43 protein-coding genes and 8 pseudogenes are annotated in these 57,671 nt (G+C 68.0%); 23 read left to right on the forward strand and 28 right to left on the reverse strand.

Annotation, left to right across the window (positions count from 1 at the left end):
- Positions 1 to 275: 275 nt before the first annotated feature.
- Positions 276 to 650, forward strand: coding sequence for a helix-turn-helix domain-containing protein (locus tag ACFYXB_RS33310; RefSeq protein WP_389588697.1), 375 nt, complete (start codon positions 276 to 278; stop codon positions 648 to 650).
- 59 nt (positions 651 to 709) lie between these two features.
- Here ACFYXB_RS33310 and ACFYXB_RS33315 read toward each other — a convergent pair whose 3' ends face one another.
- From ACFYXB_RS33315 to ACFYXB_RS33335, 5 genes are all read right to left on the reverse strand, one after another.
- Positions 710 to 1,786 (reverse strand): transposase, encoded by a 1,077-nt coding sequence (locus tag ACFYXB_RS33315; protein WP_389588699.1) that lies wholly within the window; start codon positions 1,784 to 1,786, stop codon positions 710 to 712.
- 422 nt (positions 1,787 to 2,208) lie between these two features.
- Positions 2,209 to 2,505, reverse strand: a complete 297-nt coding sequence (locus ACFYXB_RS33320) for a hypothetical protein (RefSeq protein ID WP_389588701.1) — start codon at positions 2,503 to 2,505, stop codon at positions 2,209 to 2,211.
- A gap of 17 nt (positions 2,506 to 2,522) precedes the next feature.
- The gene (locus ACFYXB_RS33325) at positions 2,523 to 2,678 is read right to left on the reverse strand and encodes a hypothetical protein (RefSeq protein ID WP_389588703.1); all 156 of its coding nucleotides are present in this window, start codon (positions 2,676 to 2,678) and stop codon (positions 2,523 to 2,525) included.
- Positions 2,679 to 2,706: 28 nt separating this feature from the next.
- On the reverse strand, positions 2,707 to 3,093 hold the full coding sequence (locus ACFYXB_RS33330) for a hypothetical protein (RefSeq protein WP_389588705.1): 387 nt from the start codon (positions 3,091 to 3,093) through the stop codon (positions 2,707 to 2,709).
- A 77-nt stretch (positions 3,094 to 3,170) separates the two neighbouring features.
- On the reverse strand, positions 3,171 to 4,628 hold the full coding sequence (locus tag ACFYXB_RS33335) for a hypothetical protein (RefSeq protein ID WP_389588707.1): 1,458 nt from the start codon (positions 4,626 to 4,628) through the stop codon (positions 3,171 to 3,173).
- Between the two features lie 695 nt (positions 4,629 to 5,323).
- On the opposite strand from ACFYXB_RS33335, the gene ACFYXB_RS33340 reads away from it, so the two are divergent.
- A complete protein-coding gene (locus ACFYXB_RS33340) occupies positions 5,324 to 7,831 on the forward strand; it encodes a transglycosylase domain-containing protein (RefSeq protein ID WP_389588709.1) in 2,508 nt (835 codons plus the stop codon).
- A gap of 506 nt (positions 7,832 to 8,337) precedes the next feature.
- On the opposite strand, the gene ACFYXB_RS33345 is transcribed toward ACFYXB_RS33340, so the two are convergent.
- The 3 genes from ACFYXB_RS33345 to ACFYXB_RS33355 form a co-directional block, all read right to left on the reverse strand.
- Positions 8,338 to 9,426: an integrase core domain-containing protein gene (locus ACFYXB_RS33345; RefSeq protein WP_389588711.1), complete on the reverse strand. Its 1,089-nt coding sequence runs from the start codon at positions 9,424 to 9,426 to the stop codon at positions 8,338 to 8,340.
- Between the two features lie 214 nt (positions 9,427 to 9,640).
- Positions 9,641 to 10,408 carry a transposase gene (locus ACFYXB_RS33350; RefSeq protein WP_389588713.1) on the reverse strand — a complete coding sequence of 256 codons (768 nt, stop codon included), beginning with the start codon at positions 10,406 to 10,408 and terminating at the stop codon, positions 9,641 to 9,643.
- Positions 10,409 to 10,452: 44 nt separating this feature from the next.
- Positions 10,453 to 11,073, reverse strand: a complete 621-nt coding sequence (locus ACFYXB_RS33355; RefSeq protein ID WP_389588715.1) for a hypothetical protein — start codon at positions 11,071 to 11,073, stop codon at positions 10,453 to 10,455.
- Positions 11,074 to 11,260: 187 nt separating this feature from the next.
- On the opposite strand from ACFYXB_RS33355, the gene ACFYXB_RS33360 reads away from it, so the two are divergent.
- The gene (locus ACFYXB_RS33360) at positions 11,261 to 11,728 is read left to right on the forward strand and encodes a hypothetical protein (RefSeq protein ID WP_389588717.1); all 468 of its coding nucleotides are present in this window, start codon (positions 11,261 to 11,263) and stop codon (positions 11,726 to 11,728) included.
- A gap of 1,857 nt (positions 11,729 to 13,585) precedes the next feature.
- On the opposite strand, the gene ACFYXB_RS33365 is transcribed toward ACFYXB_RS33360, so the two are convergent.
- Entirely contained in the window at positions 13,586 to 14,677 is a 1,092-nt protein-coding gene (locus tag ACFYXB_RS33365) for an integrase core domain-containing protein (RefSeq protein WP_389588719.1), read from the reverse strand.
- Positions 14,678 to 14,814: 137 nt separating this feature from the next.
- Here ACFYXB_RS33365 and ACFYXB_RS33370 point away from each other — a divergent pair.
- Positions 14,815 to 14,937, forward strand: a pseudogene (locus ACFYXB_RS33370) (dTDP-4-dehydrorhamnose reductase); the annotation flags it as partial.
- Positions 14,938 to 15,035: 98 nt separating this feature from the next.
- Here the strand turns inward: ACFYXB_RS33370 and ACFYXB_RS33375 are convergent.
- Complete coding sequence (locus tag ACFYXB_RS33375) at positions 15,036 to 16,589, reverse strand: hypothetical protein (RefSeq protein WP_389588721.1); 1,554 nt, start codon at positions 16,587 to 16,589, stop codon at positions 15,036 to 15,038.
- 391 nt (positions 16,590 to 16,980) lie between these two features.
- Between ACFYXB_RS33375 and ACFYXB_RS33380 the strand changes: the two are divergent.
- From ACFYXB_RS33380 to ACFYXB_RS33395, 4 genes and pseudogenes are all read left to right on the forward strand, one after another.
- Positions 16,981 to 17,224: pseudogene (locus tag ACFYXB_RS33380) on the forward strand (integrase core domain-containing protein); the annotation flags it as partial.
- An 813-nt stretch (positions 17,225 to 18,037) separates the two neighbouring features.
- Positions 18,038 to 18,436: a hypothetical protein gene (locus ACFYXB_RS33385; protein ID WP_389588723.1), complete on the forward strand. Its 399-nt coding sequence runs from the start codon at positions 18,038 to 18,040 to the stop codon at positions 18,434 to 18,436.
- Positions 18,423 to 22,910 carry a caspase family protein gene (locus ACFYXB_RS33390; RefSeq protein WP_389588725.1) on the forward strand — a complete coding sequence of 1,496 codons (4,488 nt, stop codon included), beginning with the start codon at positions 18,423 to 18,425 and terminating at the stop codon, positions 22,908 to 22,910. Before ACFYXB_RS33385 ends, ACFYXB_RS33390 begins: the two co-directional genes overlap by 14 nt.
- Before the next feature lie 309 nt (positions 22,911 to 23,219).
- On the forward strand, positions 23,220 to 23,393 hold the full coding sequence (locus ACFYXB_RS33395; protein ID WP_389588727.1) for a hypothetical protein: 174 nt from the start codon (positions 23,220 to 23,222) through the stop codon (positions 23,391 to 23,393).
- 60 nt (positions 23,394 to 23,453) lie between these two features.
- Here ACFYXB_RS33395 and codA read toward each other — a convergent pair whose 3' ends face one another.
- From codA to ACFYXB_RS33410, 3 genes are all read right to left on the reverse strand, one after another.
- Positions 23,454 to 25,730 (reverse strand): cytosine deaminase, encoded by a 2,277-nt coding sequence (gene codA / locus ACFYXB_RS33400; RefSeq protein WP_389588729.1) that lies wholly within the window; start codon positions 25,728 to 25,730, stop codon positions 23,454 to 23,456.
- Entirely contained in the window at positions 25,730 to 27,163 is a 1,434-nt protein-coding gene (locus tag ACFYXB_RS33405; RefSeq protein ID WP_389588731.1) for a purine-cytosine permease family protein, read from the reverse strand. Before ACFYXB_RS33405 ends, codA begins: the two co-directional genes overlap by 1 nt.
- 511 nt (positions 27,164 to 27,674) lie before the next feature.
- Positions 27,675 to 29,153, reverse strand: a complete 1,479-nt coding sequence (locus ACFYXB_RS33410; protein ID WP_389588733.1) for a PucR family transcriptional regulator — start codon at positions 29,151 to 29,153, stop codon at positions 27,675 to 27,677.
- A 166-nt stretch (positions 29,154 to 29,319) separates the two neighbouring features.
- Between ACFYXB_RS33410 and ACFYXB_RS33415 the strand changes: the two genes are divergently transcribed.
- Positions 29,320 to 30,684: an MFS transporter gene (locus ACFYXB_RS33415; RefSeq protein WP_389588735.1), complete on the forward strand. Its 1,365-nt coding sequence runs from the start codon at positions 29,320 to 29,322 to the stop codon at positions 30,682 to 30,684.
- A gap of 12 nt (positions 30,685 to 30,696) precedes the next feature.
- Complete coding sequence (gene speB, locus ACFYXB_RS33420) at positions 30,697 to 31,668, forward strand: agmatinase (RefSeq protein WP_389588738.1); 972 nt, start codon at positions 30,697 to 30,699, stop codon at positions 31,666 to 31,668.
- A gap of 69 nt (positions 31,669 to 31,737) precedes the next feature.
- Here the strand turns inward: speB and ACFYXB_RS33425 are convergent, their stop codons facing one another.
- Entirely contained in the window at positions 31,738 to 32,226 is a 489-nt protein-coding gene (locus ACFYXB_RS33425) for a hypothetical protein (protein WP_389588741.1), read from the reverse strand.
- Positions 32,227 to 33,480: 1,254 nt separating this feature from the next.
- Here ACFYXB_RS33425 and ACFYXB_RS33430 point away from each other — a divergent pair.
- Together ACFYXB_RS33430 and ACFYXB_RS33435 are read left to right on the forward strand one after the other, a co-directional pair.
- Positions 33,481 to 34,320, forward strand: coding sequence for an aldo/keto reductase (locus ACFYXB_RS33430; protein ID WP_389588743.1), 840 nt, complete (start codon positions 33,481 to 33,483; stop codon positions 34,318 to 34,320).
- A gap of 88 nt (positions 34,321 to 34,408) precedes the next feature.
- A complete protein-coding gene (locus ACFYXB_RS33435) occupies positions 34,409 to 34,546 on the forward strand; it encodes a hypothetical protein (RefSeq protein ID WP_389588745.1) in 138 nt (45 codons plus the stop codon).
- Here ACFYXB_RS33435 and ACFYXB_RS33440 read toward each other — a convergent pair.
- Complete coding sequence (locus ACFYXB_RS33440) at positions 34,512 to 35,696, reverse strand: integrase core domain-containing protein (protein WP_389588827.1); 1,185 nt, start codon at positions 35,694 to 35,696, stop codon at positions 34,512 to 34,514. The two genes, ACFYXB_RS33435 and ACFYXB_RS33440, sit on opposite strands and share 35 nt — an antisense overlap.
- 540 nt (positions 35,697 to 36,236) lie before the next feature.
- On the opposite strand from ACFYXB_RS33440, the gene ACFYXB_RS33445 reads away from it, so the two are divergent.
- Together ACFYXB_RS33445 and ACFYXB_RS33450 are read left to right on the forward strand one after the other, a co-directional pair.
- On the forward strand, positions 36,237 to 37,193 hold the full coding sequence (locus ACFYXB_RS33445; RefSeq protein ID WP_389588747.1) for a superoxide dismutase: 957 nt from the start codon (positions 36,237 to 36,239) through the stop codon (positions 37,191 to 37,193).
- A 535-nt stretch (positions 37,194 to 37,728) separates the two neighbouring features.
- A complete protein-coding gene (locus ACFYXB_RS33450; RefSeq protein ID WP_389588749.1) occupies positions 37,729 to 38,199 on the forward strand; it encodes a GNAT family N-acetyltransferase in 471 nt (156 codons plus the stop codon).
- A gap of 71 nt (positions 38,200 to 38,270) precedes the next feature.
- Here ACFYXB_RS33450 and ACFYXB_RS33455 read toward each other — a convergent pair.
- The 3 genes and pseudogenes from ACFYXB_RS33455 to ACFYXB_RS33465 all read right to left on the reverse strand — a co-directional run.
- Positions 38,271 to 38,455 (reverse strand): annotated as a pseudogene (locus ACFYXB_RS33455) (integrase); the annotation flags it as partial.
- 382 nt (positions 38,456 to 38,837) lie between these two features.
- Positions 38,838 to 40,277, reverse strand: a complete 1,440-nt coding sequence (locus ACFYXB_RS33460) for a DUF2786 domain-containing protein (protein ID WP_389588751.1) — start codon at positions 40,275 to 40,277, stop codon at positions 38,838 to 38,840.
- A gap of 284 nt (positions 40,278 to 40,561) precedes the next feature.
- A pseudogene (locus ACFYXB_RS33465) lies at positions 40,562 to 41,204 on the reverse strand (integrase); the annotation flags it as partial.
- A 375-nt stretch (positions 41,205 to 41,579) separates the two neighbouring features.
- Between ACFYXB_RS33465 and ACFYXB_RS33470 the strand changes: the two are divergent.
- Both ACFYXB_RS33470 and ACFYXB_RS33475 read left to right on the forward strand, forming a co-directional pair.
- Entirely contained in the window at positions 41,580 to 42,413 is an 834-nt protein-coding gene (locus ACFYXB_RS33470; RefSeq protein ID WP_389588753.1) for a sulfurtransferase, read from the forward strand.
- 113 nt (positions 42,414 to 42,526) lie between these two features.
- The gene (locus ACFYXB_RS33475) at positions 42,527 to 44,320 is read left to right on the forward strand and encodes a nitrite/sulfite reductase (RefSeq protein ID WP_389588755.1); all 1,794 of its coding nucleotides are present in this window, start codon (positions 42,527 to 42,529) and stop codon (positions 44,318 to 44,320) included.
- Positions 44,321 to 44,367: 47 nt separating this feature from the next.
- Here the strand turns inward: ACFYXB_RS33475 and ACFYXB_RS33480 are convergent.
- Positions 44,368 to 45,135, reverse strand: a pseudogene (locus tag ACFYXB_RS33480) (integrase); the annotation flags it as partial.
- Positions 45,136 to 45,367: 232 nt separating this feature from the next.
- Here ACFYXB_RS33480 and ACFYXB_RS33485 point away from each other — a divergent pair.
- The 3 genes from ACFYXB_RS33485 (at position 45,368) to ACFYXB_RS33495 (ending at position 46,213) form a co-directional block, all read left to right on the forward strand.
- On the forward strand, positions 45,368 to 45,553 hold the full coding sequence (locus ACFYXB_RS33485) for a DUF6233 domain-containing protein (RefSeq protein WP_389588757.1): 186 nt from the start codon (positions 45,368 to 45,370) through the stop codon (positions 45,551 to 45,553).
- A 120-nt stretch (positions 45,554 to 45,673) separates the two neighbouring features.
- Positions 45,674 to 45,841, forward strand: coding sequence for a hypothetical protein (locus ACFYXB_RS33490; RefSeq protein ID WP_389588759.1), 168 nt, complete (start codon positions 45,674 to 45,676; stop codon positions 45,839 to 45,841).
- Positions 45,842 to 46,000: 159 nt separating this feature from the next.
- Positions 46,001 to 46,213, forward strand: coding sequence for a hypothetical protein (locus ACFYXB_RS33495; protein ID WP_389588761.1), 213 nt, complete (start codon positions 46,001 to 46,003; stop codon positions 46,211 to 46,213).
- Between the two features lie 348 nt (positions 46,214 to 46,561).
- On the opposite strand, the gene ACFYXB_RS33500 is transcribed toward ACFYXB_RS33495, so the two are convergent.
- The 6 genes and pseudogenes from ACFYXB_RS33500 to ACFYXB_RS33525 all read right to left on the reverse strand — a co-directional run bounded on the left by ACFYXB_RS33500 (position 46,562) and on the right by ACFYXB_RS33525 (position 51,877).
- Positions 46,562 to 47,791, reverse strand: coding sequence for an IS110 family transposase (locus ACFYXB_RS33500; RefSeq protein WP_389588829.1), 1,230 nt, complete (start codon positions 47,789 to 47,791; stop codon positions 46,562 to 46,564).
- A gap of 227 nt (positions 47,792 to 48,018) precedes the next feature.
- A complete protein-coding gene (locus ACFYXB_RS33505; protein WP_389588763.1) occupies positions 48,019 to 48,237 on the reverse strand; it encodes a transposase in 219 nt (72 codons plus the stop codon).
- A 40-nt stretch (positions 48,238 to 48,277) separates the two neighbouring features.
- A pseudogene (locus ACFYXB_RS33510) lies at positions 48,278 to 48,343 on the reverse strand (hypothetical protein); the annotation flags it as partial.
- A 497-nt stretch (positions 48,344 to 48,840) separates the two neighbouring features.
- Positions 48,841 to 49,749 (reverse strand): transposase, encoded by a 909-nt coding sequence (locus ACFYXB_RS33515; RefSeq protein WP_389588831.1) that lies wholly within the window; start codon positions 49,747 to 49,749, stop codon positions 48,841 to 48,843.
- Positions 49,727 to 50,191 carry a hypothetical protein gene (locus ACFYXB_RS33520; protein WP_389588765.1) on the reverse strand — a complete coding sequence of 155 codons (465 nt, stop codon included), beginning with the start codon at positions 50,189 to 50,191 and terminating at the stop codon, positions 49,727 to 49,729. Before ACFYXB_RS33520 ends, ACFYXB_RS33515 begins: the two co-directional genes overlap by 23 nt.
- A gap of 291 nt (positions 50,192 to 50,482) precedes the next feature.
- Entirely contained in the window at positions 50,483 to 51,877 is a 1,395-nt protein-coding gene (locus tag ACFYXB_RS33525) for an alpha/beta fold hydrolase (RefSeq protein ID WP_389588767.1), read from the reverse strand.
- Between the two features lie 185 nt (positions 51,878 to 52,062).
- Here ACFYXB_RS33525 and ACFYXB_RS33530 point away from each other — a divergent pair, with 185 nt between their 5' ends.
- Complete coding sequence (locus ACFYXB_RS33530; RefSeq protein ID WP_389588769.1) at positions 52,063 to 53,055, forward strand: ArsR/SmtB family transcription factor; 993 nt, start codon at positions 52,063 to 52,065, stop codon at positions 53,053 to 53,055.
- Between the two features lie 410 nt (positions 53,056 to 53,465).
- Positions 53,466 to 54,522, forward strand: a pseudogene (locus ACFYXB_RS33535) (integrase core domain-containing protein).
- A gap of 67 nt (positions 54,523 to 54,589) precedes the next feature.
- Here the strand turns inward: ACFYXB_RS33535 and ACFYXB_RS33540 are convergent.
- Positions 54,590 to 54,892 (reverse strand): annotated as a pseudogene (locus tag ACFYXB_RS33540) (transposase family protein); the annotation flags it as partial.
- A gap of 265 nt (positions 54,893 to 55,157) precedes the next feature.
- Entirely contained in the window at positions 55,158 to 55,982 is an 825-nt protein-coding gene (locus ACFYXB_RS33545; protein WP_389588771.1) for a ZIP family metal transporter, read from the reverse strand.
- A gap of 558 nt (positions 55,983 to 56,540) precedes the next feature.
- Here ACFYXB_RS33545 and ACFYXB_RS33550 point away from each other — a divergent pair.
- The gene (locus tag ACFYXB_RS33550; RefSeq protein ID WP_389588773.1) at positions 56,541 to 56,876 is read left to right on the forward strand and encodes a hypothetical protein; all 336 of its coding nucleotides are present in this window, start codon (positions 56,541 to 56,543) and stop codon (positions 56,874 to 56,876) included.
- Here the strand turns inward: ACFYXB_RS33550 and ACFYXB_RS33555 are convergent.
- The gene (locus ACFYXB_RS33555; protein ID WP_389588775.1) at positions 56,848 to 57,201 is read right to left on the reverse strand and encodes an integrase core domain-containing protein; all 354 of its coding nucleotides are present in this window, start codon (positions 57,199 to 57,201) and stop codon (positions 56,848 to 56,850) included. The two genes, ACFYXB_RS33550 and ACFYXB_RS33555, sit on opposite strands and share 29 nt — an antisense overlap.
- A gap of 133 nt (positions 57,202 to 57,334) precedes the next feature.
- On the opposite strand from ACFYXB_RS33555, the gene ACFYXB_RS33560 reads away from it, so the two are divergent.
- Positions 57,335 to 57,664 (forward strand): hypothetical protein, encoded by a 330-nt coding sequence (locus ACFYXB_RS33560; protein ID WP_389588777.1) that lies wholly within the window; start codon positions 57,335 to 57,337, stop codon positions 57,662 to 57,664.
- Positions 57,665 to 57,671: the final 7 nt, after the last annotated feature.

The raw sequence follows: 57,671 nt of genomic DNA on the forward strand, positions 1-57,671 counted from the left end.
AGGGCCGGCAGCCCGCCGCGTGACCGTCTCGCGGTGGCTTCGGCCGCCGCCCACCCCACACCCTCCGCAGGCATCCCTTGGAATTGATCATCTAGTGCTGGGTTCCTCTTTCGCTGGGTATATGTCCTGGTGGCGGGGTAGTTGAAGGTGCTCGGGGGCGGGTGCTGGACGATGGTCTTACGGGCACGGCCGGGGTGTGATGAGGACGAACGGGCCGTCGTTCGCCGGTTGTCGCGGGCGCGGAAGGCTCCGTGTGATGCAGTGATGCGGATCGGATGATCGAGCTGAGCTGGTCGGGGCTACGGGTGCCGGCAATCGCCGAGGAGCTGGACTGCAGCCAGAAAACAGTGCGGTGTTGGCTGCACCGCTTCAACCGCTCGGGCCTGCAAGGACTGGATGATCTGGGCGGGCAGGGCCGCAAGCGGCGGATCACCGAGGAGGAACGCTCAAGGATCATCTCCCTGGTGAAGACCGTGCCGCCGGGGCGTCTGAGGTGGGAGCCCGTCGGGGAACTGTGGGCCCTCGACGAGTCCGGTCCGGCCGAGTGGACGCTGGATTCCCTGGCCGCGGCCGCGCGGGCGACGGGGATCGAGGTGGGTCGCTCTCAGGTCAGGCGCATCCTGCTCGCCGAGGGTGTGCGCTGGCTGTAGGGTTCCAAAAGTTCCGGGCGTGCGCTGACCTGGGCGTTCGCTACGTGACGCGATGATCTTCAGGCGGTGTTTCGGTATTCGTGGATGAGGCCGCCGAGGACGTCGTGACGCTGGATCCGCTGGGCTGGGAACAGGATGACGTCCGGGTCGTCGGCGGGAGCGCGAAGCTGCAGGGCCCGGTGGGGCCGTGCGAAGTTGTAGTGCTCAACGTACTCGGCGAGGACGCGCCGCAGGTGCTGCTCGTTGCAGATGAGTAGCCGGTCGGTGCACTCGGCTCGGGCGGTGCGTATGAACCTCTCGGCGTGGGCGTTCATCGTTGGCGCCTGGGGCGCGCTCTTGAGGATCTCGATGCCGTCGGCAGTGAAGACCGCGTCGAAGGCCGGGGTGTACCGGCTGTCGCGGTCGCGCAGCAGGTAGCGGAAGCCCGAGGCGCTCTGGCCGAGGTCGGCCAGGAGGTTGCGGGCGAGTTGGGTCGCCCAGGCGGCGGTGGGGTGGGCGGTGACGCCGAGGATGTGCACGGTGCGGGTGCCCACCTCCATGGCGAAGAACACGTACAACCGCTTCAAGGTCACGGTGTCGACGTGGAAGAAGTCCGCGGCCAGCACACCGTCAGCCTGGGCACGAACAAACTGACGCCACGTTGGCCCCGAGCTGCGGCTTCGCCGGTGTGCGGGGTCGAGGCCGGCGCTGCGCAGGATACGGCGGATCGTGGACGCACCGACCCGATGTCCCAGACGCCGCAGCTCGCCCTGGATCCGCGTGTAGCCCCAGGTGCCGTTGTCTCGGGCCAGCCGCAGGCTGAGAGCGGTGAGCTCCTGCGAGATCGGCGGCCGTCCGGTCCGCGCAGGTTTCTGCTTCCACTTCCAGCGCAGCAGGCGGCGGTGCCAGGACAGCAGGGTGCCGGGGGTGACCAGACGATGCCGACGCAACCTGCCCGGCAAATGCCGAGCCAAGGCGGCAAGCATCACGCGGTCCGGCCACGTCGGACGCGGCCGGACACCGAGCTGCCGACGCAGCACCGCCACCTCGTGGCGCAGCGCGAGCAGCTCGACATCCTTGGCATCCTCTGAACAAGAGAGCAACAAGAGCAGACCGAGGAGCCGGAGGAGGATCAAGTAGAGCAGCCGCAACGCCATGTAGTCCGAGCTTGCCGTGATCGGATGGGGTCACAAAGCGCCTGATCAAATCCTGTGTGTGACTTCTGGCACCCTTCAGGAGTCGGGCGAAGGTGGTGAGCAGTGCCCGGTCGGGCCAGGTGGGCTTGGGGGCCGCGACCTGCCGGCGCAGTACCGCGACTTCGTGTTGCAAGATCAGTATCTCGGCCTCCTTCGCCGCGGAGGATCGGGAGAGCAGGACCAGCCACGCGAAGATCCGCGTGGCGATCAGGTAGAGCATTTGTACGAGCACAAGGTCCGATAGTGCCCGATCGGCCCGCGGAGCGTCGTCCCAGGTCACGGGCTGTGCAGCCATTCTGAAGCGGTACGGGGTGATCGGTATCCCCGGCAATCCCTGGCGCGAGTTTCCCCGCCCGACCACCGTCTTGTGCAAACTGCGCACATCAACTGTTCTCTGGAGTCAGCCAACCGATGTGACGCAGGACGGGTACGACCCGGAAGTGGGTGAAGGCGAGCACCGGGCTCTCGTCGTCCTCTGCGGGGAAGAACAGGGCGTGTTGAAGCCGCTGTTCGCCTTGCGGGTCGTCCAGGTCCACCGGCGGCAGGTCCAGATGCGGCCGGTCGAAAGCCTGTTCCAAGGCGACCCCCTCTCGTGCGGTCAACTCGCTTAAGAGGTCGAAGTAATGCACACCAAGCGCGATGACCTGCGCTTTCTGGCCTTCCCGGAGATCATCTTGCACAGGCGTTGCACACCAGGTCAGGCGGAGTGCTCGTAGATGTTCCGCAGGGCGGCGCGCAGCTTGGCGCCGGCGTTGGGTACCCGGTGCACGTACTTGCGCAGAGTGAAGGCCGGGTCGGAGTGGCCCAGGCGGTCGGCAAGCGTGTAGATGTCCACGCCGTGGTCGAGTGCCATCGAGGCGAAGATGTGGCGCCTTCCCCGCTCATCGGGACGGCGTGCCCCCGTGTGGACTGTTGACCACGACGGGCATTGACCCTTCAACGAGGTAGGGGTGCTCGGGGACGTAGTCGATGTGGAGATGACCGCCCTCCCCGGCCTCCGCCATGGCCTGCAGATTATCTGCGAGGATCGCCCTGGCGCTGGAATCGCCGCCGATCAGGAGGACTCGCCGTGAGGCATCCACATCGATCCGAACCCCGGAACCGGAAGCCTTCCTGACTTCGATCCCCGCCAAGGTGTCGGTGTCCACTGGCGCCGTGGACTTGATGAACCCGTCGCCCTCGGCAACCGCGCTGGCCAAGCCAGCAAGCTCTTCCGCTGAAGCGGTGAGATCAACTTCTCCGAACACGGGATCGAAAACCAGGCGCACGGGCGGCACTCCTTCAAGGTCGGACCTCCATGATGCCGCTGAAGATCGTCCGCCATGTTTTCATTTCGGCACCGCGATCAGAGGCGGCCAAGCACACCGTTATGCGGGCAGACCCGCGCCCCGTCCGTCCCGCAGTGTCGGCAGACGACTTGCTGCCTCGGTCCCCCGCAAGTACACCGGGACCCGCACCGCCCGCCCGGGCTCGGCCCGCTACGAGCACGACGCGCAGGGCAGGGTCCCCCCGCGTCAAAAGCGCCGTCTCTCACGCAAGCCGGACACCCGGCACTACCGCAGGGACGCCGGGACCGTCTCGTCTCGGTCACTACCCCGGCCGGCACACGCTGGTGCTTCCGCAGGCTCCGCGGCTTGGCTCTGGGCCGCGGACAGCCGCTGTGGGGCTCGCGCATCGGACACAGCAGAACGTACGCCGCCGAACCGACCGCGAAGGCGAGTCGGATGAGGCCGCGGGTGGAGTCCGACGGGACGATCAGCGCGCTGCCATAGAGCGAGATCAGCGCGATCCAGCTCCACAAGGGGACCCGTCTTTGCCGGCCGATGGCGTCCCAGATCACGGTGCCCAGCAGTATCGAGGCGTTGTAGTACGTGTACACGCTGGGGTCGAGCACGATGCGGGCGTCGGCGGCGAGCAGCACGATCGCCGGCCAACGGCCCCTGAGTACCGCGAGGGCGCCGAGGCCTAGGCCCAGGGCCATCTGGGCGGGGCGGTCCCACCAGGGCGTGACCGGATTGTTTGCGCCGAACCAGCGCAGGGAGGAGGCCGGATGGTTGGGGATGGTGAAGTGGGCAGCGTTGATGGTGTTCGCGTGTGCGATACAGAAAGGCAGCCACGCCACGGCGACCAGGCCGACCGTCCAGGCGGCCGAGCGCCACCGGGTGTGTTTCGGCAGTGCCAGCAGCAACGGAAGAAACGCCACCGCCCACGGCTTGGAGTCCACGGCGAGGGCTAGGAAGACTCCGACGGTAATGTGCCGGCCGTTGACCAGGGCTCGCACCGCGAGAGTGGTGAAGAACAGCGCCAAGACGTCGTCGAGGTGGGCGAAGCGCACCGAGACCTCGACCCACATGGGAATAAGGGCAAGGCCGGCGGTGAGGACGCGCTGCTGGAGGCGCTTGTGGTTCAGGCCGGTGCCCAGGTAGTAGTCGGCGGCGGCCCGACCGACGAGAACGAGCATGTACAGGCCGAGGCCGGACATCGTCGCCTCGGCAAGCAGCTCCTGCAGACCGGGAGGGAACGGTGAGAAGGCTGCGGCGCCCAGGAAGCTGACCGGGCCGATCTGCAGTTCGGGGTGGTTGGCGTACAGTGCGAGGCCGCCGCCCGGCACTTGGCCGACCAGAAGTTGTTCACCGGTCCTGAGGTAGTGCCAGGACACGCCGCCGTTGCGCTCGGCCACGGAGAACCAGCAGGCCGTCCAAGCCGAGAGCAGCGCGTGGTGCCACCGCAGCGGCCACCGGCCGATCCGGCCGATGTGTGCAGCTGTCCCGGACTCAGGCCCTGCGGTATCCGCGCTCCGCACGCCTCGCCCTCCATATCCGCTCGTTCCACCGCCCTGGTGAAGACCCGGCTCAAACGAATGCAGTACCGGCCCGACCTCATCGGCGGCTTGCTCGCCCGGACCGGAGTCAATCTCACACCCTGTAATCAGCCGTTAAAGACTTTCGGCGGGAGCCTGAGGGGGAGGAGCCGTCTATTTCGACATGTGACGGCCTGCCGTGGTGATGGTGGACACTCGGAGCCGGAAGCCACGGCCGTGACCTGGTCGCCGAAGGTCAACAGGCCCCGGTATCGCGTTCGGGATGAAGAGAGCGTGCGCCCGTCCGTTCAGATCTTGAGGCAGTGACGGCTCACGAGACCGGTGGCGGTGGGCCAGGCGTGTACCCGGTCCTTGGCGGAGACGGTAAGGCAGGGCTATCGGTACAGGTCAAGGCCAAGTTGCCGTCTCGGGTGCCCCTTCTTGAACCGTCGTGGCGGCGACGTCACGCTCGGCGGCTACACGGCGGCACCAGGGACTAGCTGGTGGAGCGGACGATGCGCGACGCCAAGATCACCCGGAGGCCACCAACCAGGTTCAGTGCATTGTGATGGACCGACCTTCCGTAACAACGGGACCGGAAGCGGTATCGCTCACACGGTCAGTCGGGAACCGGTGGGACCGCTGCGCACTCCTACAGACTGTGACCAAGGGGGGCAGCGTGCAGAGGGAAAGCAGCAATGAGCATGAGCGACTACCGCAGCGGTCCTGGCCGACCCTACGACGGGCGTGACGGTCGGGGCCGGGAAGGCACCGGCCCGGCGGGCGAGCAGGCGCGGATGACGCGCGCCGAGATGCGCAGAGCGGCGCAGGCGGCCGGCCGACGCGCAGGGCGCCGGAAGGCGGGTGCCGGACGGCGGCACGCCGGCGTGCGCGACGGCAGGTCGGCACCGCCCGGCGCGAAACGATTCATCAACTACCCCCGCGCCGATCGGCGCGGCCTGCGGCGCTGGATCCCGTCCTGGCGGCAACTGCTTGGCATCTTCGTGATGTCCTTCGGCACCCTGACGGCCGGGGTGGGCTACGCCTACGCGACCACCCAGATACCCGACATCAACCCGAGCACGCAGCTGCAGGACAACATCTTCTACTGGTCCGACGGATCGGTGATGGCCAGCGTCGGCCAGGTCAACCGGCAGAACGTGCAGTTGGCGGACGTGCCGGCCAAGGTGCAGTGGGACTTCCTCGCGGCGGAGAACGCCTCCTTCTACACCGACCCCGGTATCGACCCGCAGGGCATCCTGCGGGCCGTCTACCACATGGCGTCGGGCGGTGCGGTCCAGTCCGGCTCGACCATCACGCAGCAGTTCGTGAAGAACTCGTATCTCAACCAGAGCCAGACGGTCACCCGCAAGCTCAGGGAGATCATGATCTCACTGAAGATCGGTACAAAGATGAGCAAGCAGGAGATCCTGCAGGGCTATCTCAACAGCAGCTATTACGGCCGCGGCGCCTACGGCATCGAGGCCGCCGCCGAGGCCTACTACCACGTCCCCGCCAAGGACCTCAACGTCAGCCAGGGCGCGTTCCTGGCCGCGACGGTCAATGAGCCCAGCGTGTTGATGAACGCGGACAGCGATCCGCAGGCGAAGCAGGCGGCCACGGCCCGTTGGCGGTATGTGCTGGACCGCATGGTCGTCATCCACCAGATCAGCGCCGCGCAGGAGCAGCAGTACATCGCCGCCGGGTTCCCCACACCGGTCGCCATGAGCACGAACGGGGCGATGACCGGGCAGGTCGGGTATCTCGTCCAGACGGCCGGGGACTACGTCAAGACCCACCTGAACATTAACGACCAGCAGTTCAACAACGGCGGCTACCAGATCCACACCACGTTCGACAAGAACAAGGTGAACGAACTCGCGGCGTCAGTAGACAAGATGACCAAGCAGCACCTCGACCCGAAGCACCGTTCCGCCGACCGCAACGTCCAGGCCGGCGCCGCCTCCGTCGATCCGACAAGTGGCAGGATCGTGGCCCTCTACGGTGGCCCCGGATTCGACAAGCAGCACTTCACCAACAACGCCGACACGAAGGGTGTCCCCGTCGGCTCAACGTTCAAGCCGTTCGACCTGGCAGCCGCCCTCGACCACGGCGCCGTGCTCTCCCCCGGCCAGCCGCCCTCACCGATCACGCCGGCGAGCAAGTTCAACGGCGACAACGGCATCAAGATCAAGGACCAGCAGGGCAACTCCATACAGGACAGCAACGACCCGACCGGCTTCCTGCATCAGCAGAATGACACCTCGACCCAGTGGGGTTACATCAGTCTCCGCAAGGCCATGGAGCAATCGATCAACACCCCGTACGTGCAGCTCGGCGAGTACGTCGGCTACAGCGACGTCGAGAACGAGGCCCTCAAAGCGGGTCTGCTCAGGAGCAGCCTGCAGTACGACACCGCTGGCTTCTACATCGGCACCTCCTCCCCGTCCGCGATCCGGATGGCCGACGCCTACGGCACGTTCGCGAACAGCGGGATCCACCACGAGCCGTACTCGGTAACGAAGGTGCTCAAGGACGGGATCCAGCAGCCCGGGTTCGCCGCGCCCACGGGCAGCCAGGCCGTACCCTCCAAGACGGCCGCTGCTGTGACCGACGTGCTGCGGAGCGTCGTCAAGTCCGGTACGGGCACCAACGCGCAGGCGCTCGGCCGCCCGGTGGCGGGCAAGACCGGTACGACAGACAACTACAAGTCCGCCTGGTTCGTCGGCTACACGCCGCAGCTGTCCACCTCGGTCGTGATGTTCAAGGAGGACCCGAAGAAAGCCGGCCTGCAGTCGATGGTCGGTGTCGGCGGCATGGCCAAGGTCTTCGGTGCCGACATGCCGACCGAGGTGTGGACGGGATACATGACGGCCGCGCTGAAGGGAACGCCAGTCAAGAACTTCCCGCCGGCGCCGCAACTCGGTGAGGGCACCAGCGAGAACGGGGCTCCCTCGCCCTCGCCGTCCGCGCCCAGCAGCGCGCCGGCGTCGCCGACCGTCACCCCGTCGCAGAGCGCGAGCAGCAGTCCATCGGTCACGTCCTGTAGCCAGCTCGGCTGCACCAGCCCCACGCCCAGCCCCACCGACACCTCGTCCACCGGCGGTGGCACGGGAGGCTCGTTCGGCGGCCCCCCCGGCGGCGGCTCCACGCCCACCCCTACCCCCACCCCCAAGAAACCGGGAGGCGCACCCTCTACCGGGTGATGCGCCGCGTGCCGGCGCGGGTGCGCCCCGGACTTCCCGCGGTCCGGGGCGCACCCGCGCTTACGGGGTCCTACAGGAGGTGGTGGGTCGGCGCGCGGCATGCACGCCTTCCCACCCCGGTGTGTCCAGCGCGCCGGCGATGCTGTGGAGCGGCGACCAGACAGCGCGATCCGTCACGATCGCGCTGAGAGCAGCGGACACGAGCATTCATCTCGTGGTCCGCATCGAGCGGGTAGCGTCGCAGCCGGACGCGACCAGCACGTCGGGGTGCAGCAGTGCGTCGCCGGCCTTGAACGAGACCCATGCGGATACCTCATGCCCGAGTACCCCGTGCGTTGCGATGTTGCGGCGCGCCGAGAGCACCACCGATCTGGCGCCCTCACCGCGCACCATCTGACGATCGAGCCCGACTCACAGTACCCGTGGCTTCACCAACTTCGACGTGTCCGTCGCGGCGCGCAGCCGATGGCCTGGCCGCCTGCACCCCGTACCGCTTCAGAATGGCTTCACAGCCTGTGAGCTGCGGCTTTGCCGGACGATCGGCTGGCTCGGTGGTACTCATTGATCAGTCCGACGACGGCTTGCCGGCGTTGGATCCGGGCTGGTGGCAGGGGGATGACGTTGGCATCGTCCAGCGGCGCAAGTTGGCCCCGACCTTGATGCGGGCGATGCCGGTTGAAGTGGCGGGCGTAGTCGTGGAGGACCTTTTCGGCGTGGCCGCGGTCGAAGATCAGGAGCCGGTCTGTGCACTCCTCGCGTGCTGAGCGTACGAACCGCTCGGCGTGGGGATTGCAGTTGGGGGAGCGCGGAGGGATTTTGGTGACGTTGATGTCCTCGCTGGCGAACACGGCGTCGAAGCTGGCGGTGAACTTCGTGTCCCGGTCGCGGATCAGGTGAGTGAAGTCGGATGCGCGGTTGCTGAGTTGCCATATCAGCTGTCGGGCCTGCTGGGTGGCCCAGGCCGCGGTGGGGTGGGCGGTGACCCCCAGGATGTGGACGGTTCGGGTGCGGACCTCCATGACGAACAGCGCGTACAGCCGCTGCAGGCCGACGGTGTCGACGTGGAAGTAGTCGGTGGCGAGGAGGCTGTGGGCGTGGGCCTTGAGGAAGGCGGTCCACTCACCGCGTGCCGATTGTCGGCGAGGGGCCGGCCCGAGGCCGGCGGTGCGTAGGATGCGGCGGACGGTGGCCGGGCTGACCTTGTGCCCGAGGCGGCGGAGTTCGCCGTGGACGCGCCGGAAGCCCCATCGTGGGTTCTCGGTGCCGAGCCGGATGATCAGGTCGCGCAGCTCGTCGGGTATCGGCGGGCGTCCCGGAGGGGCGGGTTGTGTCCACTTGTCCTTGATCAGACGTTGGTGCCAGGCCAGGAGGGTGCGCGGGGAGACGATTCGATGCTGGCGTAGCGCCCGTGGGAGGAGTCGGGCGAAGGTGGTGAGCAGTGCCCGGTCGGGCCAGGTGGGCTTGGGGGCCGCGACCTGCCGGCGCAGTACCGCGACTTCGTGTCGCAAGATCAGTATCTCGGCCTCCTTCGCCGCGGAGGATCGGGAGAGCAGGACCAGCCACGCGAAGATCCGCGTGGCGATCAGGTAGAGCATTTGTACGAGCACAAGGTCCGATGGTGCCCGATCGGCCCGCGGAGCGTCGTCCCAGGTCACGGGCTGTGCAGCCATTCTGAAGCGGTACGGGGATCAAGGTCATCCTCAACCCGGATGGCAGCCTGAGAACTGCTCACCCGATTCCCTAAGGGCTGTCCCGTAAGTGCTCTCTGAGCGGGTGCGGACGTGGCTGTTCGCTGTGCGGCCCGCTCGCCTATCCGGCGAGGGCGAGATTGTGCAGGCGCGCGATGCCGAGCATGGCGTGGTGGACGCCGTCGCCTTTGAGTCGGCAGTCGCGGAGGATCTTCCAGGTCTTCATGCGGGCGAAGACGTGCTCGACGCGGGCGCGGACCTGCTTGTGGGATGTGTTGTGGGCTTCCTTCCAGTCGGGAAGTTCTTCGCCTTTGCGGCGGCGGTGGGGCATGACGAGTCCGGTGCCGGGATAGCCGCCGTCAGCGATCGTGGTGGTCTTGCCGACGGCAGCTTTGGCACCGGATTCCTCCCACGCCTTGCAGTCATTGCGGTTTCCCGGCAAGGGCCGGCCGACCAACACCACGAGCCGGGTGTCGGCGTCTATGACGACCTGGTGGTTCGTGGAGTACCTGTAGTTCTTCGACTGCGCGGCGATGGCGTGGTCGCGGGTGGGCACCAGGGTGCCGTCCACGATGAGCACGGCGTCCTTGGCAAACCGCTTACGGGGCTGGAGCGCGAGCATCGGCCCGAGGTCATCGATGATCCGGTGGGCTGCAGACTTCGAAACGCCGAACAGCGGAGCGATCTGCCGCATCGTCAAGTTCGTCCGCCAGTAGGCCGCGACGAGCAGCGCCCTGTCCTCCAGCGGAAGGCTCCACGGCCGGCCCTTGCAGACACTGTCCGCACCCTTGCGCCGCAGCACGATCACCAGCTTGCTGAACTGGCGCGGGCTCAGTCCGGTGAACGGGGCTATCCAGGAAGGCTCCGACACCGCAATCACACCAGCCATTCCAAGATCGTCCCATTGGGTGACCAGCGGCTTTGACCAGTTCTTCAGCTGCCGCTCAGTGGCGATCCCCAAGTGGGATCGTGGTGCGATCTTCTCGTCAGGCGTGTAAGCAGATGCTCCGCCGTACTGAAGACGGTGTCTTGCGGCGCTCCAGCCGAAGTCAGGGCGGCGCTGAGCCTTGCCGACGCTGACTCTGGCACTTCCGAGTCGGCAAGGAGGGGAAGGACCAGCAGGAGGCGGGCGGCCGTGTCCTCGACACCTTCGGCCGCGGGGGACGGGCTGTCGGCGAGGCGGACCAGTTCATGCCACGTCAGCCCGGTCCCCGAGAGGTCTCCTTCCCAGTTGGCGATCTGCTGGGCGTGGCTCCGGCCCGGATGAGTGAGGAGGTAGTCAATGCCGTAGTCGCCGACCAGATTGCGGTAGATCACCACAGCTCCGGGACCGTCTTCAGCCGGTACCCGGAACACCGGCCAGCGTTCGGGATCGAAGAGGACCTCGGACAAGGCATCGGTATCGGCGCCGTCATCGCCGAACCACTCCGGAACAGGACGCGTAGCACTCGACCCATCGCCGCACATCATGAGGTAGTTCGACCAGAAGCCCGGGCGGGCCAGCAGTGACTCGCCCGCAACCAGCGGGCCGTCGTCGTATCCCTTGATCAGCACCCCTGGATCCTGTCACCAGCCACTGACACGCCCCGATCCGGGATCGGTGTGAAGGCGCCTCCCTGTTACGGGACAGCCCTTAGGGATCCGGTCGCCTGACATGTCGGTCGCCCGCCCCGTGCCTATACGGGGCGGGCGACCGGCCGCGCAGGACCCCGGCATCCTCGAATTCATATCTTGGAGCGTAATGTTCGACATCACCTTTGTACCGGACTCCATTCGGGAGCCCAGCGAGAAGCAGCTCGCCGAGTTGGTGCGGGCCAGTGAGATGGACCTGCGTTACGAGTACTTCGGAACGAAGATTTTCATCACGACGGACGAATTCGGAAAGCAGTCGATCCCCGGGTCTCCGGCCCTGGACTTCGTTTTCTGCCTGGTTCTGGCGGCCCGTGACCTTCGGCAGGGGAACCCTGGACGCATCAGCTTCACGGAGAACGATCTGCTGATCCATTTCACCCCCGATGGGGAATCGGTAGCCGTGGCGAGGTCATGGGATCCGGTGACCGGTCACTGCACGGTCGCTGAATTCCTCGCCGCCGCCCACAGGTTCTCCAGCGAGGTGCTGGACTTGATTGCCGAACGGTATCCGAACTTCCAGGAGAACCCGGCTCATCAGAAGCTGGCCGGCATGGTGGAAGAGCTGAAGGCGTCGTAGACGTACGTGAGCGGAGAGACGACATGCTGAGGGTCGAGGAGCTGGGGGCCGCGCTTCCGGCGATGACGCAGTGGCGTGTGCCGGGAGGGCGCAGCGTGGACTGGGCTGCCCTTGAGGCGGCCCTCGGGACGGCGCTGCCCTCGGACTTCCGCACTCTGGCGGAGGCGTATCCGGTCCTGCTCATCGATGACTTCCTTATGGTGTCCGCTCCGACGCCCGGTACCGAGGCGTTGTGGGCGTCCGCGTCCAGGGAGGACGAGATCCTTCAGGATCTGTACGAGATGGGCGACACCGAGGACTACGTTCCCTTCCCGCAGCCGGGAGGCCTGATCAGCTGGGCGTCGTCCAATTCGGGGACTCCTTCTACTGGAAGATGTGCCGGGCATGCCCCGGGACTTCCCCAGCGACTTCCCGGAGGTGCTGGGCCTGGACGACCGTATCGACTGATCGGCCGCTGAGTCCCAGCCACATGTGAGGAACGATCGCCCTCGAGATTCCCGGGGGCGATCGTCATTTGTACCCGGGGCACAGGCGCAGCAGATAAAAGTGGGGGTACGAAGGGGTTGGGGCTCGTGATCCGGCTCGGGCGCGTTGTCGTGTCGGCGGTCGCACCGGCGGCGGCTCTCTCCTACCTGGTTCTCGGCGTGTTTGAGGCGTAGTCCGGGGCGGGAACGCAGAGCGGGGCGTTCTTCATGCCGCGCAAGAGGTACCTGCGTACATGATGGACGTGCGGGTGCTGGTGGACATGGTGGTGGTCGCGTCGGCCCGGCCGGCCCTCGTGCTCGCCCCGCGTGTCCTCGGTCGCCGCTCCGGGTCTTCCGTCAGGGCGGGGCGTTCCGTGTCCCCGTTTGCCGCGCTGGCGGTGGTGACCGGTCTGATCTACGTCAATCCGGTGTTGTTCACGGTGTACGTGCTGCGCGTCCACGGTGGTGACCCGGCGGACACGGAGAAGGACAACTTCGCCTACTCCTACGACCTCAACGGCAACATGACCTCGATCGACGACACCTCGTCGACCGTGAAGATCGACAACTACGGGATCACCTACACGGGCCTCAACCAGATCCAGAAGGTGACCGAGTCGCTGACCGGCACCGCCAAGAAGACGACGTCGTACTCCTATGACCCCGACGGTCAGCCGGAGACCATCGACCACTCGGACCAGTTCTCCACGTACACGTACGACACGCGTCAGCTGGTGAAGACGGTCTCGGTCGGCAAATCCGCCACGGACGCCTCGCCGAAGGCCACGTCGTACACGTACACGGACCGCGGCCAGCAGCTGAAGGAGACGAAGGCCAACGGCAACACGGTCGACTACACGTACTACCTCGACGCAGCCCTGAAGACGTCGACGGAGAAGAAGGCCAACGGGACCCTCGTCTCCTCCCACACCTACGCCTACGACCCCAACGGCAACAAGGCGCAGGACGTCGCGAGGAAGATGAACGCGGACAACAACACGGCGTATCTGGACTCGACCACGAACTACACCTACGACCCGGCGGACCGGCTGAAGCAGTCGGTGAAGACGGGTAACGGTGCGGGCACGGACACGTACGTCCACGACGACAACGCCAACGTCATCAGCCAGACCGTCGACAACAACACCACCACCTACGACTACGACAGCAACTGCCTGCTGAGCGCCACCATCGGCGGCTCCAAGGCCAACTACAACTACGACCCGTTCGGCCGCCAGGAATCGGTCACCTCGGGCGGGCAGATCATCTCCCGGAATGTGTACGACGGCTTCGACCACGTCATCGAGTCCCAGAAGATGGACGACACCGGCGCGATGAAGTCGACCACGTACACCTTCGACCCTGTAGGTGCCAAGAACTACGTCCGTGCTGGTCACGCCACGTGTTGGTACTCGCGGAGGATGCCGCCGAGGCGGTCGCGTCGGTGGACGTCGAGGTGGGTGAGCCGGTCGGGTTCGGCGATCGGTTCGGGCAGGGGACATAGCGGTGCGGCGCTTGCGAGAGTGCGGTGGGGCCTGTGCTGGTTGTAGAACTGCTCGTATTCGCGCAGGGCGTGGAGTAGATGGGCCTGGTTCCAGATAAGGGTGCGGTCGAGGAGTTCGGTTCGGCAGGAGCGGACCCATCGCTCCATGACCGCGTTCATGCGCGGCATACGGACGCCGGTCTGGACGACCTCGATACTCTCAGCTTGCAGGACGGCATCGAAGGCGGCCGGGTAGCGCGCGTCGCGGTCGCGGATCAGGAACCTCACCCCTGCGCCGGCGTCGTGGAGGTCCATGACCAGGTTTCGGGCCAGTTGAGTGACCCAGCCCGCGGTGGGGTGCGCGGTCGCGCCGAAGATCCGCACGCGCCGGGTGGCGTGCTCGATGACAGCGAGGACGTACAGGGTCGCCCCCGTCAGCGTCTTGGTCTCGAAGAAGTCGGCGGAGAGGATGGCGTGAGCTTGGGAGCGCAGGAACGCTGGCCAGGTGGTGTGGTTCCGCTCGGGGGCGGGGGCGACGCCGTGTTCCTTGAGGATGTTCCACACGGTGGAGGCGGCGACCTTGATGCCGAGAGCGGCGAGCTCGCCGTGGATCCGCCTGTACCCCCAGCTCGGGTTCTCTCGTGCGAGCCGGAGCACCAAGGCACGGACGGAGCGTACGGTGCGCGGTCGACCGGGACTCTTGGGGTGTGAGGCCGTGGCGTGACGGCGGCGGAGCAGATCGCGGTGCCAGCGCAGCAGCTTGTCGGGAGAAACGATCAATTGGAGTCGGCGAAGGTGTACCCGGGGGAGGGGTTGCAGGAGCGCCGCGAGCAAAGCGCGGTCGGACCAGGTGAGCTTCGGCCTGTCGATCTGCCGCTGCAGCACGGCCAGTTGGTGGCGCAACGCCAAGATCTCGGCATCCTTGTCGCGATCGCCCATCGGCAGCAGTCGTATCAAGGTGAACACGCTCGTCAGAGCCAGGTAGGGCAGTCGCAGCAGCACCGGACCATCTTGGAGCCGGCCCGATCCGGCCAGCAATCAACGAGCGGCGCCTTCAATGTCATCGCCGACTGGCAGGACCCGCAAGAGTACTCACACACGTGCTGACCAGCATGGATGAGGATTCTGGCACCTACACCGCCTACAGCGTCCTCGGCCACGACCGCTGGTCCGCCGTCGGCGTCAGCGTCGAGCCGCTCCGCGACTGGCGCGAGGCCCTGCACGAGGCGTTTCCGGCGCTGCTGGCGGCCGAGCGGCCGTAATCCGGGGCGACGGACGTTGAAGTCACCCTGAAACAACCGGAGTTGGCTGAACCTGTCGCGGGTTCAGCCTCCCTGCTCGTTGTCGAGTCGTCCATCGCTCAGTGCGAACCCCTGCGGCGACGGACGACGAGGACCACACCGGCCAGCAGAGCGGCGGAGCCCGCCGCGGTGGCGATGAGTGCAGTCCGGACTGCCCCCGTGGCGGCCGAGGTGCCGCCGGATGGTGCCGTCGCGGTCGATGTGGCAGACGTACCGAAGGCGAAGGTGACGCTGTCGTTGGAGGCGTCCGGGTCATGGAGCGGGATACCGGCCGGGCCGGGACGCACGGTCGCTGTGCCCTTGACCCCGTCGTACCCCTTGGTGGTCTTCCCCCACAGCACGAACAGTTGGGTCTTGCCGGCGCCGACACCGAACGGCACGGGGCACACGTAGTGCCGATGGCCCGCCTCGAAAGGTGCCGTCCTGGTGTTGCTGACCCAGAGCAGGCATCGGCCGTACGGGCTGTCCTCTCCCTCCTCGAAGGCGTTGCCGGTCGCGACCGAGCCCTTGGGCAGGACGACGTCGACCAGGGCGACGGCCTTGCCGACGATGCTGTACACGGAGGCCGGGCCCTGGTTGACGACGTTGAGATCGAGGGTCCATTCACCCGCTTTGCGGCCGGGCTTGGCCGTCGCGGCGGCGGCGAGATCCGTGAAGTTGTCGGCTGAGACGGTGAACTGGCCCTTGGCGCCGGTCTCGAAACCGCTTCCCGACCCGGAAGCCGGGACCAGGGTGAGCGCGGGTCCGGTGCCCCGCTCACTGCCGCCGCCGGGTTGTACGTTCGGCCTGAGGAGTGTGACCGAGTAGTCGGTCACAGCGTTCAGGACACGCTTGCCGACGGTGGCGGTCAGGGGGCTGCTCAGCTCCACGGTAGCCCCGGCGGGCACGGAGGCCTTGAAGATGCAGGTGACGGATGCGTGGCCGCCCGGCTCGACAGCATCGTCTCCCCCGCCGTAGGTGCAGTTGGAGAACTTCCGGTCGAAGGCCAGACCGCCCTCCGACTCCCACTGCACCATGATGCGCCGGTCGGTGGCCAGATCCCCGGTGTTTCGGAGCTGGAGTGGAAGAGCGATCCGGGACCCGACCTTGGCGTGCGACACATCGGGGACCTTGCCGACGACCAGGTTCGGAATGCCGACGACCACGTTCGCCTTCGCGGTGGCGCCGGTGGCCTTGTCGGCGGTGAGGGTGTACTTGATCGTGCCGCTGTCGCCGAGCTTGGCGCCCGCATCCGCACGCACGGTGAAATGGACCGAACGGCTCTGTGTGGAATCCGTGTTGACACAGGTGACGACCTGCCCATCGGCCTTGCATCTCGGGTCTTCGACCGCGACGCTCACGATGCCCGCCAGGTCACGCGCATCGATGACGAGCGTGTCGTTCGTGGGTACGGGCACTTGCGCCCCGCCGTCGTAGAACATCCAACCCACATCAACCGCCTGAGCCGTCGCCCCCACGTTGAGCTGCTTCTCCGTCTCGATCGTCGCGTATGCCTGCGTCGGCAGGGGTGACGGTGTCGCAGACGGATCGTCGGCCACGGCGGCTGCACTGGGGGCCAGGGCGAGCACCATGGCAACCAGCGCTGCTCCGAAGACCGTGCACTTGGGTTTCATGCACATTCGATGCGCGAGAGACCCCGAGGGTTGCTCGCCTACGTGTTAGCGACGTTGAACCGGCACATCACAGATGACCTCGATCACGGGCCAAGCCGTCGGCAAGGACCGTGAGGTGACTCCGGAGTCCAAGGGAGCAGCATCCGTCGGGTCCGTGGGCCAGGCCCTCGCGTGCCGCCTCCATTCGACGCGGATGACGGCGTTGAACGCGAGGCCGGGTTCGTCGCTGTCGAGGACCGGCCTCCAAGCTCCGCCCAGTTGATCGAGGACTAGCTCACGACCTCTGCCGCTGACTCACGTCTGCGGCGTAGGTAGTCCAGTCCCCGGCGGATGCCTGATGTCACTGGACAGCGACTTTGATGTGGACGCCGAGCATCTGGAGACTGCGCGCCGCATGAACTCAATCATGGAGCGCTGGGCGCAGACCTGCCGACACGAACTACTCAACCGCACCTTGATCCGGAACCAGGCCCACCTGCTCCAGACCCTCGGCGAGTTCGAGTCGACCTACCACCAGCATCGGCTTCACCGCACCCTGCACAGCGCGGCACCCATGCGGCCGCCCCCCCGAACCGGACCGACTCGACGTCCATCGAGGTGACCGACTCGGCGGCATCCTCCACGAATACGTACATTATTGCGTCCGCGCAGGTCAAGCCGCCGATGCGCGGGTGGAGGAGATCCGGGCTCGCCCCCGCAAGGGCTCGCTCGCGGCGATACGAGACGGTGCGCTCTTGAAGTGCGTCTATGCCATCGGGCTGCGCTGTGGTGAGGCGCGGGGGCCGGATGTTGCGGACTGGCGGCACAACCCCAAGGCCGCCCGGGTCGGCAGGTTCGGGGCGGTGCTGGTGCGGTTCGGGAAGGCATCTGGCGGAGGGCCGTCGCGGCGCCGCAAGGTGCTGACGGTGCCCGAGATGGACTGGGTGGTGGGCGTGCTGGAGCAGTATGTGGACGAGATCCGCCCGGCGTTCGCGCCCGCGGGCCACCGTCGCTGTGGATTACCGAGCGGGACATCGACGAGGCGTTTGCGACGGCGCGCCGGGCGGCGGGGCTGCCTGAGAGTTTGATCTGCACTGCCTGCGCCACTTTGTCTCTGCTTGGTTTTCGTGTGGCGATGAGCTCCAACTGGGTTGGTGGCACGGGGTTTGGGCTTTGCGCTGAGCCGTGTGGCGTTTCTACTCTCGGCGCTCGTGCCCTGGGTTTCTTCTCGTCCCGGGCTGGGAGTCTGGGATGCCGAGCATCAGCCGTTGGCCCCGAGGGGATGCCCTTGCTCCTCAACGACGAGCCGTGCTTCGAGGACGGTCCGGCCCGATCGGGTGGATCGTTGTCGCATTCATACGAGATTCGATGGAGCGAGGCCTGCGCCGAGTCTCGCCAATCGCCCCTCTGGCAGCCAGCCCCTCTGCCAGGATGACCAAGAACGTGGGCAGGAGTGATGGGAGACCTGAGTGGACGAGCGGTTAGTGGTCGAGGTCGTCGGCGATCGGTCTGCTGACGAGCTTCGGTCGCTGCGTGACTGGCTGGTTGCCGAGGAGGAGTTGCGCGGCCGGGTGCGGCTGGAGTTGCCTCCGCCGAAGCCGGGAGCGCTGGGCTCAGTCGTCGCGGCACTGACCGTCGCGCTCGGCCCCGGGGGCGTGGCGACGGCTGCCGCGAGCGTGCTGATCTCCTGGCTGCGTCGGCGTACCGGCAACGTCTCAGTCAGGATGATCCGGCCAGACGGGACATCGACGGAGTTCAGCGCCACCAATGTCAGCGGCCTGGACGCGACGGAGGTACAGCGGATCACTGCTGAACTGTCCCGTTCCCTCGACCCCGTCGGCGATCGGGAAACCGGTGACGCGGGCTGACCTGCCCGGCGCGTCCTTGGCGACCGGGCTCGGCTCGCCCGGATCCCGCGCCCTACTCATCGGCACCGGACGTCACCTGCCCGGTTCTCAACTGCCGGACGTGCCCGCGGTGTCGGCCACCATCCAGGAGCTTGGTCGAACCCTGGTCGACAACTGCGGGCTGCGGCCAGAGAACCTTCTCCCGCCGCTGCTCGATCCGAAAGACCCGATCGAGTTCGGCAACGCCGTCGTCGCGGCCGCCAAGCAGGCCGAGGACGTCTTGCTGCTCTACTACGTCGGCCACGGCTTGGTGAGCCCGGGCAACGAGCTCTATCTGGCCACGGCCTCGACCGACGAGCTGGCCGAGGGGCTGGCGTTCAAGGCGTTGCCGTATCAGGCAGTGCGCGACGCCTTCAGCAACTGCCGGGCGCGCTCCATCATCGTCGTGCTGGACTGTTGCTTCGCCGGGCGCGCACACGGCTCCTTCGGTACTGCCGCGACCGATGCGTTCGCGCTGGCCTCGCTCAGCGGCAGCTACGTGCTGGCTTCTGCCTCGCGGGACGAACAGGCGCTGGCGATGCCGGACGAACCGTACACGGCGTTCACTGGAGAGCTGCTGCGCTTCCTGCGCGAGGGTGACCCGGGCGGCCCACCGGGACTCACCATTGAGGGCGCCTACCGGCATCTGCGCCGTGTCCTGCCGCTTCGGCACCTGCCCGCACCGGAGCGGCACCTCAGTGGCCGGGCCGGCGACCTGGTGCTGGCGGCCAACCCGGTCGCCGCACCTCGGCACACGCCGCCGGCAACCCATCCACCGCCAGAGCAACTCGACGAACAGGTCTGCCCGTATCCGGGCCTCGATCCGTTCACCGCCGACGACGCCAGGTTCTTCTTCGGCCGAGCCCAGGTCACCGCCGAGTTGCTCACGAGGCTGGCCGATTGGTCCCAGGACGGTGGTCCGGTCGCGCTGGTGGGGCTGTCCGGCGCCGGGAAGTCCTCGCTGCTGCGCGCGGGCTTGCTGCCCGCCGTCAAGCGCGGCGACCTCCCTCTGCCCGGGGCCGGTACCTGGCCGCAGTTCATCCTTACTCCCGGCGAACATCCGCTCGACAGCCTGGCCGGCCAGCTGGCCGGACCGACCGGGTACTCGAAAGCCGAGCTGACCGCCGAGCTGCGCGCAGACCCGACCCGCTCGGCCGACCTGATTCGTCGCGCGTTGCACCGGCAGAGCGGCGGCCAGGATGTACGGGGCGGCCGGCTGCTGGTCGTGGTGGACCAGTTCGAGGAGGTGTTCACCGCTTGCCAGGATGAGGGCGAACGGCGGCGCTTCATCAGCGCGATCTGCTCAGCCGCGGCGAGCGACGAGGCTGCCGTCAGCGCACCGGCCCTGGTCGTGCTCGGAATCCGAGCGGATTTCTACGCATCCTGTCTGGCGTATCCGGAGTTGGTCGGTGTCCTCAAGCACCGCCAGTTCCCAGTCGAGCCCATGACGCCGGAGCAGCTCCGCGAGGCGATCGAGAAACCCGCTGAAGTGGCCGGGCTGGAGCTGGAAACGGGTCTGGCCGACACGCTGCTGCGTGACCTGCGTGCCGACCGCGAGTTCGCCGGCGGCACCCTCCCGCTGCTGGCCTACGCGCTCTGGCTGACCTGGGGCTGCCGCGAGGGCCTGACCCTGACCCTCGCTGGGTACGGCGCAACCGGCGGGATCTGGGATGCGATCACCCAGCAGGCCGATCTCACCTACGACAGCCTGACCCCGGAGGCCCAACGAGCCGCCAAGCTGATGCTGCTCCGCATGGTCCGGATCAGCGAGAGCACCGAGGACACCCGTCGACGGCTCAATCTCACCGACCTGCTGGCCCAACGCCCGCCGGACGAAGCCGTCGCCGTCGCTGCCGCCCGCGACGCGCTCGCCGGCGCGCGTTTGATCACCCTTGACGGCGACAGCGCCCAGATCGCCCACGAGGCGTTGCTGCGCGCCTGGGACCGACTGCGCGGCTGGATCGACACCAGCCGCGCCGGCCTGCTGGTCCAGCAGAGGCTCCTGGACGCAGCCGAGTCCTGGGAGAGAGACGGACGCGACCCGAGTGGTCTCTATCGCGGAAGCCAACTGGAACTGGTCCGAGACCAGTTCGGCGACATCGGCCGGCATGACGGCCAACTCGGCGGGCTAGCTGCCGAGTTCTTCGCCGCCAGCGTACGAGCCGACCGGCGACGCCGCCGCTTGCGGACGGGAACGGTCGTCACGCTGATCCTTTTGCTGGTGGCGTCGCTGCTGGCGACCGGCTTCGCCGTGAAGGGCCGCAGCGACGCGCAGAGACAACAACGTTCCGCGGTCGCCGAGGCGTTGGTGCGCGACGCGGACTCCGCCCGAGCCAACGATCCGCGACTGGCTCTGCAGCTAGGTATCGCGGCCGACCGGCTGGACCACAGTCCCGCGACAACCGCGAACCTCCTCAGCAGCCTGTTCACGCCCTATGCCAGCACCTTGTCGGGACACACCGCCGCGGTGGTCGGTGCCGCGTTCGCGCCCGGCGGGCGGACGCTGGCCACCGCAAGCCAGGACGGCACCGTCATCTTGTGGGACACCAGAGCCCCCCAGCACGCCCGGATACTCGGTCGGCCGCTGCCGGGCCCCAGCTACGGGGTGTTCACAGTGGCGTTCAGCCCCGATGGGCATATCCTCGCGGCTGGCGGCTCCGACAGGGCCGGGAAGACCGTACAGATGTGGGACGTGAGTTCCCCCGGACAACCGCGTCGTCTGAGTGAGCCGTTGACTGGCCCGGCCAACGTCCACACGGTGGGCTTCGCGCCGGACGGACGCACGCTGGCGGCGGGTGCTGCGGACGGCAAAGTCTGGTTCTGGGACACCAGCGACCCCGAACACGCCCACCCGCTCGGACCGCCCCTGACACATCAGAAAGCGGACGTGTCGTCCATGGCATTCAGGGCCGATGGGCACGTGCTCGTGACCGGCAGCGCCAACGGCACCGCGGTTCTGTGGGACGTAACCGATCGCGCTCACCCCCGCCGCTTGAAGAGCCCGATCAGTCACTCGGGAGGGGTGACCGCGCTCGGCTTCACCCCGGATGGTCGTACGCTCGTCACCGGCGGCGGAGATGGAAAGGCCGACCTCTGGAACGCCAGTGATCCGAGCCACCCCAGCTGGGTGAGCCAAATCTCTGCCGGAGATGCCCCGGTGAAGGCACTGGAAGTATTCCCGCACCAAGTCGACGTTGCACTGGCCGACCATTACTCGACCGTGTGGGACACCTCGGATCCAGTCAACCCCCGCAAGACCGGTAGCACCATCGTCGGGGCGTCGAACTGGACCGGCGCAGTGGCGTTCGCCCCGCATGCCGACCTGCTCGCCACCGGGAGCGCCGACAACACGGTGATCTTGTGGGAGGGCAAGACCGACAACGGGCGCGTTCCTCTCTCCGCCCGCCTCGGAGGCAACGCCGGTGGTGTGCAGGCCATGGCACTTCGCCCGGACGGCCGTGCGGCGGCCACCGGCGGAGGGGACGGCAAGGTGACCCTTTGGGACCTGACCGATCCGAAGCATCCCAGAGGGATCACACCCAAGACCGCGCGCCATGCAAACAGGGTGTTCGGGATGGCGTTCAGCCACGACGGACGCATTCTGGCCAGCAGCAGTCTGGACCACACCGTGATCCTCTGGGACACCAGCGACCTACACCATCTCCGGAAGATCAAACAGTTCACCGCCAACAACGGCGGAGTCGACGGGCTGGCCTTCAGCCCCGCGGGGCATACCCTCGCCACCGTGGGCGGGGATGCCGCGATCACGCTCTGGGACACATCAGACCCGTCCCGTCCCCGGCAGATCGGCCGGCCGCTCACGGGCCACCGCGCAGGTGTAGACGCGGTCGCATTCAGCCCCGACGGACACACCTTGGCCACCGGGAGCTGGGACGGCACGGCCAGACTGTGGAACATCGACGACTTGACCCGGCCGCACCAGCTGGGCAAGCCACTCGCCGGCCACACCAACTGGGTCTCCTCCGTGGCCTTCAGTCCCGACGGTCACACACTGGCAACCGGCAGCCTGGACTCCAGCATCATCCTCTGGGACACCACCGACCCGGCCAAGGCACACCATCTTGGCCCGCCGCTCGTCGAACACAGCAGCTGGGTCCTCGGACTGGCCTTCGGCCCTGACGGCCACACCCTGGTGTCCGGCAGCGCCGACCAGACAGCGATCCTCTGGGACGTCACGGACCCGGTCCACCCCTACGACCTCGGCGTGGTCGGCAGCCACCACACCGACGCGGTCACGTCCGTGGCGATCAGCGCCGACGACAGGACGCTGCTGACCGCCTCCGCGGACGGCACCGTCAACCTGAACAGCCTTGCGGAGCTCAACGATGCGCGCACCCACGCCCTCGACCTCGCCTGCACCCGGGCCGCTCAGGGGCTGAACGCCGAGCAATGGGCCCGCTACGTCCCCGGTCTGAAGTACCAGCGCACCTGCTGACGGTTGCCGGTCCCTCTCTGATGAGCCACCGACCAAAGGGACTGTGGGCTGTCAACCTGCTGATCACGGCCGCCGAACTTGTGGGTGTCGATAATTACGTCCGCGCAGGTCAGCGGCCTTATGACTTTCCGCTGAGCGGATGGGATCTGAACATGTTCAACACGTAACGGCTGCGTGCTTGAACGCGTTCAATTTAACCTCGGTGTAGCGCCCGGTTGAACTGTCCGTCAGTGCGCTGACCTGTGCGGATGATTTATCGGCACCCGCAGTGCTGGCCACTCCCGCACCCGAGCGGACAGGAGCCGTCCAGTGACCGTCGAACTCGACTTCCACCTCGATGACTTCGAGCCCGCCTACGCCGACTCCGAGTACGCGGAGCAACGGATGTGGTCCGGTGACCTGACGGTCCTGGCCGAACACCACACCACCCCGAATGGATCACACCACACTTTCGCGGCCCTCCAACCGGCCGCACCGCGGTGACCTGCCACGACACCGTCCCGGACCCGCTCATGTGCCCATCAACTGATGAACTCGGGGACCTCAGCCGGTTGCGTCACCAAGCTGCGGCGGGGGGAAGGAGCGCGGTGCGAGGCCGAGGGACCCGACAAACCCCGCCACCTCCCCCGCCGTGGCGGTCCACACGCCGAGCGATTTCATCAGCTCGATGAGCTGCTCCAGAGCGCGCAGCCGGGCGGGCCGGGACAGGAAACAGTGATTGGTCAGCGAGAAGCAGCCGCCCTCCTCGGCCATCGCCCGCAATTCCAGCGACCACATCTCCAGCACCTTGGCGGGGCTCTCGATCAGCCCGGACCCGAACACCTCGGGAACATAGGCGTACTGCTCCCAGTCGTCCAAGGCCCAGTGCACCGGAATCTCCACCAGCGAACGGGCACCGGGGCGGTCGTGCTCCGCCAGAACGTACGGCACGTCACTGTCCATCAGGCTGCTGTCGTACGCGAAACCGCGGTCCAGGAGCAGTCCCGGGGTGGCGTAGGTGGTCTCCCACATCGGCGCCCGGTAGCCCGCCGGCCGGACCCCCGTGACTTTCTCCAGCGCCTCCAGCCCGCGATCCAGCATCGCCGCCTCCTGCGCAGGCGACATCCCTCGCACGGCCTCATGCAGGTATCCGTGGTGCGCGATCTCATGACCCGCGTCAGCGATCCGGCGCACCAGATCGGGATAACGCTCCGCGGTGTAGCCGGGCACGAAGAACGTCGCCCGCATCTCCTGCCGCTCCAGCAGCCGCAGGATCCCGGGCACGCCCGTGAGGGGGCCGTACGCCTGGTGCGCCATCACCGACAGGCGACCGGCGTTGGACGGGTCGGCGGTGAGCGCGACGGCCTCCGCGTCCAGGTCGAATCCGAGAACCGCGGCCCCCGGTCGCCCATCGGGCCAAGTAATCCGGTCCGCAGGGCGGGTGACATCGGCACTCCGCGGTTCAGGGACACGAGGCTCCACGCGGACGGAGGCGGCCGCCGTGGCCGGGTTCTCCTCCTGAGGTACGACGGGCGCCGGCGCGGCCACCCGGTCGGCGTCCCGCACGAAGTCCACGGCCCTCGGCTCCTCGCCGGGCCAGAACAGCACGGTGTCCGCCACCGGACCCTCCGCCACCACACGCCCCTTGGCGATGACATAACGAGGCCGCACCTGGCGGCGCAGCACATCGATGCCGTCCGCGGCGGGCAGCACCAGGAAGGAGGCGGGCCGGCCCACCGCCAGTCCATAGCCCTCGCCCAGGCCCAGCACGTCCGCCGCCCGGTCAGTGATCATCCGGTGGCATTCGGTGATCTCGGCAGGAGACGTGAGCTGCGTGGCCAGGGCACCCACCAAGGCGACCTGAACCGGGTTGCCCGTCCCCAGCGGGAACCACGGATCCATGATGTCGTCGCTGCCGAACGCCACATTCACGCCCGCGGCCAGCATCTCCTTCACCCGCGTGAGGCCGCGGCGCTTGGGGTAGGCGTCGAAGCGGCCCTGCAGGTGCAGATTGATCAGCGGATTGCAGACCAGGTGCACGCCGGAGCGCAGCAGCAGCCTTTGCAGCTTGTAGGCGTAGGCGGCGTTGTAGGACCCCATGGCGGTGGTGTGGCTGGCGGTGACCCGCTCCCGCAGGCCCGTGCGCAGCGCCTGCGTCGCCAGCACCTCCACGAAGCGCGACTGCTCGTCATCGATCTCGTCGCAGTGCACATCCACCCGCAGCCCGTGCTCGGCGGCCAGGCCGACGGCGATCTCCAGCGAACGGACGCCGTCCTCACGGGTGTCCTCGTAGTGCGGGATGGCCCCCACCACGTCCGCACCGAGCCGCACCGCCTCCGCCAGCAGCTCCGCCCCGTCCGGGAAGGAGCAGATGCCCTCCTGGGGGAAGGCGACGATCTGCAGGTCGACCACGTCGCGGACCATCTCGCGGACCTCCACCAGCGCCCGCAGTGCCACCATCGAGGGATCGGTGACGTCCACGTGGCTGCGTACGTGGAGAACGCCGTTGGCGACGTACCACCGCAGCACCTGCAGCACCCGACCGACCACGTCGTCGCGGCTGAGCATCGGCTTCCGCTCGGTCCAGCACGCGATGCCCTCCCAGAGCGTGCCGCTCTCGTTCCAGCGGGGCTCGCCCGCCGTCAGCACGGCGTCGAGGTGGACATGGGGTTCGACGTAGGGCGGGCTGATCAGACCTCCCGAGGCGTCCAGCACCCTGGCCCCTTGCGGCGCCGGAATTCGGCCGGCCCTGTCGACGGCGGCGATCCTGCCGCCGGTCACCAGGAGGTCGACCGGATCGGGCCGCCCTGGGAGCCGGCCGTTGCGTACGAGGAGATCCATCAGGCAACCCCCGCTTCGGGGAGCGCCCTCACCGACCGCGCGCCCAGAGCGTAGTAGACAGCACCCGCGGCGACCGCACCGGCCAGCCACGACAGGTCGACCCCGCCCAGCGCCCGCGCGCCGGGACCCTGCAGCACCGCCGGCACGCCGTACGAGAAGATCCATGTCGCGACGAGACCCGCCGCGAAGGCGACCACGGCCGGCCAGCGCACGTCCGGGATGCGGCCGCTACCGGGCGCCTCGAAGAGAGCGTCCACGTCGATGCGGCCCCGGGCGAACCCCCAGTAGTGGATGAGCATGACCGCTGCCCAGGGTGCCACCCAGGTGACCATCCCCGCCAGCCAGGCGTCCAGGGTGTTCGCGAAGTTCTGCTGGTAGATCAGGAACACCGTGAAGACCGCGGCCAGCACACCCACCCCGTAGGTGAGCTTGCGGCGGTCGACCTTCCAGTCCAGGGTCTGGGCACACAGGCCGCAGGAGTACATGTTGAGGATGTTGGTCGCCACCGGTCCGTGGAGGACCAGCAGGATCAGCGGCACGGCGAGCGCGCCGAAGGCGCCCACCACCAGTTCCCCGGGGTCGGTCTTCTGGCTCACCGTGGCCAGGGTCGCACCCAGCACGCCGAGCCATACGACCGGGATGAACTGGCCCAGCACGGACGCCCAGAACAGCTTTTTGGACGATGTCGTACGCGGGACGAAGCGGGAGTAGTCCGAGGCGTAGGCGAACCAGGTGACGCCCCAGCCCACACCGATAGCCGTCATCACGGTGCTCATCGCCGACAGTCGTGCGCTGCCCGTGAGGTGCGAACCGGCCCAGTTCCAGTGCACGCCGGTCTTGGTCCAGGCGATCACGGACATGGCAAGGACGACGACCAGGGTGACCGGCACCGTCCAGCGCTCGAACGCGGCGATCATCCGGAACCCGAACGCCGCGATGACGACCTGCGCCGCCATCACCACCAAAGCCACGACGATCTTCAGTCCGGTCCCGCCGGAGAAGCCCAGCTTGGCGCAGAGCGCGACCACCAGATCGAGGATGATCCAGGTGTTGATCGCACACCATCCGACGGCGATCAGACCCTGGATCGCCGCCGGCAGGTACGCCCCCCGCCGGCCGAACGCGGCACGGGAGAGCACCATCTGGCTCACACCTGTCCGCTGCCCCATGAGCACGAAGAACCCGAAGACGGCCATGCCGATGGCGTTGCCCAGGACAAGGACCAGGATCGTGTCCGCGAGGCTCAGGCCCAGCCCGATACCGAGGGCGCCCAGCACCCAGTTGATCGGGGCCAGATTGGCACCTGCCCAGATCCAGAACTGATGGGCGACCGTCGAGGTCCGCGCCTCGTCCGGCACGGGGAGCAACTGGTGCTCGACGGACTCTGCAGCGTCGACCGCCTGCGGAGAGGCGGTCCCGATTGGTGTGTTCATGTGTCCTCGGCCTGAATGAGTGCTGGGGGCATGTTTCGAAGGCCCGCCGTCCCAGGCCTGCCATGGGGGCCTGTCATGCGTTTCCTTTTGTGGTGCGAGTGTGGTGCGAGCCGACACGCGACCGGGTGAGGGGATGAGCCGGCGGCCCCGCTCAACCAGGGTCCGCTTCCGCCGACGGATCGGTTCAACGGTTCCGGCCGGATCGACGCCGACGGCACTTGAGCCGGGCAGACGTGTTGAGCGGTGCTTGCTCCTGACCGACCACCTTGTCAAGCCGGGGCGCGGAACCCTCTTGACGGACAAGATCAGACGACGAGAAGACATGAGGTGGTATGTCCGTTGGAGTCTCACGCGTCGGTCGCGCCAGCCTGTCGCCTGACCGAAATTATTTACCCGATGTTTCTTCCATGTGACGCGTCGGTCGCGTTGCAGTTACACGTGGTCTCGGTGGGCGGCGAAGAAGAAGCCGGGGGTGCTTGAGTACTGCCACCCTCGGCCGTGAGGCACGTCCTCACAGGGCCTTCAGCGCCAGCCACAGCGTGGCCAGATCACCGGTGTCGGCGACCTGCTTCCCGGTGAGCTGCTCGACACGCCGGACGCGGTACCTCACGGTCTGCCGGTGGACGTGCAGGGCCTCGGCGGTTCGCTGCCAGGACCTGCCGTTGTCGAGGAATCCCCGCAGCGTGGTGAGGAGCTCGCCGGCCTGCTCGGCCGGCAGTTCGAGGACCGGGCGCAGGACGCGATCGACGAGTGCCCGCGCCTCGGCGGGACTGCGGGGGCCGAGCAGCGGATTGGTGTCGCCGTACCCCAGCAGTGGAACACCCTGCTCCGTTGCCTGGTCGAGTGCCCAGGTGGCCTCCCGCGCGGCGTCGATGACGCGGTCGGGGCGGACGATCGGCTCGCTCATGCCTGCCCGGCCGCCCTCTCCCAGAGCCCGAACGAGCACCTCCACGGCGGCATGGTCGGGCAGGACGGTGAGGGCCGCGTCGCCACGGTGCACGGTGACGTGGCGGATGGAGGAGCGCCACAGTGTGAGATACGCGGAGGCGAGCAGGTCGGGCTGGGCGTCGTTGCGTGCCGCTACACATACCGCTTGGGGTAGTTCCAGGCCGAAGTCCTGGAGCTGGCGCTGGGCCGCGGCCGGTGCCAGCTGTGCGTCGAGGATCTGGAACAGGAGTTCTGAGCCTCTCCTGCGGTCGTGCTCGATCGTCAAACGGGCCTGGGACAGCGCGAGGGCACAAACGGTGGCGGCGTGCTGCAGCAGGAGCGCGTCCAGCTGCTCGGCCGGCTCGGGCAGTGCGACGAGGACCGCGTCCGGATGCGTGGGCACGTCGACCAGGAGTACGCGGCGGTCCCTGCCGAGATGGACCGCAATGACGCCCGCGTGCAGCTGTCCGTCCCTCGCGGTCACGGCGGTGCGGATCTTGGCGGGGAGCGGGGTGACGTCGGGGTACCAGTCGTCGCCGGTGGCCCGGTCGCACACGCGCACCGTGCAGCCGAGTTCGCGGGACAGGGCGCGGGTGAGCGTGCTGAGCCCGGAGCTGTGCGCGGAGATCAGCTGCAGGGCGTGGTAGATCCGTTCCGTCCGGATCAGCCGCTGGGACTGTTCCAGCAAGGTGGCCTCGGCGACCGCGCGGGAGATCGCGACGAACGGCATCGGGTACGAGATCCACAGCACCGGGAGACCGAGTTCTTCGCTCGTCCGCGCAAGCCGTTTGGTCAGCGGCGGGGCGTACATCTGCTCGCCGATGGCCAGGGCCGCGGCGCCGTGCGCCGCCAGCTGCCGGATGAGCTCTTCCTGACCGGCGGCACTGCGGGGAATCGGCATGCCGTTGGTCATCAAGAGCTCGCCGCCGGCCACCCAGCGCCAGGGCTCGGGCAGGTCGGTGGTGTGCGTCCACGAGATGGGCCGGTCCAGCGCGCCGGCCCCGGAGTGCAGGCTCAGACGCAGGTGCGTCATCTCCAGCAGCTCGCCCACGGTGATCGGCATGCCGCCACCGTACGACGGCTGTGAGCATCTGCATACCGGCGTTGTGCGAATGGACAAACCGAGGCGGGAACTTTGAGCGCCAGGTGTCTGGAGCGCGCGGCCGGCACAGGCGTAGACCGGCAGCGGGCACCTCCGCACGGCGCCATCGACAGCCTAGGAATCTTCCATGACTGCCTCATCGCACCTCATCGACGACGCGCCCCTGACGCGCTTCCACAAGAAACTGACCGCCTATTCCTCGGGCGGGCCCTTCATCGACGGCTACGCGCTCGCGATCATCGGTGTCGCCTTCACGACGCTCAGCCCGGCCCTCGGCATGACCGCCGGCGACGAGGGCCTGGTCGCGGCTGCCAGCCTGGTCGGCATCTTCTTCGGCGGAGCGGTCTTCGGTTACGTCACCGACAGGATCGGCCGGCACGTCATGTACATCGCCGATCTCGCGGCGCTTGCCCTGTTCTCCGTCCTGTCCGCCTTCGCGAGCGAGGTGTGGCAGCTCGTCCTCCTGCGCTTCCTGCTCGGTGCGGCGATCGGTGCGGACTACCCGATCGCCACGTCCATGCTGACGGAGTATCTCCCACGGCGTCACCGGGGCCGGATGCTCGGGGCCACGTTCGTGGTCTGGGCGCTGGGTGCCGCCGCGGCGTACGTCGTGGGCGCGAGCCTGGAGGGGCTCGGCGGGAACGCCTGGCGGTTCATGCTCGCCAGCCCGGCCCTGTTCGCCGTGGTGACGCTCTTCCTGCGCCTCGGGACTCCGGAGTCGCCACGCTGGCTGCTGAGCAAGGGGCGCGTGGAGCAGGCGGACAGGTCGATCAAGAAGGTCTTCGGCTCCCAGTACGGGGTGGCGGACCTGACGCCGGAACCGGCACTCCCCGAGGCGGGCTTCGCCACGGTGTTCCGCACGCCGTATCTCAAGCGCACCCTGTTCGTGGGCATCTTCTGGACGGCCCAGGTCATTCCGCTGTTCGCGCTCTACTCCTTCGCCCCCGACCTGCTGGCGGGCATGGGCATCACCGGCAACACCGCCGAGATCTTCCTCGCCGTGCTGTTCGTCATCGGCGGCGTTCCCGGGCTGTGGCTGGTGGAGCGGCTGGGCCGCCGGACGCTGCTGCTGTGGTCCTTCGCCGTCATCGCCGTCGCCCTGGCCATTCCCGGCCTGGTCCCGGGACTGCCGAACTGGGTGTCCTTCCTCGCGGTCTGCGTCTTCGCGCTCGCCTCCGGCGGCTCCAGCTTCCTGGAGGTCGTCTATCCCAACGAGCTGTTCCCCACCGAGATCCGCGGCACTGCCGTCGGCGTGGGGACCGCCACGTCGCGTATCGGGGCGGCGGCCGGCACCTATCTGATGCCGTTCGCCCTGGCCAAGGGCCAGAGCCTGGCCCTGCTCGTGGGCGCGGTCGTCTCGGTGGCCGGATTGCTGGCCACGCTGGCCTGGGCCGCCGAGACGAAGGGCCGCTCGCTCGGCGAGACGGCCGCGTACCCGGAGAGCCCGGCCGGCGACGCCGCCCCGTCCTCCACCGCCACCGCCACGCACTGACTGGAGAGCTTGATGCACGACGACAACCGGCCCGCGCCGATCGGCGCCCTGAACGGCACCGAGGTCCCGCGCTTCGCCGGCCTGGGCACCTTCGCCCGCATCCCCGACATCGGCTCGGTCGGCGACTACGACATCGCCATCATCGGCGTACCCTTCGACGGAGGCACCTCCTACCGGCCCGGCGCCCGCTTCGGCCCCATGGGCGTACGCCAGGCATCACGGCACCTGCGCCCGAAATTCCATGTCGACCTCGACACCGCGCCGCTGGAGGCGGTCCAGGTCGTCGACGCGGGGGATGTTCCCTGTACACCGTTCAGCATCGATGAAGCCGTCACTCAGATCGAGGCCTACGCGCGCGACGTCGCGGGGCAGTCCGGCCGGCGGTTGCTGAGCATCGGCGGTGACCACACCATCGCACTGCCCCTGCTGCGCGCGGCCAAGGCCCAGCACGGCCCGGTCGCGCTGGTCCACTTCGACGCGCACCTGGACACCTGGGACACCTACTTCAACGCTCCCATCACGCATGGGACGGTCTTCCGCCGGGCCTTCGAGGAAGGACTGCTCGCCGAGGAGAAGTCCATCCACCTCGGCATCCGGGGGCCCATCTACGACCGGATGGACCTGGTGAACGACAAGGCGTTCGGCTTCCGGGCGATCCGCGCGGGGGACCTCGACGTGATCGGCATCGACGGAGCGGTCGACGCCGTACGCCGGCGCGTGGGCGAGACACCGGTCTACATCTCCGTCGACATCGACGTCCTCGACCCCGCGTTCGCACCAGGCACCGGAACACCGGAAATGGGCGGCCTGAACAGCCGCGAACTGCTACGCCTCCTCCGCAGCCTCGACGGACTGAACATCATCGGCGCTGACGTGGTCGAAGTCGCCCCGGCCTACGACCACGCGGAGATCACCTGCGTCGCGGCCGCGACCGTGGCCTTTGACCTCGTCACTCTCATGACGAAGAACCACAAAAGCGGCTGAACGATGGCGAGGGCGGGCCGGCTCGCATGGCGGCGAGCCGGTTCCCGCCCAATGCGTACGAGCGGACCGTCAGTTGGCGCCGACGACCTTGAAGTCCTTGTTGACGAAGATGTGGTGGGGCCAGTTGACGCCGATGTAGTGGACCTCGTACTCGCCGCTGCTCAACCGCACCACACGGTCGACGACGCCTCCGGGGTAGGCGGCCAGCGCGGCTTCCGTCGCCTTGTTCGCCGTCGCTCCGCTGACGATCGTCCCCGAGCCCTCGGTGTAGTTCGCCGGGACCTGGCCGATCTGCTTCGCCTTGCTCGGCGTACCACGCTCGAAGGGGACCACCTCTGCCGCGGTGGAACTCGTGGCACCGCCGGCCGGTTGCACCACGACCTGCGTGGCCGTGATGGTCGTTCCGTTGACCGTGCCAAGTACGAGCACCGGTACGCCCGTTGTCACGTCACTCGCCGAGGCCGAGCCCGTCCCCTTCTGGAACGTCGTGGAGGACGACTCGTTGATGGTCACCTTCTGACCCGCCGAGGTCGACAGTGTGAAGCCCGACGTGGACACGCTGGTGACTGTGCCAGTGGATCCGCCTGCGGCCGGGCCGGATCGCGCGTTGGATCCGCCGCCGGCGGCTCCGGAACGGCCGGGGAAGCCGCTGGGGGGCGCGCTCTGCCCCGCTGTCGCGGAGGGGGACGTGGCTGTCGCCGTGGAGGAGCAGCCGGCGAGCCCGAGCACCGCACACAGCAGCGCCGCGGCCGCGATCGATGCCCTCTTCTTGTGCGCCCGAGAACTTCGGACCTTTGACGGGCGTGCCCGGCGGGCAGCGGTCACGGAGGCCGACTGGTCCGGGTATGTCTCTGGCTGCGAAGGCGGCACATCGCCGGCGGCCGAACTCGCGGCAGCCGACGGCCCTGACGTCGCCGCCAGAACGGGGCGAGCGGAAAGGGCCTTGCGCGGGCTTGTCGAGTCCTGATCATTCATGATGGCGCTCCATTTACTCAGGCATTCCACGCAAGTGTGTCCATCGCCCATGTGAGCACCCTGTGGCGCCGGCCTTAGCTTGCTGTGCGAGCGCGGTGGAACGGTGTCGGGTCTTGTCGGGATGTGGCCGCAAGCCCCCACACTCGGCCTGCCGCTGGCCGATCGCCTGACGCTGCGCGATCTTGGTGGCTAATCCCAATTCACCTGCGGTGAGCCGGAGTTGATCGCGGTCTGTGTCGCCGGCCAGATAGTCGTCGGCCCGGAGCAGATCGTCGCCGTGGTCTTGGTGGTCGTGCATGATCGCTGTCCCTTCGAGCGGGCGTTGATGGGGGAGGGGCCGGCGGATGCCGTCGCTGCCATCGCAGGAGCGAACCGTCGGCCCCGAATAGAGACGGACGCTCTGTCGGTGATTACTGAATGTGCGATCCAGAACCACATTGGCAACGACCCGAAGCTCACCTCCGTTCGGCCGATACGTGGGCCCGTACGGGGCCGCTCGCCACATCTCTGGGGTGAGCGGGCACGAGCTGCCGTAGGTGGAGAACCGACACTTCTCCACCGTGTTGCTGAACGAGGCCATCGCCGACCTGGTCAACCCTCATGGCCGGTTGGACATCTCGCAGGCGTGCGGCGACGAAACTCCGGTGGCCGCGGACGGCACACAATGCGTCCTTGCGAGATTCAGCTGATGGGCGCTGGGGATGCTCGCCGGGTCCCTGCCCTGCGACTCTGCTGCTCAATTGGACTGCTGACTCACCGAGTTTGAGTGACCTGCTCCACGCCGAGGCCAACCGCGTTGTTAGCGTTACCCCTTGAGCGAGGGGGCGGAGACCATAAATGAGATCGACTACGTTTCGCATCGGCGGGGACCTGAGCGTACGGAGGCTCGGATTCGGAGCCATGCGCCTGCCGACCGAGCCGGGCCCTGCCCGCGAGACCTCCCTCCAGGTCGCCCGGCGGGCCGTCGAGCTGGGTACCACTCTGATCGACACCGCTCACATGTACGGCTGGGGAGCCAACGAGGAACTCCTCGCCGAGGCCCTGTACCCCTACGCGGACGGGCTGCTCATCACTACCAAGGTCGGCATCGCGCGATCGGTTCTCTCAGACGAGTGGAGGCTCGACGGGCGGCCGGATGCCCTCCGCGGTCAGGTCGAACACGCCCTCCGTCGGCTTCGTGTCGAGCGGATCGAGCTGCTTCAGCTGCACCGCATCGATCCTGAGGTGCCCCTCGCCGGCCAGCTCGGGGCACTGTGGGAGCTCCAGACAGAGGGCAAGGTCGGCCAGATTGGGCTGTCTGAGGTCACCGTCGCCGAACTCGACCAGGCGCGGGAGATCATCGACGTCGCGAGCGTACAGAACCGCTACAGCCTGCTCGACCGTGAGCACGAGCCCGTGCTCGCGGCCTGCGAGGCGGCGGGGATCGCGTTCCTGCCATGGCGGCCGGTCGCCGGAGCGGCGTCAGGCGCGACGGCTGAGATCGCCGCCGTAGCGGCCGAACTTGACGCCACCCCTGCGCAGGTCTCGCTCGCGTGGCTCCTCGATCATTCGCCCGTCATCCTCCCGATCCCGGGCACAGCCCGGATCGACCACCTGGAGGAGAACCTCGCCGCGGCAGACCTCCACCTGACATCGGCTCACCTGGACCACCTCGACCGGCTGGCTGAACCGGCATAGGCCGGGCAAGATCGTCGCCCAGCACGCGCGCTGCTGGGGCCGCCACCAGACCATCACAGACCCCGAACACGCCGCCACCGGCGTTGTAATGTGCCAGGAAGTACACCGTCGGCAGGCCGCCGCGGCCGGCTCTGCTCCGCTGGTCGAGGTCGAACAGCGCGAGCTCGGCTCCTACGACCGTCTGTTCACCGTCATCGACGGCGGCAACAACCAGGAGGCCGGCTGATGCCCCGCACCGCCATAGCCACCCGGGACAACGAACCGCCTGCTGCGGTGTCCGGGCCGACGCCGTGGACGTCGAGCAGGCCCGGAGTTCTCGCTTTGATCGCTTCTGCTATCCGCTTGTTGAGGTCGAATCGGTCCGGTTCGGTGATCGGTTCGGGGAGCGGCCGCATGGGTGCCGCGCTGTGCAGGGTGCGGTGAGGCCGATGCTGCTTGTAGGTCGACTCGAACTCGCCGAGCGTGTGGAGCAGGTGGGCCTGGTCCCAGATCAAGGTGCGGTCGAGGAGCTCGTGGCGGCAGGTCTGCACCCAGCGCTCCATGATCGAGTTCATGCGGGGCACGCGGATGCCGGTGGTGACGACCTCGATGCCCTCAGCCTCAAAGACGGCATCGAACGCGCGGGTGAACTTGCTGTCGCGGTCCCTGATCAGGTATCGGACGGTGACGCTGGCATCCTGGAGGTCCATGACCAAGTTCCTTGCGGCCTGGGTGACCCAGTCCGCGGTGGGGTGGGCGGTCGCGCCGAGGATGCGGATGCGGCGGTTGGCGTGCTCGATGACGGCGAAGACATAAAGAGTCGCGCCGTTCAGGGGAGTGACGGTGAAGAAGTCGCAGGCCAGAATCGCGTGCGCCTGGCCGCGTAAGAACGCGGCCCAGGCCTGACGGTCACGTTCGGGCGCCGGCTCGATCCCGTGAGCTCGCAGGATCTCCCAGACCGTGGAGGGTGCCACCTTGATGCCGAGCACGGCGAGTGCCCCGTGGATGCGCCGATACCCACAGGAGTTGTTCTCGCGGGCCAAGCGCAGGACAAGGACCTGGATAGAGTGACGGGTCGGCGGCCTGCCAGACCGCCTGCGACGAGAGGCAACCCCGTGGCGACGGCGCATGAGGTCACGGTGACACCTCAAGACCGTCTCCGGCGAGACGATCAGATGCAACTGCCGCAGCTTCGGCCTGGGGAGCCGGTGGAGGAGCGCGGCCAGGAAAGCGCGGTCCGCCGGGGTGACGCGCGGCCTGTCGATCTGCCTCTGTAGGACAGCTAACTGGTGGCGCAGCGTCAATATCTCGATGTCCTTGTCCACATCGCTCATCGGCAGCAGCCGTATGAAGGCGAACACCCTCGACACGGCGAGGTAGGGCAGTCGCAACAGCACGATCCACCAACCTGACACGCCCATCCGGCGATCACTGGCCGTTCGCGACAATCTGCAGGCCACAGACCATGGATGGGGACTTCGGCACCCGCAGGGGACGGTGGACCGGACCGCGCGGGGTCGCGTTATCGCGGCAGGGCCTGGCTCCCGGGCGGGGGAGCCTCGCCAGGACGGTCGGCATGGTAACGACCGAGACCTCCCCGGTCAGGAGACGGTGCACAGGACAGCGCCCGGCCACTGCCAGCAGTTGCTTGATGTGGGCAGGCTCCAGATCGCCGGTCAACCTGACGTCCTTGACGATCTGCCCGTGCGGATCGAACTTCGCCGGGCCGCCGCTGCCTGACGCCGACCGGCCGTCGATCGGGGGCGATCGCGCACTGGACCGCGAAGAGCAGTCAGGGACCGATGGAGCCTGAAGAGGAGCTTCATCATTCCCTTGTGAATGGTGGGAATGCGGTGCTGCCATAGCCCGGGGGGTGTGCTGAGGTGGCAGCGTCAGCCGAGAGCCACGGCTGTTCCACCGTTGGAAGGACCCGCACTGTGGCACGCTTACTGACTCGACGTCATCTCATCGGCACCGTTGCGGCGCTCGGCGGCGCAGCCCTGGCGGGGCCGTTTGATTCCGTCGCGCAGGCTGCCACCGTCGTATCCTGGCCTGACACGATCGCCACTCCGCCGGGCTTCCAGCCCGAGGGGATCACCATCGGTCCCCGGGCCGTGGCCTACACGGGCTCGCTGATCGACGGCTCGGTCTACGGGACCGAACTGGCCACGGGACGTGGGCGGATCATCAGGGAGGGACAGGGGCCGATGTCAGTCGGTCTCAAGGTCGATCCGTACGGCAGACTGCTCATCGCCGGAGGCGACAGCGGCGAGGTCCGCGTAGTCGACCGGCGCGACGGGCGTCTGCTGGCATCCTGGCGGGCGGAAACCGGCACCACGTTCGTGAACGACGTCGTGGTGGGCTGTGGCGGAGCATGGTTCACCGACTCGTTCAACGATGTCCTGTACCACCTGCCGCTGCACACGCCCCTGCCGAGCACCTCCCCTCTGCGCAGGCTGCCGCTCGGCGGCGCCTGGGCGTCCACGCCGCCCGGCGGAGAGTACTGGGGCGCCAATGGCATCGCCCTGACGCCGGACCGCAGGGCGTTGCTGGTCGTGAACGACAACGTGTCCATTCTGTACCGTGTCGACCCGCGCACCGGGCAGGCCACCGGGACCGCCCTTGACGGCGGGGCGGTCAGCAATGGCGACGGCCTGGTCCTCCATGGCCGCACTCTGTACGTCGTACGCAACTGGGCATACGCCATTGATGTGTTCAGGCTCAATGACGACGGCACTCGCGGGACTTTCGTCAAGCGCATCACCGACGCCCGCTTCGACGAGCCCACCACCGCGGCCGTCCACAACGGCCGCCTCTACGTCGTCAACGCCCGGTTCGACGCGGACTGGTCGGACCCGACGACATCGTCGACCATCGTCAGCGTGCCTTTGTAGGGCTGCCAGGGGAAGGGCGCCCTCATCCGGCTCCAGCTCGAACTCGTCGTGCAGCATCGTCCTCAACAGCGGTCAGGGCTCGCAGTCGGCTGGCGCGTCATGGTCCACTCGTACCCTCCACGACCGGCTGGTCGAGCGCACGCCGACGGCTTCCGCACGTCCGGGTCGGCCTCTGGGACCAGCCGGTCGCCCGTGGACTCCAGCTTGATCAACTCGGTGAGCACCCTGGAGGCGTCGCCTTGACCCCGTTGAGCCCCGCCCGACGACCCAGGTGACCTCACGCTCGGACGGCGATCCCAACACGCGGCTCGGCGGACCGGTCGCCGACTGACCTGGTTACGGTCACAGGAGCTGCCTCGGACGCGGTCACAGCCCGGCGTGCCAGTCCCGCTCCAGATCGCCTGTGTCGAATACGCTGCGAAGACGTCCAACCTGGCGTTCTTGATAACGCGTACGCACAAGGGAATGCCGCCCGGTGGCGGCTCTTCACGTCGGCCCCGATGGCGCAGTTGCCGGATGTAGGAAGGGGTGTGGCATGAGGCCCCCAGGCGTGCACCTACGGGAGATCACCGACGACAACCGGGATGCCGTTCGTGCCCTCCGCGTCCGACGTGACCAGAAGCAGTTCGTCGCCTCCGTGTCCAAGTCGCTCAAGGAGGCGGCAAAGACGCCGGAGGCCAATCCCTGGTACCGCGCCGTGTACCGTGGCGACGAGCCAGTCGGCTTCGTGATGCTGTCGTGGAAACCGCCGGGTGGTCCTTTCAAAGGGCGGCACTTCCTCTGGCGCTTTCTGGTCGACAAGCGGTACCAGAGGCGAGGGATCGGCCGAGAGGCGCTCACGCAGATCGCCGCCCTGGTTCGCGCGGATGGCGTCACCGAGCTGCTGACCAGCTACGAGCCCGGCGACGGCGAACCGTGGCCCTTCTACCAGAAGTTCGGGTTCGAGCCCACCGGGGAGATCGACGACGGCGAGATCGTTCTGCGGCTCACCTTCCCCGCTCGGTGAGCTCATGCGGGAAGCCGCGGACTGTTTTGACCTCCGGTGGTCACATGACGAAGAAGCTGGTGGGCACCTGGAAGTTTGCGTCCGAGCTGCACGATCCACGCCGCGGTGGGGTGCGCGGTGGCGCCGAGGATTCGGACGCGCCGGGCGGCGTGCTCGATGACGCGAAGACGTACAGGCGCGCGCCGGTCAGGGTGCGGGCTTCGAAGAGGTCGCAGGCGAGCAGGGCCTCGGCCTGGCCGCGCAGGAACTCGGCCCAGGGATCCCCGACTCATGGCAGCGATTCGACGGCTCGACCGCCGAGTTCATCCACCGCATGCTCACCGACCCGCACCACCCCTTCTCGATGGCCCGTTACTTCGACGTCCACTGGTTCCAGAGCTACGAGAGCCTCGAAGCGGACGGCGACTGAGCACCCCGGCAGCCTGCATATCAGGGGTGCCCGACCGGGCCGTCGCGCAGAGACCTGGGCGTCGGAGGGGCCGCCCACGGCGCTGACCAGGGGTGGAGCGCCGGGGAGTCGAGAGCCTCGTCCGCACGGGCGGCGGGATGACGAGCGTACACGCGGCACAAAGGGCGAGGCGGGGGTGGTCCGCGTGGGCGCGCCGCCGAACCCGGCAGTGCATGGCGCAGGGTTTTGGTCAGCGGGAGGGCAAGGCCCCGCTGTCGGTGCCGAGGCTCGCGCGGTCGGCTGCCGCGCGACCGCTCGTCCAGCCTTCCCAGTCGCTGATGCCCGAGGACCGGGAGTAGGAGATCTGAGGGAAGATCCGTTCGGTCTCCTCCTCGACCGCCCGGTGGCGGGCGGCGAGGACGGGCAGCACCCCGGGCGCACCCGCACCCGCCCGCGCCGACGCTCCCGGGACACCCGACGCGGCCACCGCCGCGTCAGTGGCCTGTGCGGTCGCCTCGGTGAGCCGCTCGCCGATCCTGGTCGCGTACGAGGTCAAAAACGACTGACGGAAGGACCGGGTACGACTGCCACCGCCCACATGCGTGCGTCCGCCCTCGGCCTGGAGGGCCGCGGCCACCTGGACCAGCAGCGAGGTGTACAGCAGCTCCACCGAGTCCAGGTCCGCCTCGAAGCCGATGACCGTGGCGAAGCCGAGGTTCTTCGACCACACCGAGCGGCAGCGATTGGCTTGGGCCACCACCTCGAGCAGGATCGCCTTGGGCTGTTCGTACGGGTTCTCCACCCCCACCCGGATACCGGCCGGGGTGTCCCGGCGTCCGCCGCGCGCGGCCAACAGGGCCTCGCTGATGCTGTGCTCGGACATCAGCTGCTGGGCCTTGGCGGTGAGCGCCTCGGCCTCCTCGGGGAACTCGGTCGACTCGGCCTTCGTCAGAAGGGCGCGGATACGTCCCAGCATCCGCGCCGCCTCAGGAGACGCGGGCCGGGCCGCCGCAGCGGTCGAGGAGGCGTTCGGCGGCGGGCACAGAAGCTCGAGAGCAGGCAGCCAGGACAGCAGCCGAAGCAGCTCCATCAGGCAGCGCGCGACACGGAGATGGTCCGCCTTCTCACGAAGGGCCGCGCCGGGCAGCCACTGTTCGTCGGACTCCCACCACACGCGCGCCTCGAGCTCGTTCAGCTGCGCCGCCCAACGGTGGTCAAGCCCCCGGGCCGCGTACCGCCGCGCCTCGGCGGCGATCAGGTCCACCGCAAGGCGGCCATGACGGGGCTTCAGCTCCTTGCGTACGGCCCGTACGACGTCAGCCGGCTGCCAGCCGGCGCGCCACAGCGCACCGAAGAGCCGGTCGGTCATCGCGAGCACGGCCCGGCTGAGAGCCGGCCTGCGCCGCTCGGAGGAGGCTAGCCAGGACGCGGCGGCGGCGATCTCCCGCTCGGCGTGTTCCTCGGGCACCTCGATCAGCTCGTGGACCGCCCGCTCCAGCTCATCGGCGAGTGAGGGCGCGCGCGGCGGCGGCACAAATGCGAACGGCCCGTCCTGCGCACCGCCGTTGAAGGTGCCGCCGAATCCGAAGGCCGCCCCGGAGCGCGTCGACTGCCGCCGCTCCTGCCCCTGTGCCTGCTGGCGGCGCTGCTTCTGCTTTGCCTTGCGCCGTTCCTGGTTGCGCTTGCCCATCGGTGCTGTCACCTTCCTGCCCGCGCCGTGTGGTCCCTCCAGTCTGGCAGGCGGGCGCACCACGACGACCGCCGGCGGCCCGGGCACGGCCTTCTCTGTCACAGAGCCGCGAGAGACTCCAGGTAACCCGTCCTGTCTGAGGCTGCCGCCAGGTACACGCCTGACGGTTCGGTTCCGGGAACGGGGCCCGGCCGCTGCCCGCAGGTCATCCTCGCTGAAACCCACAGCGTTCATTCAAGCCGACCGGCGACGCCGAACGTGAGCAGAGGGCATGGCCGTTCCGGCCGGTTGGCATGCTCGATGACCGCGAAGCCATACAGCGTCGCGCCGTTCAAGGTGGTGGCGGTGAAGAAGTCGCAGGCCAGGATCGCGTGGGCCTGGCTGCGCAGGAACGCGGCCCAGGTCTGACGGTCACGTTCGGGCGCCGGCTCGATCCCGTGCTGCTTCAGGATCTCCCACACGCTGGAGGGTGCGACCTTGACACCGAGGACCGAGAGTTCGCCGTGGATCCTTCTGTAGCCCCACCCACTGTTCTCGCGGGCCAGTCGCAGGACGAGAGCCCGGATGCTGCTGGGGGCACCTCCCGGCCGAAGGCTGGGGGAGGGTCGGTTGACGGCCGACCCGCCTGTGGCGGGAGGCGTCGGCGTGGCGGCGGCGCATGAGGTCCCGGTGCCACCTCAGAACCGTGTCCGGGGAGACGATCAGGTGCAGCTGCCGCAGCTTGGGCCTCGGGAGCCGGTGGAGGAGCGCGGCCAGGAAAGCGCGATCCGCCGAGGAGACGCGTGACCTGTCGATCTGCCGCTGCAGGACGGCCAGCTGGTGCTGCAACGTCAATATCTCGATGTCCTTGTCAACGTCGCTCATCGGCAGCAACCGTATGAGGGAGAACACGCTCGACACGGCGAGGTAGGGCAGTCGCAGCAGCACGGTCGATCAGCCTGACACGCCTGTTCGCTGATGACGGCCGTTCCCGAGAACCTGCAGCTCACAGGCCATGGATGGGGTTTTCGGCACCCGCACATTATGGAGCGGTACGAGCCCGTCGAGCACCCATATTTGCCTATCAGGCAATCTTTTTGCCTGAGGGGAAATATACGGGGTTCAATCGAGACATGAACGTGACGTCGACAGCCGGGTTTCCTCAGGGGATGCGGCTGTACAGCGTCGCATCCGCACCTCACGTACAAGCCCCAGGCGATCGGCACCCCGGCCCACGGCGCAGGACCGTGCCCTGCACGATGTCGCTGCCGCTGACTCAACATTGCCGCGCCCGGCCGCGAGCCTTTGAAGGGATTGTTCACTATGAGCCGTACGCAGGTTCTTGTCGACGCTGACTGGGTGGAAGCGCACCTGGACGATCCCGGCGTTGTCGTGGTGGAGGTGGACGAGGACACCGCTGCCTACGATGTCAATCACGTTGCCGGTGCGGTGCGTATCGACTGGCGCAGTGAGCTGCAGGATCCTGTCCGTCGTGACTTTGTCGACGGGGTCGGCTTCGAGGCGCTGCTGTCGGGGAAGGGCATTGCCAACGACGACACCGTCGTGCTGTATGGCGGTAACAACAACTGGTTCGCCGCGTTTGCCTATTGGTACTTCAAGGTCTACGGCCACCAGGATGTGAGGCTGCTGGACGGTGGCCGTAAGAAGTGGGAGCTGGATGGCCGCCCGCTGGTCACTGAGGTGCCGGATCGTCCGGCGACCCGGTATGTGGCGGCGTCGGCGGATGACTCTCTGCGTGCTCTGCGTGATGAGGTGCTGGCGTCGATCGGCACCCGCAATCTGGTGGATGTGCGGTCACCGGAGGAGTTCTCCGGTGCGTTGAGCGCGCCGGCGCATCTGTTGCAGGAGGCGGCCATGCAGCGGGGGCACATTCCCACGGCGGTGAATGTCCCGTGGTCGAAGGCGGCCAATGACGACGGCACGTTCAAGTCCGATGAGGAGCTTGCCGCGTTGTATGCGGACGTCGATGCGGGCCGGGACACCATTGTGTACTGCCGTATCGGTGAGCGCAGTGCGCATACGTGGTTCGTGCTGCACGAACTCCTCGGCTATGACCGTGTGAAGAACTATGACGGCTCCTGGGCGGAGTACGGATCCCTGGTCGGTGTCCCCATCACCCTGCCCCACGCCGTCTGACACCCCATCCCGATTCCGGTGGCGGAAGCAGGGACCGACGCCCCTCGCTTCCTGCTTCCGCCACCGATGCCCCAAGACGGTGCTCCGGGCCGAGATCCCAAGGAGTAGTACACATGGCCAACCAGCAGTCGCCTCTGCCAGCAGATCTACTGACACCGTCGACCGCCCGCACCCTGGACCTGGCTCCCGTTCGCTCGTGCCGTGGGCACTCTTCGTGTACATGCCAGGAAGAGCCGGCAAGGACCCCGGCGGGACGGACCGACACGCGTCAGCGGTCCGAAGGACAGTGGGCTCTGGGGGAGAAGACCCCGCTCAACGCGAACGAGCAGTTCAAGCTCGACGACGACGGCCTCAATGTCCGCTCCCGCATCGAGTCCGTCTACGCCGCAGGGGGATTCGCCAGCATCGACCCGGTCGATCTTGGCGGCCGGATGCGCTGGTGGGGGCTTTACACGCAGCGACGGCCGGGTATCGACGGCGGTAAGACCGGGAGCCTGGAACCGCACGAGCTGAATGATGAGTTCTTCATGCTGCGCATCCGCGTCGACGGCGGGCAGCTCACCACGGAGCAGCTGCGCACGATCGGCGAGGTCTCCCGTGACTATGCCCGCAACACCGCTGACATCACCGATCGGCAGAACATTCAGCTGCACTGGGTCCGCATCGAGGACGTCCCGGAGATCTGGCGGCGCTTGGAGTCGGTGGGACTGACCACCGCGCAGGCCTGCGGGGACACCACCCGGGTGTTCCTGGGCAGTCCGGTCGCCGGCGTCTCCGCCGAGGAGATTATTGACGGCACACCGGCGATCGAGGAGATCCACCGGCGCTGGATCGGTGATCCTGCATTCTCCAATCTGCCCCGTAAGTTCAAGACGGCGATCAGCGGCTCGCCTCTGCAGGACGTCGCCCACGAGATCAACGACGTGTCCTTCATCGGTGTGCTTCACCCCGAACTGGGTCCCGGATTCGACGTATGGGTGGGTGGAGGGCTCTCGACGAACCCGATGCTGGCCCAGCGCCTTGGCGTCTTCGCCACCCTGGAGGAAGTCCCGGAGATCTGGGCCGGCGTCGTCTCACTTTTCCGCGACTATGGATACCGCCGCCTGCGCAACCGGGCACGGATGAAGTTCCTCATCGCGGACTGGGGGATCGAAAAGTTCCGCGAGGTCCTGGAGCAGGAGTACCTTCAGCGCACCCTGACCGATGGACCGGCACCACCCGCGCCCACTGGGAATCGTGACCACGTGGGCATTCACCGCCAACAGGATGGCCGCTACTACATCGGCGCTGCCCCGGTGGTCGGTCGGCCCCGGGGGAGCACCTTTGTCGCCCTGGCCGACCTGGCTGAGGCTCATGGATCACGGCGCATACGTACGACTCCACATCAGAAGATCCTGCTGCTTGACGTGCCCGAAGCCGAGGTTGAAAGCCTCGTGGACGGCGTCGAAGCGCTCGGCCTGCAAGTGCGGCCCTCAACGTTCCGTCGTAACACCATGGCCTGCACCGGTATCGAGTTCTGCAAGCTGGCGATCGTGGAGACCAAGGCGAGGGCAGCGGCCCTCATCGATGAGCTCGAACGACGACTGCCGTCCTTCGAACAGCTCCTCACCATCAACGTGAACGGCTGCCCCAACAGCTGCGCCCGGATTCAGATCGCCGACATCGGCCTCAAGGGACAGCTGGTCCTCAACTCGCAAGGGCGCCAGGTAGAGGGATTCCAGGTACACCTCGGGGGCGCCGTGGGCATGGACGCCCGACTCGGCCGCAAGCTCCGCGGCCACAAGGTCACGGCCGACGAACTCCCCGACTACATCGAACGCGTCGTGCGGCGCTTCGACAGCAACCGCAAGGACGGGGAGCAGTTCGCCGACTGGGTCGCTCGCGCAGACGAGAGCGACCTGCGCTAGGCCGAGAACCGGCCGTGCGGGAAATCTCAGCTCGGCCCCATCATCGTGGAGTCATACGACTCGGTGTACTTGCTATCGCGGTCACGGAGCACGAAGTGCAGAGCCTCGACGCGGCTGCCGAGGTCGGCGGCGAGATTGCGGGCCTGCTGAGTCGCCCACTGCACGGTGGGATGGGCGGTGACGCCGGTGATGTGGAGCCTGCGGGTGCCGTGCTCAAGGAACGCCAGCGCGTACAAGCGCCTGCCGGTCACTGTGTCAACGTGGAAGAAGTCCGCCGCGATGATCCCCTCAGCCTGCGCAGTGAGGAAGTCGCGCCAACTCGGACCGGTACGGCGCGGCGCCGGGTCGATGTCGGCCGCGTGCAGGATTCCCCAGACCGTGGACGGTGCGATCCGGTGCCCGAGCCGGGCCAGCTCGCCCTGTATCCTGCGATGCCCCCACCGTGGGTTCTCCCGGGCCAGGCGCAGGACGAGCTTCTTGAGCGCGGCCGCGGTGGGCGGGCGGCCGGTGCGCCCGCGTCGGTGAGAGTAGTCCCACCTGCCAGCGATCAGCCTTCGGTGCCAGGCCAGCAGCGTCCCCGGCGTGACCGGGAAGACGCTGCACCAGTGGTGACGCGGAATCAGCGACGACAACGCGGCCAGCCAGAACCGGTCCATAGGCTCGTAACGGACCGGACCATCGAGCTGTCGCCGCAGCACCCCGTTCTCGTGCCGCAGCACGAGCAGTTCGGCGTCGTTGGCGCTGTCCCGACGCAGCAGCACCGCTGGCACGGCCAGCAGCGCACGAGTGGCCCGGTACAGCAGCGAGATGATCACCCGCGCAGCATTCCAGCCACCACCGAGCGCCCCGCACGCAGGCCCCTACCTGCAGCGATGACTTTACGAGCCCCACAGGCTCCAGCGGGACGCTGTACGCCACGCCCTCGCGGTGGCTGAGGGCCGGCAGGAATCGGCGCGGCCTTCGCAGTCTCCAGGCCATCGGCCGCCCGAGTTGCGCCCCGTGCTTGGTCCGGCGCCGGCCAGGTGCGAGCGTCAGTCGTCCGGCTTCATGGTCGAGCAGCGGCGCACGCCCACCGGTCCTCAGGGGGCTTGCGTCCACATCGACGACTGCACGATGACCAGCAACAACACGCATCCCGTCTCGGCGCAGGATGCTCGGACGGCGCTCACGGACGCGCAATTGGAGGCGTGCGCGTTCTGCCGACCGGACACCGAGCTAGGGATCCTCGACTGAGCCCCCGCACGAGCGAGTGCGGGGGCTCGATCCATATTCGGATGGCCCGGAGCACACTGGGAGTATGTCCGGACAAGCGCCCGTGATCGTCACCCGCCGCAGCCCGACGGCGGACGGCGGGTGACGATCCGCGATGAGTACGTCGGCACGGCGTACCACCTGCTCGACGTGGTGGAGTTCCTACACCTCGCAGGCCTGCCCGAGGCTGATACGAAGATCGACGACCCGGAGCTGCTCGAATGGCGCGGCGGGGGACCGTCCTACTGGGCTCCGAAGGCGCGCGGCTGAGGTTGTGCGGTTGGGTATACGTGAGCCCCCGCACGAGCGTATGCGGGGGCTTCGCTGTGCCCCTGTACATCCCCGGACGAGCCGAGAGACCCTGGTTAGGCAGGCCCATCCGGGCTGGGGACTGTGCCGTGCAACGCTGCTCCTGCCACGGGGTGCGCAATGCGAGTGGAATTGATCAAACGCGCCGCCGACGTGCTGTGGGACGTCCCCGACGACGCGCGCAAGGAAATCATCCTGATCATTAGCGCCACGGCCGAGGCCCCGTTCCCGCCGCCAGGGGCAAAAGCGGCAGCGTTCGGCAATCAGTGCTGGGTCGAGTACATGGCCCGGGGCAACGTGATCCAAGTGATTGACGTCGGGTGTCTCTGCTGACGGAGCTACGCGGCGGCGCTCTGCTCGGTCCAGATGCGTCCGCACCTGGTGCAGCGGGCGACGGGTGATGCGCCGGCGCCTCCGTGGAGGTTCAGGGAGCCGCCGCACTCGGGGCACGGCTGGGCGCGAGCCGCGGTGCGTTCGCAGAGGTGAACTCGATCGGCGACACGCCTGCGACGCCTTCGACCTCACGGACCTCCAAGCCTGCCCGATCTTGGTGGTTAATCCCAACTGTCGTGCGGCGAGGCGGAGTTGGAGTCTGGCGAGGTGGCTGTGGTTGGTGCGGTCGAGGGGGTGGCCGTTCCACCAGGCTGCTAGTCGGATGAGACATCCCATGCCGTAGCGGTGTCAAGCGGCGGTGGCGAGGGTTGCGTGATGTGACCAGGCGGTGGCCTCGTCGTAGTGGGTGCGGGTCTTGAGGCATCCGTGGAGGATGCCGACGAGGCGGTTGCCGAGCTGGCGCAGGGCGGGGTTGTAGCCGATGTCGCGGGCCCGCTGCTTGTCGTAGTAGCGGCGGGCGCCCGGCGAGGTGTTCAGGGCGGAGAAGGCCTGCTTGTGGAGGGCGTCGGCGAGGCGGTCGTTGCGGACGTAGCGGGCCTGGACGGTGTGGCTCTTGCCGGAGGCGCGGGTGATGGGGCTGGTGCCGGCGTAGTTCTTGCGGGCCTTGGCGGAGGTGTAGCGGGTGGGGTCGTCCCCGAACTCGGCGAGCACCCGGGCGCCGGTGATCACACCCATCCCGGGCAGGGAGAGGTAGATCTCAGCGTCCGGGTGCGCGCGAAAATGGGCGCTCACCTGCTCTTCCAGGGCGTCTATCTGCTCGTTCAGGGCGATCAGCAGTTTGGCGTGCGCGACCGCCGCCGCAGCGTAGGCGGCGGCCACCGGGGCGGCGATGCCGAGCTGGGGCTCGCACAGCGCGGCCTGGATCGCGGCGGCCTTCTGCTCCCGGTTGCGGCGGCGGTGCCGGGCCAGGACCGCAGTGATCTGCTGCTTCGTCAGCTTCGCCGCCGTCTCGGGTGTGGGTGCCTTGATCAGCAGCTCCAGGGCGTCGGTGCTGGTCAGCTCCAGGGCGGCGTAGGCGGTCAGCGCGCCGGGGAAGTACTCACGCAGCGTGCTGCGCAGCCGCTGGAAGGTGCGGGTGCGCTCCCAGATCAGCGTCTGATGGGCCCGGGCGACCACGCGGACGGCCTGGGCCTGGTCGCTGTCCCCGGCCACCGGTCGCAGCTGATCGCGGTCGATACGGACCATGTCCGCCAGCGCATGCGCGTCGCCCTTGTCGCTCTTGGCCCCGGAAGTGCCGTAGCGCTCCTTGAACCGGGCTGCCTGGCGTGGGTTGATCGCGTAGACCCGGTAGCCGGCGGCGATCAGCACCTGCACCCACGGCCCGCGGTCGGTCTCGATCCCCACCGCCACCCGCTCGGGCTCCAGTTCCTCGCCGCCGTACCGGGCGATGAGGGCGTGCAGCTTCGCGATGCCCTCCACACCCTCCAGCAGCTGCGTGGTGGCCAGCTTGCGGCCCGTCCCGTCCTGCAGCTCGACATCGTGGTGGTCTTCGGCCCAGTCGTCGCCGATGAACAGCACCAGCACCCCAACCCTTCGCTCTCGTAGGATCCTTGCGCAGCCTGCGGAAGGCACGGCTCGCGCCCTAATGGATCCAGTGCTCACACCCAACTGCCCGGTGGGCACGCCATCCCATCAGCAGTCTGGCCTCCCGGCCGACCAGCAGGGGCACGGTCTCATCCCAGAACTCACAGTGGCTCGGGTTGAGGTAGTGCTCACCGGCTGACGGCTACGGACCGTAGTCTCACCTACGACCCGCTGAGCCCCATTAGGTTGAGGGCGGTGGCGCTGGTGGTGTGGTCGAGGTGGGTCTTGGCAAGGCCGCGGTAGCGGGTTCGGCGCAGGCCGGTGGTGTGGGTGGCCTGGCGGATGGCGCCCTCGGCCCCGGCGCGGAGCGCATAGTCGCGCTGCCAGGTTCCGTCCTGTTGCCGGGCGCGGGCGGTGCGGATGCCTCGCGGTGAGCTCACGGGGGTAGAGGCTGAGCCGGCGGCCCTTTCGTGAGCTGGTGCACTGCTCCTTGACCGGGCAGGGGATGCAGTCCAGGGCGGTGAAGGCGACGACGGTCTTGGCCACGCCCTCCTGGACGACGTCGTTCCAGGTGGCGCTGATCTTTCCGCCCGGACAGACGGCTCGCTTGCGCTCCCAGTCGATGGTGAAGTCGTGTGCGGCGAAGCCTTGTTGGGCCTTGGCCTGGCGGGAGGTGTCGAGCAGGACCGGGGTGACCAGGGCGATGCCGTAGTCCTTGGCGGACGAGACGATCAGGTCGGCGCTGGGATAGCCGGAGTCGAGGTAGTGCCGGGCAGGCAGCAGGCAGCAGGCAGCAGGCAGCAGGCAGCAGGCAGCAGGCAGCAGGCAGCAGGCAGCAGGCAGCAGGCAGCAGGCAGCAGGCAGCAGGCAGCAGGTGGCGGCGGCGAAGGGCCTGGTGGATCGTTTCCAGGGCTTTGCTGTCCGGCAGGGCGGAACAGGTGGTCGTGACGTTGGTGATCAGGTTCGGGCGGGTCGGCCGGTCGTTGTCGGCCTGCGGGTGGCAGGTCTCCGAGACGTGCAGCTTGTAGCCGTTCCAGAACAGGTCACGCTTGGCGGACCAGCGAGTGTCGGTGTCGTAGGGAGAGGCCACGCGGGCCGGGGCGGGCGGCAGGCCGTCGCCGCCGTCCTCGGTCCGCTCGCGCTGCCGGATCCGCAGCCTGCCGGCCCGGTCGGTGGTGCGGGTGTAGTTCTGCACCAGCACGCACCGTAGGGTCTGTACCGCGGGCAGCTCGCGCAGCCACCCCGCAGACGTGAGCGCGTAGACGGCCTGCAGCAGCGTGTAGCCGTCGGCGGCGTAGGCGAGCGCGAGTTGGTTCTGCTTGGTCTTGGATGCGGGCAGTCGCCAGTTGTCGATCCGGTCCGCGTAGCGGTGGCTCCAGTCCTCCACCACCAGCACCTGATCGACCCATTCGGGGCATGCGGCGGCCAGCGCGTTCAGGGCCGCGCGGACGCTCTCGCCGACCAACTCGAGTCGGTTCAGATCTCGCACCGCGGCGACGATGTGCGTGGAGTCGGTGCGTTGACTGTCGCCCGCCTGCACCAAGATCCAGGGTCTGCAGGCGCTCCAGCAACAGGTCCAGCACACGTTCCTCCAGGCCGTGGGCGACAACACGGGAGCGGAACTCTGACAGCACGCTGTGGTCGAAGCCCGGATCCTCCAGGTTCAGGCCGAGTGCGTACTTCCAGGCGATGTTCTCGCGAACCTCGTCAGCAGCCTGTCGATCGGTCAGGTTCGCGGCCTTCTGCAGCACCGTGACCAGCGCCAGGCGCCCCGGCGACCAGCCCGGCTTGCCCACCTGGCCGAACGCGTCAGCAAAAGCCGCGTCCGGGAACAGCTCCCCGAGCCGGTCACGAACCTGCACCGCCAGCGGCGCCTCCCGCCTGCCCCGATACATCACCCGGATCGCCGCCGCGACCTGCGGATCCGGCTCAGGCCAGGACTGCGGCTGCATCGACACGACACACGCGGCTCGCCAGCACCCGGACGTTGCGAGTCAGGGCGCTGGACACCGTGACCGAGCCCATCGGTGTTGCCCCGTCAACGAGCAGGCCGATCGTTTTGGCGAACACGGCGGGGTTGCCGAAGAACACGTTGCCGGCCGACAGCGCGGGGAGCAGGTCGTCCATCTCGCGGCCGCCCGCATAGGCCCAGGTGATGAAGTTGGACTCCTGACCAAGCCAGTCCGTACCGGAGTGGTCGTCACTGACGCCGGTACCGGTCAGGAAGAGACCATTGCGGGAACAGACGTCCCAGACCTGCGCGAGGTGGTTCAGGTGGACGCCGCCGCGGCTGGGGTAGCCGACCTCGAGGATGTCGCAGTTCATCGCCCGGTTGCTGAGCACGGATGTTGCCACCGACGCGCGCAGCGCATCCTGCTGTACCGCAGACAGCAAGGCAGGGTGTGAGGTGCCGAACGGGTGGTTGTAGGAGGCGAGGCGGCAACGCGGGCCTACTCGATACCAGTCAATCGATCACTCGGGAAGGTACGCCCTTCGCGCCCCCTCCCGAGCCGATCCACAGGTAATGAGCATTGCTCGGCCCCCACCCGGTTCCCGGGTGGGGGCCTCATCGTTGTCCGTCCCGCTTTCTGTGTCACGTGCCCGGTGATGTGTGTGTCCCAGGACCGCATCCGGGCCGCTGCCCGGGCTCCCACCCACGTGATCGCACTGTGAGCCACCCCGTGGTCAGCGCCGTATGAGGAAGTCGAACACCGCCTGACGGCCCTTGTCGCTCGCCGCCCTGCTCTGCACCGAGTGTGCGGCCCCCTGCACCACCACGACCCGAGCTCGCGGCGTCAGCTTCTTCTGGTCGTACAACCATTCCAGCGGCGTCGACAGGTCCCGGTCCCCGCCGAGCAGCAGTACCGGTACGCCCGGAAGCCGACGGTGCTCCGGCGGCAGCGGCGGCACCGGCGTACGCGGCCAGTGCAGACAGCTGAGCATCGAGCCGAGGCCCGTCGCCGTGGTCTCGTCGAAGGGGCCGTAGTCGGCCGGGGTCAGGTCCGCGCCCACTTTCTCCAGCGCCTCCTGGCGCCCCGCCACCGGTGTGTCCGACCTGCCCCACGGATAGCGCCCGTCCAGGCACAGGGTCGAGGCGTGCAGCCCCTGGCTCAGCTCTTCCGCGGTCGCCGCGCTTCCCTGCCGTACACCCGCGATCAGGCCCCGCAGCGCTGCGGGGTCGCCGCCCGCTGCCTGGTGCAGGGCGTCGATCATCGCCGCGTAGTCCGGGTCCACGAACTCCCAGGTGGTCAGCACGTCCAGGACGTCGACGCCGTTGTCGTACGTGTCCACCACCTTGGCCAGATCCGCCGCAGGGTCCGTAGGGCAGCCGATCGCCTCGCATGCCGCCGTCAGCACGCGCGGCGCCGCTCGCATGGCGGCGCGGTCCATCGGGTCGTAGCCGGTCTGCGGCACCACCGAGTCCAGTACCAGCCGCGCCACGTGCTGCGGGTACGCCAGGGCGTACCGCTCGGCGGTGTACGTGCCGTACGAGACACCGTCGAGCGTCATCTTCCGCACGCCCAGCGCCCGGCGCAGCAGCTCCAGGTCGGCGACCGTGTCACTCGTGCTGTAGAAGCGGCGGTCGGGACCGATGGCCGCGGCGCAGTCCGTCACCGCCCGCGTGGTGGGCGGCGTGAGATCGGACGACCCCATCTCCTTCTGCAGCTGCGGGCATTGCAGCGCGCTCGCGCCGGTGCCGCGCTGGTCGATCATGACGAGGCGGTAGTCCTTCAGCAATGGCGTCAGCTTCTTGCTCAGTCCTTCCACGAACGGCACACCCGGCTGCCCCGGACCGCCCGTCAGGAACAGCAGTACGCCCTTCGGGGCCTTCACGTTGTCCGCCATCACGACCTTCAGGTCCAGCCGGTCCTGCACGCCGCCGCTGTGGTCGAGCGGGACCGTCAGCGTGCCGCAGCTAAAACCCTCCAGGCCGGGGCAGGCCGCGACGCCGGAGAGTCCCCCGCTCCCCCCGGCCAACGCCGCGGCTGCCCGGTCCTGCGCTGTCGACGTGCATGTCCCTGACAGCATCAGCAGGCCGGCGGCCAGCGCGACCGTCGCCAGCGCTCTGGGCCTCCGCATCCCCCGTACCTTCTCGACGCTCTGTGCTCCCCGCATCCCCGGCATCCCCCCGGTGCTCGCGCGCCTCCGCGCCCCCTCGTCTCCGTCGGCCACCAGACTGCGCCGAGCAGGCCCACTGGGCGAGCTTTCGTGCCACGATTCGAGCAGGTTCGAAGGGACACGGGACAAGGGGCAGCGGAGGGGCCATGATCGAACTCACCGTGAACGCCAGCGGACTGGCCCGCTCCCGCTTCGCGGTCTCGCCGTTGCACGAGGTCGCGGCGACGCTGCTGCCATGGGGCTTGTGCCCGAGCTCGGACGCCGATCCGTGGGTCACGCGCGCCCGGCGCGTGCTGCGCCGTGCGCCGCTGCCGCTGCCGCTGCTGTCGGAGCTGGCCCTGGACGGCGGCGGTTATGTGCCGGATTTCCTCAGTCCGCATCCGTCCGGGCCCTCGCCCACCATCGAGGAGGAGCTGGAGCGGGTCCGGTCCACCCCGCCCGAGCGGGTCGTGGGCGAGCTGGAAGCACTACGCGACGGCCGCCCGTGCAACGGCCTGGCCGGGTCGAATCTGCCGCCGGAGGTGCGACGGACGATGGCCCGGGGCGGCGGGTACGTCGCCCGGCAGGCCGCGGAGGAACTGCGGCGCTACTGGGACCTGGCCTTCGCCCCACACTGGGAGGACGCGAAAGCCGCCCTCGAATCGGAGGTCGACCGGTGCGCCGGTGTGCTGGCCCGGCACGGCGCGGCCGGGCTCTTCAACTCGCTGCACCCCGGCATCCGGTGGGCCGAGGGCACGCTGCGCGTCGACAGCCGGTTCACGGTGGAGCTGGCCGTGCCCCTGGTGGTCGTGGTGCCGTCGCTGGTGGCGGCGGGGCCGGGTGTGGCCGTGGACCCGGTGCCGGACGGACAGAGGCCGCCGATGGTGGCCTATCCCGTGCGGGACATGGCCACCGCGCCGACGACCTCCTCCACCGAGCTGGCCAGGCTGCTCGGACCCACCCGCGCCGGGCTGCTCGCGGCGCTGGCGCGACCGGCTTCCACCGCGCAACTCGCGGCACGTCACTTCGTCAGTCCCGCCACGGTGTCGTACCACCTAGGCGTGCTACACCGGGCGGGTCTCATCACACGCGCCCGGTCCGGACGGGCGGTGCTCTATCGCCGCACTCCGGCGGGATCCCGGCTGGCGGGAAGCCGGTAGACACGGCCCAGTCCCGCGTGAAAACCCTGATTCGGGCTGTTGATCAGGCCGTTTGCCTGCCTGCCGTCAGGCTGCTTGCTGGTACTCGTTGATGAGGCCGCCGAGTAGCTGGGTGCGGCGGACGCGGCTCCCAAGGAGATGACAGGTGCCGTCTGGCCGGTCTCTGCAGCTTGGGGAGGTTGGTGCAGGGATTGGTGGCGGCGGTGTCGGTTGTAGTGGTCGGTGTAGGTGTTCAGGACGGCGCGCAGGTGCCGCTCGTTCATGATGAGCAGGCGGTCAGTGCACTCGCGGCGGTGCGGGTGCCGATAATTCATCCGCCAGGTCACAGCCTTGATTGGCGATCTCCGATACAACTGCCAGCCGCCCCGCTGTCTTCACCTGGACAGGGTCGGACGGCGTCATGATCGGTCGTGCTGCTGCGCCTGGCCTACCTCGCTGCCACCAACACCTTCGCCTTCCTGCGGCTTCTGCCGATGAGCGACCGGGACAAAGACATCGAGATCCTCGCCCTGCGCCACCAAACTGCTCGTCCTGCAACGCGAGGTCGGCAAGCCCACCTTCACCGATACCGACCGCGCGGTGCTCTCCGGCCTGCTCCATCACCTCCCGATGGACAAGCTGCGGCACCTCCTGCTGCCGGTGCGCCCAGATATGATCATGCGGTGGCCCCACCGTGACGTGCTCAAGCGGCGCCATGCCGCGACCTGCAGACCGAAGCGACGCGGCCGCCCGCCCACCGTCCGCTCGATCCGCGTCCTGGTCCTACGCCTGGCCCGTGAGAATTCCTCGTGGGGCTACCGGCGGATCCACGGTGAGCTCGCGACCCTCGGCATCAAGGTCACCGCCTCAACAGTGTGGGAGATCCTCAAAGAGCACGGCATCCCACCCGCACCCGAACGGCAGACTACGACCTGGGCCGAGTTCCTGCGCAGCCAGGCCGAAGCGCTGCTCGCGAGCGATCTCTTCGAAGTCCGCACCCTGACCGAGGCGCGCCTGTACGTCTTCGCCGTCATCGAGCACGCCACCCGGCGCGTCCGAATCCTGGGCGCCACCGCGCACCCCACCGCGGAGTGGATCGTGCAGCTCGGACGCAATCTCCTCATGGATCTGGAGGACGCGAGCAGCAGAGCCAGATTCCTGATCCGCGACCGCGACTCCAAGTTCACGGCCGCCTTCGACGCCCTGCTGGCCGACGCCGGACTGAAGGCCGTCACCACCGGCATCCGGATGCCCCGAATGAACTCCATCATGGAGCGCTGGATACAGACCTGCCGACGCGAACTCCTCGATCGCACCCTGATCTGGAACCAGAGCCACCTCCTGCACGCGCTCCGTGAGTTCGAGACCTTCTACAACTGCCATCGGCCACACCGAGCCCTGGGCCAAGCCGCACCGCTCCGCCCACTCCCTGAACCGATCAGCGTGCCAGCACAGATCAGGCACCTGGAGGTCCGCCGACAAGACTGACTCGGCGGAACCCTTCACGAGTACCAACGTGCCGCTTGACCAGCCCGGATGATTAATCGGCACCCGCAGTGCCGTCCACCAGGACGAAGTCCGGATCGGTCTCGCGTAGGACTTTCAGCAGGCCCGCCGCACGCCCAGCGAGCAGGCCGATGACCGCGGTGGTGTAGGCGTGGAGCGGTGGCTCGCTGATGCCAAAGCCTGCAGCCGTCTTCGCCAGCGTGAGATGTTCGCGCAGGTAGACCAGGGCCACCATGGCGCGCTGCGCCGGGCGCAGCTTGCACCGCCGGTCACCCTCGCGGGTGACGATGAACCTGGTGACCCACTCGACCAGGGCGTGCGGCAGGTCGAGTGCGGCAGGATAGGAAACCAACGAGGCTTCTGCGCAGGTGAGTTGAGACGTCGAACACCTCCCTCAACGGCACGGGAGCCTCGTGCGTTGCGTCCCCCACAACCATCACCCGATCAGTGGCCAAGCTGAAGAAGCTCACTGAAATTCCGCGGTAGCTCGGCAGTCCGGCGTGAGGATGCGAGCCACCTACGATGAACAGGGATCTTCCCGGCAGTTCGGATGCAGGGAAGACAGGTGAGGCGCTGCTGGGGTCGACCCAGGCGAGCGCGCGGGACCGCCTGCCAGGTCACACGCCGGCGGCGGTGACGACCGCGTCGGTTGCGAAGCCGAGCAGCAGGCCGAGGAGGATCATCCAGGTGGTGATTTCCTTGAGGGCGGCGCGGCGGGCGACTGCGAGCAGTTCGATGACGACGTAGAGGATGGAGCCCGCGGCCAGCCCCAGGAAGGCGATGGACAGGGTGTCGTTGACCAGGTGCTGGCCGACCAGGGTGCCGGCGAAGGTGGGGCCGCCGCCGATAAGGCCGAGCAGGGCCAGAGTGCCCCAGGACGGGCGTTCGCCTTCGGCGGCGAGCGGGGCGACGATGCCGAAGCCTTCGGTGGCGTTGTGCAGGCCGAACCCGATGATCAGCAGCACGGCAAGCGAGATCTCACCGGTGGCGGCGGAGTTGCCGATGGCCAGACCCTCAGCGAAATTGTGCAGACCGATGCCGGTGGCGATCATCAGCGCGAGGCTGCCGGCTTTGGAGCGCGTCGGCCGGGCCAGTTCGCTGACCGCGGCGGCGCCGGGGCCGGGGGAGAGGGTGGGGGTCTTGCGGCGGGCGATGAAACGGTCCCAGTAGACGAGTCCGGCCAGGCCGACCGCCAGTCCGGCAGCCAGGACCGCGCCGCCGCTGATCGCGGTGCCCCAGTGGTGGTCGCTGAGTGCGGCGTCGGTGGGCTCCCAGGCTGCGCTGAGGACATCCCAGATCAGGAAGATCAGGATGCCGATGGCGACCGCGTTGAGGCCGGCTCTCAGCCGTGGCGCGGGGTTGTGGAGCCTGCCTATGGGCAGGCCGAGGTAGATCGTGAAGCCGGCGATGGCACCGAGCAGGGCAATCTGGGACGACGACATGGGGGTGCTCCGAGCGAAGGACAACGTGGGAACAGCAAAGCGGATCAGACCTTAGTTCTGCTTAGGCTTACCTAACAAGTCGTGGTGGGTTCTGTGCTGGTCGATTCGCCAAGTTTTTCTTCCCATACGTTCGTTGGTGCATCGTTCATGTGAGCGGAATGCCCGGAATGTCGCCACTACGAGGAGCGCGGGCCCACGTTCGTGTGACGGCCCGCCAAAGACCCTCCCGCCCCCATTCCAGCCCGCTACACTCTCCACGCCCAAGCCGTTGACCAGCGCCAATGAAGAAGTCCGGCTGGAGCAGTAGGTAACTGATGTAAGTCGGCCCGCAGGATACGGGTCCCGGTGCAGCCGGCCTCGCGGGCGGTTGCCAGGGCCTCGCTCACGAATTTCGGGGCGCCGCGGGAGTCTGCTGCCTTGCCGCGTCGCATCCGTACTGCGGCGTTCACCGGCCTCGGTTGTGGGGTGCAGACCGTGGCGAGCAGCGGGTGCAGGGGTGCGGATGCCGGTGAACCGGCCGTACTCGGCGCCCTGCTTCGCCCGGCCGTAGACCCGCTTGTGGGTGAAGTCGACATCGATGAACGCCAGCTCGTCCGAGCCCGGCAGCAAGGGGGTGTGCGCGGCCAGTGCGGCCAGGAATCGGCGGTGGACAGCGTGGAGTTGAAGGGCATGCCCGTGAGTGAACGCGCGAAGGAAGGTGCCCAGCGTGGACGGGGCACGGGCACCTGCGAACACGGCCGGCATCGCCCCGTGCCGCAGGACGTGAAGGCCGTCAATGCTGTCCGCACCCGCGGCCATGCCTGTGAGGTTCCAAAAGTCCTGTGCATGTGCTGGCCTGGTCGTTTGCTGGCTTCGCTGGTCTTCGTCAAGTGGCTTTACGGTACTCGTGGATGAGTCCGTTGAGGATGTTGTGGCGGTGGATGCCTTGTGCGGGGAAGAGGATGACGTTGGAGTCGTCGGCAGGGGCACGGAGCTTCAGGGCGCGGTGGGGCGGGCCGGTGTTGTAGTGCTCGGCGTATTCGTCGAGGACGTGCTGTAGGTGTTGTTCGTTGTGGATCAGGTGCCGGTCGGTGCACTCTGCCCGGATCGTCCGTATGGCCCTTGCGGCGTGGGCGTTCATCCGAGGGGTCTGCGGTGCGCTCTTCAGGATCTCGATGCCGTCTGCGGTGAAGACGGCGTCGAAGGCGTGGGTGTACTTGCTGTCGCGGTCACGCAGCAAGTACCCCAGGCGCTGTCCTCCGTCGCAGAAGCGCGGTGCCGATGTCAGCAACCGTAGGCAGCCTCTCGATCCCGAGTCTGGACGTGGCACTTTCTGTCCGCAGCGCCTCGACGACTCGCGAGGTGTAGCGGTCATGAGTGTGCGCCGAATGCGCATCCTGGTGCTCCTGCCGACGTACAGTCAGGAAGCCCCGACGGGGGCGTTCGTCACCAGCCGCGAGTACGTTCGGGGATTGTTTGCGGCCGGTCACGTCGTGCACATGGTGACCACGATCCGCGAGCCCGGCGAATATCGCATTGTGGATGGGGTGCGCGTGTGGCCGCTGCGGTGCTGGCGGCGCGCCGTCAAGGCCGCACACGGAGTTGGTGATCTCTCACTACGGGGACCGGCGAGCCGCGAAGATTGTTCCGCCGTACGTTCGCGGCTGCATGCCTCCGCCTGCGTTCCCGGTATTCGTCTGTGAGGACGGC

It is taken from the genome of Streptomyces sp. NPDC002619, from assembly GCF_042889305.1.
Taxonomy (GTDB): Bacteria; Actinomycetota; Actinomycetes; order Streptomycetales; family Streptomycetaceae; genus Streptomyces.

Excerpts from the sequence above, each read along its gene's own strand:
- ACFYXB_RS33310 (WP_389588697.1), top strand. The coding sequence starts at position 276 with ATGATCGAGCTGAGCTGGTCGGGGCTACGGGTGCCGGCAATCGCCGAG.
- ACFYXB_RS33315 (WP_389588699.1), bottom strand. The coding sequence starts at position 1,786 with ATGGCGTTGCGGCTGCTCTACTTGATCCTCCTCCGGCTCCTCGGTCTG.
- ACFYXB_RS33325 (WP_389588703.1), bottom strand. The coding sequence starts at position 2,678 with ATGGCACTCGACCACGGCGTGGACATCTACACGCTTGCCGACCGCCTG.
- ACFYXB_RS33340 (WP_389588709.1), top strand. The coding sequence starts at position 5,324 with ATGAGCATGAGCGACTACCGCAGCGGTCCTGGCCGACCCTACGACGGG.
- ACFYXB_RS33345 (WP_389588711.1), bottom strand. The coding sequence starts at position 9,426 with ATGCTCTACCTGATCGCCACGCGGATCTTCGCGTGGCTGGTCCTGCTC.
- ACFYXB_RS33350 (WP_389588713.1), bottom strand. The coding sequence starts at position 10,408 with ATGGCTGGTGTGATTGCGGTGTCGGAGCCTTCCTGGATAGCCCCGTTC.
- ACFYXB_RS33360 (WP_389588717.1), top strand. The coding sequence starts at position 11,261 with ATGTTCGACATCACCTTTGTACCGGACTCCATTCGGGAGCCCAGCGAG.
- ACFYXB_RS33375 (WP_389588721.1), bottom strand. The coding sequence starts at position 16,589 with ATGAAACCCAAGTGCACGGTCTTCGGAGCAGCGCTGGTTGCCATGGTG.
- codA (WP_389588729.1), bottom strand. The coding sequence starts at position 25,730 with ATGGATCTCCTCGTACGCAACGGCCGGCTCCCAGGGCGGCCCGATCCG.
- ACFYXB_RS33405 (WP_389588731.1), bottom strand. The coding sequence starts at position 27,163 with ATGAACACACCAATCGGGACCGCCTCTCCGCAGGCGGTCGACGCTGCA.
- ACFYXB_RS33410 (WP_389588733.1), bottom strand. The coding sequence starts at position 29,153 with ATGCCGATCACCGTGGGCGAGCTGCTGGAGATGACGCACCTGCGTCTG.
- ACFYXB_RS33415 (WP_389588735.1), top strand. The coding sequence starts at position 29,320 with ATGACTGCCTCATCGCACCTCATCGACGACGCGCCCCTGACGCGCTTC.
- speB (WP_389588738.1), top strand. The coding sequence starts at position 30,697 with ATGCACGACGACAACCGGCCCGCGCCGATCGGCGCCCTGAACGGCACC.
- ACFYXB_RS33430 (WP_389588743.1), top strand. The coding sequence starts at position 33,481 with ATGAGATCGACTACGTTTCGCATCGGCGGGGACCTGAGCGTACGGAGG.
- ACFYXB_RS33435 (WP_389588745.1), top strand. The coding sequence starts at position 34,409 with ATGTGCCAGGAAGTACACCGTCGGCAGGCCGCCGCGGCCGGCTCTGCT.
- ACFYXB_RS33450 (WP_389588749.1), top strand. The coding sequence starts at position 37,729 with ATGAGGCCCCCAGGCGTGCACCTACGGGAGATCACCGACGACAACCGG.
- ACFYXB_RS33460 (WP_389588751.1), bottom strand. The coding sequence starts at position 40,277 with ATGGGCAAGCGCAACCAGGAACGGCGCAAGGCAAAGCAGAAGCAGCGC.
- ACFYXB_RS33470 (WP_389588753.1), top strand. The coding sequence starts at position 41,580 with ATGAGCCGTACGCAGGTTCTTGTCGACGCTGACTGGGTGGAAGCGCAC.
- ACFYXB_RS33475 (WP_389588755.1), top strand. The coding sequence starts at position 42,527 with ATGGCCAACCAGCAGTCGCCTCTGCCAGCAGATCTACTGACACCGTCG.
- ACFYXB_RS33485 (WP_389588757.1), top strand. The coding sequence starts at position 45,368 with ATGGTCGAGCAGCGGCGCACGCCCACCGGTCCTCAGGGGGCTTGCGTC.
- ACFYXB_RS33495 (WP_389588761.1), top strand. The coding sequence starts at position 46,001 with ATGCGAGTGGAATTGATCAAACGCGCCGCCGACGTGCTGTGGGACGTC.
- ACFYXB_RS33515 (WP_389588831.1), bottom strand. The coding sequence starts at position 49,749 with ATGCAGCCGCAGTCCTGGCCTGAGCCGGATCCGCAGGTCGCGGCGGCG.
- ACFYXB_RS33525 (WP_389588767.1), bottom strand. The coding sequence starts at position 51,877 with ATGCGGAGGCCCAGAGCGCTGGCGACGGTCGCGCTGGCCGCCGGCCTG.
- ACFYXB_RS33530 (WP_389588769.1), top strand. The coding sequence starts at position 52,063 with ATGATCGAACTCACCGTGAACGCCAGCGGACTGGCCCGCTCCCGCTTC.
- ACFYXB_RS33545 (WP_389588771.1), bottom strand. The coding sequence starts at position 55,982 with ATGTCGTCGTCCCAGATTGCCCTGCTCGGTGCCATCGCCGGCTTCACG.
- ACFYXB_RS33560 (WP_389588777.1), top strand. The coding sequence starts at position 57,335 with ATGAGTGTGCGCCGAATGCGCATCCTGGTGCTCCTGCCGACGTACAGT.